Annotated in this window: 49 protein-coding genes (1 of these 49 running past the window's edge); 17 read left to right on the forward strand and 32 right to left on the reverse strand. The window is 65.3% G+C overall.

Going from position 1 to position 57671, the window contains the following annotated elements; genetic code table 11:
- The first annotated feature begins 127 nt into the window (after positions 1-127).
- The 3 genes from AC13HB_RS02220 (at position 128) to AC13HB_RS02230 (ending at position 2342) form a co-directional block, all read left to right on the forward strand.
- Positions 128-847: a tetratricopeptide repeat protein gene (locus tag AC13HB_RS02220; RefSeq protein ID WP_482948087.1), complete on the forward strand. Its 720-nt coding sequence runs from the start codon at positions 128-130 to the stop codon at positions 845-847.
- A complete protein-coding gene (locus tag AC13HB_RS02225; RefSeq protein ID WP_482948088.1) occupies positions 844-1365 on the forward strand; it encodes an A24 family peptidase in 522 nt (173 codons plus the stop codon). Before AC13HB_RS02220 ends, AC13HB_RS02225 begins: the two co-directional genes overlap by 4 nt.
- An 89-nt stretch (positions 1366-1454) precedes the next feature.
- The gene (locus AC13HB_RS02230; RefSeq protein ID WP_482948089.1) at positions 1455-2342 is read left to right on the forward strand and encodes an alpha/beta fold hydrolase; all 888 of its coding nucleotides are present in this window, start codon (positions 1455-1457) and stop codon (positions 2340-2342) included.
- Positions 2343-2389: 47 nt separating this feature from the next.
- Here AC13HB_RS02230 and AC13HB_RS02235 read toward each other — a convergent pair whose 3' ends face one another.
- The 7 genes from AC13HB_RS02235 to AC13HB_RS02265 form a co-directional block, all read right to left on the reverse strand.
- Complete coding sequence (locus tag AC13HB_RS02235; RefSeq protein ID WP_482948090.1) at positions 2390-3196, reverse strand: hypothetical protein; 807 nt, start codon at positions 3194-3196, stop codon at positions 2390-2392.
- Positions 3197-3263: 67 nt separating this feature from the next.
- Positions 3264-4175, reverse strand: coding sequence for an RDD family protein (locus AC13HB_RS02240; protein ID WP_482948091.1), 912 nt, complete (start codon positions 4173-4175; stop codon positions 3264-3266).
- The gene (locus tag AC13HB_RS02245) at positions 4172-5176 is read right to left on the reverse strand and encodes a stage II sporulation protein M (protein ID WP_482948092.1); all 1005 of its coding nucleotides are present in this window, start codon (positions 5174-5176) and stop codon (positions 4172-4174) included. The genes AC13HB_RS02240 and AC13HB_RS02245 overlap by 4 nt, the downstream gene beginning before the upstream one ends.
- On the reverse strand, positions 5173-6465 hold the full coding sequence (locus AC13HB_RS02250; RefSeq protein WP_482948093.1) for a DUF58 domain-containing protein: 1293 nt from the start codon (positions 6463-6465) through the stop codon (positions 5173-5175). The genes AC13HB_RS02245 and AC13HB_RS02250 overlap by 4 nt, the downstream gene beginning before the upstream one ends.
- Positions 6465-7421 (reverse strand): AAA family ATPase, encoded by a 957-nt coding sequence (locus AC13HB_RS02255; RefSeq protein WP_482948176.1) that lies wholly within the window; start codon positions 7419-7421, stop codon positions 6465-6467. The genes AC13HB_RS02250 and AC13HB_RS02255 overlap by 1 nt, the downstream gene beginning before the upstream one ends.
- A 2-nt stretch (positions 7422-7423) precedes the next feature.
- Positions 7424-8818: a hypothetical protein gene (locus AC13HB_RS02260; protein WP_482948094.1), complete on the reverse strand. Its 1395-nt coding sequence runs from the start codon at positions 8816-8818 to the stop codon at positions 7424-7426.
- Complete coding sequence (locus tag AC13HB_RS02265) at positions 8815-9576, reverse strand: DUF4129 domain-containing protein (RefSeq protein ID WP_482948095.1); 762 nt, start codon at positions 9574-9576, stop codon at positions 8815-8817. Before AC13HB_RS02265 ends, AC13HB_RS02260 begins: the two co-directional genes overlap by 4 nt.
- A 226-nt stretch (positions 9577-9802) precedes the next feature.
- Here AC13HB_RS02265 and AC13HB_RS02270 point away from each other — a divergent pair, with 226 nt between their 5' ends.
- Complete coding sequence (locus tag AC13HB_RS02270) at positions 9803-11062, forward strand: NAD(P)/FAD-dependent oxidoreductase (RefSeq protein ID WP_482948096.1); 1260 nt, start codon at positions 9803-9805, stop codon at positions 11060-11062.
- A gap of 4 nt (positions 11063-11066) precedes the next feature.
- On the opposite strand, the gene fdhD is transcribed toward AC13HB_RS02270, so the two are convergent.
- The 6 genes from fdhD to moaC form a co-directional block, all read right to left on the reverse strand.
- Positions 11067-11852, reverse strand: a complete 786-nt coding sequence (fdhD, locus tag AC13HB_RS02275; RefSeq protein WP_482948097.1) for a formate dehydrogenase accessory sulfurtransferase FdhD — start codon at positions 11850-11852, stop codon at positions 11067-11069.
- Entirely contained in the window at positions 11849-12082 is a 234-nt protein-coding gene (locus AC13HB_RS02280; RefSeq protein WP_482948098.1) for a formate dehydrogenase subunit delta, read from the reverse strand. Before AC13HB_RS02280 ends, fdhD begins: the two co-directional genes overlap by 4 nt.
- Complete coding sequence (gene fdhF / locus AC13HB_RS02285; protein ID WP_482948099.1) at positions 12079-14925, reverse strand: formate dehydrogenase subunit alpha; 2847 nt, start codon at positions 14923-14925, stop codon at positions 12079-12081. Before fdhF ends, AC13HB_RS02280 begins: the two co-directional genes overlap by 4 nt.
- 31 nt (positions 14926-14956) lie before the next feature.
- Positions 14957-16432, reverse strand: a complete 1476-nt coding sequence (locus AC13HB_RS02290) for an NADH-ubiquinone oxidoreductase-F iron-sulfur binding region domain-containing protein (RefSeq protein ID WP_482948100.1) — start codon at positions 16430-16432, stop codon at positions 14957-14959.
- Positions 16429-16848, reverse strand: coding sequence for an NAD(P)H-dependent oxidoreductase subunit E (locus tag AC13HB_RS02295; RefSeq protein WP_482948101.1), 420 nt, complete (start codon positions 16846-16848; stop codon positions 16429-16431). Before AC13HB_RS02295 ends, AC13HB_RS02290 begins: the two co-directional genes overlap by 4 nt.
- Positions 16849-16909: 61 nt before the next feature.
- The gene (moaC, locus tag AC13HB_RS02300) at positions 16910-17407 is read right to left on the reverse strand and encodes a cyclic pyranopterin monophosphate synthase MoaC (protein WP_482948102.1); all 498 of its coding nucleotides are present in this window, start codon (positions 17405-17407) and stop codon (positions 16910-16912) included.
- 272 nt (positions 17408-17679) lie between these two features.
- Between moaC and AC13HB_RS02305 the strand changes: the two genes are divergently transcribed.
- Positions 17680-19218, forward strand: coding sequence for an MFS transporter (locus AC13HB_RS02305; RefSeq protein WP_482948103.1), 1539 nt, complete (start codon positions 17680-17682; stop codon positions 19216-19218).
- Between the two features lie 7 nt (positions 19219-19225).
- On the opposite strand, the gene modC is transcribed toward AC13HB_RS02305, so the two are convergent.
- The 7 genes from modC to AC13HB_RS02340 form a co-directional block, all read right to left on the reverse strand.
- Complete coding sequence (modC, locus tag AC13HB_RS02310) at positions 19226-20323, reverse strand: molybdenum ABC transporter ATP-binding protein (RefSeq protein WP_482948104.1); 1098 nt, start codon at positions 20321-20323, stop codon at positions 19226-19228.
- A complete protein-coding gene (modB, locus tag AC13HB_RS02315; RefSeq protein WP_482948105.1) occupies positions 20313-20987 on the reverse strand; it encodes a molybdate ABC transporter permease subunit in 675 nt (224 codons plus the stop codon). Before modB ends, modC begins: the two co-directional genes overlap by 11 nt.
- Complete coding sequence (gene modA / locus AC13HB_RS02320; RefSeq protein ID WP_482948106.1) at positions 20984-21787, reverse strand: molybdate ABC transporter substrate-binding protein; 804 nt, start codon at positions 21785-21787, stop codon at positions 20984-20986. Before modA ends, modB begins: the two co-directional genes overlap by 4 nt.
- A gap of 86 nt (positions 21788-21873) precedes the next feature.
- Entirely contained in the window at positions 21874-24030 is a 2157-nt protein-coding gene (locus tag AC13HB_RS02325) for a bifunctional diguanylate cyclase/phosphodiesterase (protein WP_482948107.1), read from the reverse strand.
- Positions 24031-24160: 130 nt separating this feature from the next.
- Entirely contained in the window at positions 24161-25396 is a 1236-nt protein-coding gene (locus AC13HB_RS02330; RefSeq protein ID WP_482948108.1) for a class I SAM-dependent methyltransferase, read from the reverse strand.
- Positions 25396-26163: a DUF1365 domain-containing protein gene (locus tag AC13HB_RS02335; protein WP_482948109.1), complete on the reverse strand. Its 768-nt coding sequence runs from the start codon at positions 26161-26163 to the stop codon at positions 25396-25398. The genes AC13HB_RS02330 and AC13HB_RS02335 overlap by 1 nt, the downstream gene beginning before the upstream one ends.
- Complete coding sequence (locus tag AC13HB_RS02340; protein WP_482948110.1) at positions 26160-27527, reverse strand: NAD(P)/FAD-dependent oxidoreductase; 1368 nt, start codon at positions 27525-27527, stop codon at positions 26160-26162. Before AC13HB_RS02340 ends, AC13HB_RS02335 begins: the two co-directional genes overlap by 4 nt.
- 197 nt (positions 27528-27724) lie before the next feature.
- Here AC13HB_RS02340 and AC13HB_RS02345 point away from each other — a divergent pair, with 197 nt between their 5' ends.
- The 8 genes from AC13HB_RS02345 to AC13HB_RS02380 all read left to right on the forward strand — a co-directional run bounded on the left by AC13HB_RS02345 (position 27725) and on the right by AC13HB_RS02380 (position 34192).
- Positions 27725-28309 carry a sigma-70 family RNA polymerase sigma factor gene (locus AC13HB_RS02345; protein WP_482948111.1) on the forward strand — a complete coding sequence of 195 codons (585 nt, stop codon included), beginning with the start codon at positions 27725-27727 and terminating at the stop codon, positions 28307-28309.
- Positions 28306-28974, forward strand: coding sequence for a ChrR family anti-sigma-E factor (locus AC13HB_RS02350; RefSeq protein ID WP_482948112.1), 669 nt, complete (start codon positions 28306-28308; stop codon positions 28972-28974). Before AC13HB_RS02345 ends, AC13HB_RS02350 begins: the two co-directional genes overlap by 4 nt.
- A 118-nt stretch (positions 28975-29092) precedes the next feature.
- The gene (locus AC13HB_RS02355) at positions 29093-29422 is read left to right on the forward strand and encodes an Hpt domain-containing protein (RefSeq protein ID WP_482948113.1); all 330 of its coding nucleotides are present in this window, start codon (positions 29093-29095) and stop codon (positions 29420-29422) included.
- 120 nt (positions 29423-29542) lie between these two features.
- Positions 29543-29845 (forward strand): STAS domain-containing protein, encoded by a 303-nt coding sequence (locus tag AC13HB_RS02360; protein ID WP_482948114.1) that lies wholly within the window; start codon positions 29543-29545, stop codon positions 29843-29845.
- A 5-nt stretch (positions 29846-29850) separates the two neighbouring features.
- Positions 29851-31038, forward strand: coding sequence for a PP2C family protein-serine/threonine phosphatase (locus AC13HB_RS02365; RefSeq protein ID WP_482948115.1), 1188 nt, complete (start codon positions 29851-29853; stop codon positions 31036-31038).
- A complete protein-coding gene (locus AC13HB_RS02370) occupies positions 31035-31886 on the forward strand; it encodes an ATP-binding protein (RefSeq protein WP_482948116.1) in 852 nt (283 codons plus the stop codon). The genes AC13HB_RS02365 and AC13HB_RS02370 overlap by 4 nt, the downstream gene beginning before the upstream one ends.
- A 141-nt stretch (positions 31887-32027) precedes the next feature.
- The gene (locus AC13HB_RS02375; protein WP_482948117.1) at positions 32028-32921 is read left to right on the forward strand and encodes a hypothetical protein; all 894 of its coding nucleotides are present in this window, start codon (positions 32028-32030) and stop codon (positions 32919-32921) included.
- Positions 32922-33028: 107 nt separating this feature from the next.
- A complete protein-coding gene (locus AC13HB_RS02380) occupies positions 33029-34192 on the forward strand; it encodes a dipeptidase (RefSeq protein ID WP_482948118.1) in 1164 nt (387 codons plus the stop codon).
- A 12-nt stretch (positions 34193-34204) separates the two neighbouring features.
- Here the strand turns inward: AC13HB_RS02380 and leuB are convergent, their stop codons facing one another.
- The 10 genes from leuB to AC13HB_RS02430 form a co-directional block, all read right to left on the reverse strand.
- Positions 34205-35269 carry a 3-isopropylmalate dehydrogenase gene (gene leuB, locus AC13HB_RS02385; protein ID WP_482948119.1) on the reverse strand — a complete coding sequence of 355 codons (1065 nt, stop codon included), beginning with the start codon at positions 35267-35269 and terminating at the stop codon, positions 34205-34207.
- On the reverse strand, positions 35266-35853 hold the full coding sequence (leuD, locus tag AC13HB_RS02390; protein ID WP_482948120.1) for a 3-isopropylmalate dehydratase small subunit: 588 nt from the start codon (positions 35851-35853) through the stop codon (positions 35266-35268). The genes leuB and leuD overlap by 4 nt, the downstream gene beginning before the upstream one ends.
- The gene (gene leuC / locus AC13HB_RS02395; protein ID WP_482948121.1) at positions 35846-37300 is read right to left on the reverse strand and encodes a 3-isopropylmalate dehydratase large subunit; all 1455 of its coding nucleotides are present in this window, start codon (positions 37298-37300) and stop codon (positions 35846-35848) included. The genes leuD and leuC overlap by 8 nt, the downstream gene beginning before the upstream one ends.
- The gene (locus tag AC13HB_RS02400) at positions 37290-38246 is read right to left on the reverse strand and encodes a branched-chain amino acid transaminase (RefSeq protein WP_482948122.1); all 957 of its coding nucleotides are present in this window, start codon (positions 38244-38246) and stop codon (positions 37290-37292) included. The genes leuC and AC13HB_RS02400 overlap by 11 nt, the downstream gene beginning before the upstream one ends.
- A 15-nt stretch (positions 38247-38261) precedes the next feature.
- Positions 38262-39851 (reverse strand): 2-isopropylmalate synthase, encoded by a 1590-nt coding sequence (locus AC13HB_RS02405; RefSeq protein ID WP_482948123.1) that lies wholly within the window; start codon positions 39849-39851, stop codon positions 38262-38264.
- A complete protein-coding gene (locus AC13HB_RS02410; RefSeq protein WP_482948124.1) occupies positions 39833-40129 on the reverse strand; it encodes an ACT domain-containing protein in 297 nt (98 codons plus the stop codon). The genes AC13HB_RS02405 and AC13HB_RS02410 overlap by 19 nt, the downstream gene beginning before the upstream one ends.
- Before the next feature lie 2 nt (positions 40130-40131).
- Positions 40132-41856 carry an acetolactate synthase 2 catalytic subunit gene (gene ilvG / locus AC13HB_RS02415; RefSeq protein WP_482948125.1) on the reverse strand — a complete coding sequence of 575 codons (1725 nt, stop codon included), beginning with the start codon at positions 41854-41856 and terminating at the stop codon, positions 40132-40134.
- A 27-nt stretch (positions 41857-41883) separates the two neighbouring features.
- Entirely contained in the window at positions 41884-42876 is a 993-nt protein-coding gene (gene ilvC, locus AC13HB_RS02420; protein ID WP_482948177.1) for a ketol-acid reductoisomerase, read from the reverse strand.
- A gap of 35 nt (positions 42877-42911) precedes the next feature.
- The gene (locus tag AC13HB_RS02425) at positions 42912-44642 is read right to left on the reverse strand and encodes a dihydroxy-acid dehydratase (RefSeq protein WP_482948126.1); all 1731 of its coding nucleotides are present in this window, start codon (positions 44640-44642) and stop codon (positions 42912-42914) included.
- Positions 44643-44723: 81 nt separating this feature from the next.
- Complete coding sequence (locus AC13HB_RS02430; RefSeq protein ID WP_482948127.1) at positions 44724-44879, reverse strand: hypothetical protein; 156 nt, start codon at positions 44877-44879, stop codon at positions 44724-44726.
- A gap of 934 nt (positions 44880-45813) precedes the next feature.
- On the opposite strand from AC13HB_RS02430, the gene AC13HB_RS02435 reads away from it, so the two are divergent.
- Positions 45814-47178 (forward strand): ammonium transporter family protein, encoded by a 1365-nt coding sequence (locus tag AC13HB_RS02435; protein WP_482948128.1) that lies wholly within the window; start codon positions 45814-45816, stop codon positions 47176-47178.
- A gap of 236 nt (positions 47179-47414) precedes the next feature.
- Complete coding sequence (locus tag AC13HB_RS02440; protein ID WP_482948129.1) at positions 47415-48086, forward strand: TorF family putative porin; 672 nt, start codon at positions 47415-47417, stop codon at positions 48084-48086.
- A 99-nt stretch (positions 48087-48185) separates the two neighbouring features.
- On the opposite strand, the gene AC13HB_RS02445 is transcribed toward AC13HB_RS02440, so the two are convergent.
- Both AC13HB_RS02445 and AC13HB_RS02450 read right to left on the reverse strand, forming a co-directional pair.
- Positions 48186-49259, reverse strand: coding sequence for a WD40/YVTN/BNR-like repeat-containing protein (locus AC13HB_RS02445; protein WP_482948130.1), 1074 nt, complete (start codon positions 49257-49259; stop codon positions 48186-48188).
- On the reverse strand, positions 49259-51763 hold the full coding sequence (locus tag AC13HB_RS02450; protein ID WP_482948131.1) for a zinc-dependent metalloprotease: 2505 nt from the start codon (positions 51761-51763) through the stop codon (positions 49259-49261). Before AC13HB_RS02450 ends, AC13HB_RS02445 begins: the two co-directional genes overlap by 1 nt.
- A 416-nt stretch (positions 51764-52179) precedes the next feature.
- On the opposite strand from AC13HB_RS02450, the gene AC13HB_RS02455 reads away from it, so the two are divergent.
- Together AC13HB_RS02455 and gltB are read left to right on the forward strand one after the other, a co-directional pair.
- Positions 52180-53613 (forward strand): NAD(P)-dependent oxidoreductase, encoded by a 1434-nt coding sequence (locus AC13HB_RS02455; RefSeq protein ID WP_482948178.1) that lies wholly within the window; start codon positions 52180-52182, stop codon positions 53611-53613.
- Positions 53610-57671, forward strand: partial view of a glutamate synthase large subunit gene (gene gltB, locus AC13HB_RS02460; RefSeq protein ID WP_482948132.1) — the 5' portion only. It continues 468 nt past the right edge of the window; only the first 4062 of its 4530 coding nucleotides appear in the window; the start codon lies at positions 53610-53612; its stop codon lies off the right edge, out of view. The genes AC13HB_RS02455 and gltB overlap by 4 nt, the downstream gene beginning before the upstream one ends.

Genomic DNA, 57671 nt, shown 5'->3' on the forward strand with positions numbered 1-57671 from the left:
GGCTACAGACCACCAGCTCCTGAAGCGCTCTTGCCAGCGACTTGTCTGCCGCCCTACGTTGAGGGCGTGCCGGCATGACCGCCGCACATAACCCGCCGGGCCCTAACTTTAAAACTGGGCCACTTGGGTGGGGCAGGCCAATTGCGAAACTGCGACCGCCATCGCAGCACTGCGGATTCACGAGGCGGAGACAGCTCGGGAAGCGCAGCTGATCATGGCCGCCTGCGAATTCGCCGGCGGCGATGTGGCCAGCGCGCGGTCGCGATACGAATTCCTTCTGGCCGACGGCAATGACGCCCGGGCGCTGCGCGGTATGGGGACCGTGCTGCTGGCCGGTGGCGATGCCGAGACCGCCATGCCCTATCTCGAACGTGCCGTCGTGGCCGCTCCCGCTGACTGGCGCGCCTGGAATGCGCTCGGTATCAGCTGGATGGAGCTGGACCAGCGGACCGAGGCGATCAATGCCTTCCGGCGGGCAACCGAGATCGCACCGACCAGTGCGACGCCCTGGAACAATCTCGGCCTCGCCTATCTGCAGGACGGACAGTCGGACGCAGCGGTCAGCGCCTTTACCCAGGCCTTGCGGCGCGAGCCCGGACTGCCTGCCGCGGAGGCCAATCTCCGCCTGGCCTTCCTGGTGCGCGGCGAGACCAGCCGGGCCTTGCGCGATGTCAGCGAGGACGAGCGGCCCATTCTGCTCAACAATGCCGGCGTGATCGCTCGCAGCCAGGGCGATCTGCGCCGCGCCGAGAGTTTGTTCCAGCGAGCACTGGAAGCCAGCCCGGTCTTCTACGAGCAGGCCTACAGCAATTGGCAGGAAGTCCGGGCGGCGAACAATCAGCCGTGACCGCATTACCCCTGTCCCCGGGCGAGGCGCTGATGCTCGTCCTGGTCGCCATCGCGGCAGCCTGGGACGTGCGCAGCCTGACCATTCCCAACGCCTTGCCGATCGCGATCGCGGCTCTGGTCGTGCCCGCCGGTCTGCTCTCCGGCTGGCCGGTTGAGACCTGGCTGATGCACCTGGCGGCGGGCGTGCTGGCGCTTGCAGTGGGGCTGGGGCTCTGGGTCACGCGCCTCATGGGCGGCGGGGATATCAAGCTCTATGCCGCCGTTTCCCTCTGGTTCACCCCCGGCCTGCTGCTCTGGCTGACTGCCTGGATCATGATCGCGGGCGGGCTTCTGGGCGGCGCCGTGATCCTCTGGGGGCTGGTCTCAACCCGTCTCCCGAATACCGGCGCGGCGCCGGACTCTGACCCCGGAGTCGATGATCCGGCCGAGGATGCCGCGAACCGCCTCAAGACGCCCGTTCCCTATGGCGTCGCCATCCTGGCCGGCACGCTTTTCACCTTGTTTGCATACGGGTGATACCTGCGCGTATGGCATTGCCGGATGTTCAGTCCCGTCCCGCGCGCTAGTCTCCCGTCCTCGATCACACCAAGACGGGTATTCGTTGCATGACCGACGTGGGCAGCGCCGCGCAAAGGCACACGATTGCTTTGCCGGACGGCGAGATGGCGATGTGGCTCTGGCCGAAACCGGATGCGCCGCAACTCCTTTTCGTTCATGCGAACGGTTTCTGCGCGAGTGCCTACAGGCAGATGCTCGAGGCGCTTTCGACCCGGTTCGAGGTCGTGGCGCCTGATCTTCGGGGGCATGGTCGCACCTCTCTTCCTGCCGACCCGGCGACCCATCGCAACTGGTGGAGTTACGCCCGTGATCTCAACGCCTTCATCGACCGAATGCCACGCCGGCCCGACTTGCTCGCCGGTCATTCCATGGGCGCGGCGACCTGCTTGCTCGCATCCTCGCGGATGGAGACACCGCCGCCACTGGCACTGGTCGAACCGGTGGTCATGCCGGACACGCTGTATCTGATGGCGCGCAGCCCGCTGCACTTCATGCTGAAAGGCCGGATCGCCATTGCCAACGGGGCGCGGCGTCGGACCAATGGCTGGCCCGACCGGGCGGCGGCCAGGGCCCGCTATGCGCGTCACCCGGTCTTCTCCGGCTGGGCCGCGGGCGTACTCGACGATTATCTTATCGACGGACTCACGGAGACAGGCGAGGGAGAGATGAAACTCTCCTGCGACCCGCTGTGGGAAGCCGCCAATTACGAGGCGCAGGGCCATAATCTGCCCGCCATTCTGAGGCGTGCCGGCATGCCTGTTCGCGTGCTGAAGGCGGAGCGCGGCTCGACCGTGATCAATACGCGCCTGCTCGGGCGTTGCGGCATCGTACCCGACAAGATGCCGGGCACTGGGCATCTCATTCCGATGGAGGCGCCCGGGACCGTCGCGGACTGGATCGCCGGCGCCTTTGGCGACGCGACCCGCACCGCATAAAAAAGGCGGGCTCGGGGCCCGCCTTTTCCGGTCCGGCGATGTCCGGCCTATTCGAAGACCTTCAGCAGATCCTGCGTCGAGCCGCCTTCCTTGATCTCGCGGAGGCGCGCATAGGCGAGGCCGGTGGCGATCATCGAGAAGGGATAGATCGCCGCTTCGACTGCGGAGCCTGCCACTGTCGCCCACAGAGGCATGTTGAGCGCATAAGCCGGGTCGGTGAAGGCCCGGCCTGCGCCACCGAGGCCGCCGGCCCAGAGCAGGGTGATAATGCCGCCGAGAATGGCCTGCGCGATCCAGCCGACGATCACGACCAGGATCAGCATGAAGACGATGGCCCAGCGATAATCCTTGGTCAGTTCGGTCGATCGTCCGAGCGCATTGAAACCGGCGCGCTCGAAGACGATCGCCGGGACGTAGACCGACAGCATGGCCATCACATACAGGCCAGGCACGAAGAACAGAAGGAAGCCGATACCCATCGCGATGGAGGCCACGATCCCCAGAATAAGGATGGGGAAGAAGCCTGACAGGGCGGCCGAAAGCGCGGCATTCAGCTGAATCCCGCCGCCTGTCTTCAGGCTGATGACAATGCGGATGATGATCGCCTGCAGGACAATGAACATCAGGCCGGAAATCGCGCTGAGGACGTAAACCGGTACGATGTCCGCGAACGAGGTCGCGTTTACCATGTCCTCGGCGAAGCCGGTGGCGATGAGGTTGTAGATCAGCACCGGCACGAACACGATTCCGAACATGATCGGGAAGTGCTTGAACAGGAGCTGGATGCTCTCGCCGACGATATTGCCGGCGCCGAATTCCGGTTTGATCGCGGGTGCGGTGGGTGTGTCAGTCATGGATATCCCCCTTGGCGTGTGTGATCAGGCATAAGCTGCATCGGCCCGTTCGTCACAGGCGTAGTCGTCAGTCGTCATTTTCGCGGTGATGCTTGTCGTCGCGGACGTCGCCGAAAATCTGTTTCTGCTCAAGATAGGCCCGCTGCGCCTTGTAGAAGGCGTGCAGGAAGGCGAGGGCGCGATCGTCGGGGACAGGGTCCTCATAGCCGATCTTCTTGCGGATCTGAGCTGCCACGCGGATGACGCTCTCGTCGAGGCGCGCCCGGGAATCCGCGCTCAACGGATTGGTCCGGAGCAGGTCTTCCAGCGTTTGCAGCTCGAAGCGGCCGTAATGGTCGAGCTGGGCGGCTGAGAAGACGAATTCGGCGTCCGCAGCCGCCTCCGCCTCGGTCAGATCGGGCATCAGCATGGTGCGCGGCTGTCTGGCCACGACGGTATTGGCGAGAATGTCGCCGAGCCTCTGCTTGCGCTTGTTGAAGAGCGGGATCAGCAGCACGACCAGGATCCAGATTGTCAGCACAGTGCGCCAGAACGCGTCCAGGCCGCCGGCTGCGAGCAGGAGACTGCCCGGCATGAACACCTCGATCTCCTTCATCAGATTACGGGCCACGATGCTGTGCGTGGACAGACCACGCCCGTCGGCAGAGAGGACGCGCAGGCCAGTCATGCGTTTGCCCAGGGTCTGTCCGTTCCAGAACAGTTCCGTCAGGATGTAGTAGGGCGCCCGGATGGCGAGGGCGAGAATGGCTGCGAGCGACGCCACCAGCGGCTCGATGTTGAAGGGCAGGATGGCGAGCACGATGATCAGGGCGATCATGCCGAATACGGTCAGCCCGATATCGACCAGCTGTGCGCCGAGCCGCGCGCCGAGCGTCGCGATCTCGAACCGCACCGGGACGCCTTCCGGCGGTGTCAGCTCGAACCAGCGCCGGGAGGCTTCGGCCTTGCGTGCGATGGCGGCAGGCGTCGAACGGCTCATGAGCGGCTCCCCCGTCCGGCGAGCAGAAACCAGGACAGCCAGAGCGCACCGATCGTCCAGCCGATCGCGATGCGCGTGACCGTGTCCTGCACGAGCTGACGCACGAAGCCTTCCAGCAAGCCCGCCACAACGAGCATCAGAGCGGCGACCAGGGCGAGTTTCACTGCATCGCGCGAGGCGTGCCGCAGGGCATCGCGGCGGGTCATCGTGCCGGGAAAGAGAAAGGCCAGGCCGAGCCGGAAACCGCCGGCCGCGGCGATGACGATGGCGGAGAGCTCGGTCACGCCGTGCACGCTGAGCCAACCGAACAGCTCCCAGGCCAGCTCCCGTTCCGCATAGAGCCCCCAGAAGGCGCCCAGGATCAGCCCGTTATAGACCGTCAGCAGGAAGCTCGGCACGCAGGCGAACACGCCGAGGGCGAAAACGAAGAGGGCGATCCGCGTGTTGTGGGAGAAGAGGAAGGCGGCAAAGGCGCCCAGCTGGCCGGCCATCGAGGCCTCGCCGTCGAAGAGCACGGCACGCAGCGTCTCCGTACTGGCACCCGGTCCGCGTTCGCCAGCGAGATCGGACGGAACGAAGGTGTAGAACCAGGCCGGGTCGGCCGCGAACAGTCCATTGCCCATCAGGAGGCCGAGCACCAGAGCGAGGCCCGCAAGGAAAAGCGATCCGGCCGAACGCCGCATGGCTTGCGGCGCCGAGTTCGTGAAGAAGCGGGCAATGCCGGCGCCCAGTCTTTCCTGCGGCGCATAGACCGCCAGGAAGGCGCGCGAGACCAGCGCTTCCAGATAGGCGAGCAGGCCGCGATCCATGGAGATGTCACGCGCAACCGAGAGGCTGGTGGCGGACTTGCGGTAGAGCTGCGCGAGTTCCTGGGATTCCTCGAAGGTGAGGCGGCCGCCCACACCCTTCTCGGATTTCTCGACGAGGGTTTCCAGCCGGTGCCAGTCGGCCTCGCGCTGGGCGCGGAAGCGGGCGGAACGGATACGCGGTTCCTCGCTCATGCCATCTCCCTGGCTTTCAGATCGAGATAGGTCGAGACCAGTTGGGGCGTCAGCTTGCCCGGTTCGGTGTCGAGGACGAGCACGCCGAGCTGGTTGAGTCGCTCCAGCACGATTTTCCGGTCACGCAGCATGTCCGAAGCGGAGACTGCTTTCGCGGCATCGTCGAGCGAGCTGACGGTATCACCGGCGCGCGCCTGGGTGTCCGGATCGCGCAGGGCGATGAAGATGACCAGATGCTGGCGCGACATCAGGGCCAGCTGCTCGACCATGAGCTCCGACGTCGTCGTGTCGACGAAGTCGGAGAAGACGATGACCAGGCTGCGGCGGCGCAGGCGCTGTTGCAGGGTGGCGAGCGCCAGCGTGTGATTGCTCTCCCGGCTCTCATAGGCGAGCGCCGCGAGCTTGCGCCGCAGTTTCGGGAAGGCTTGGCGGCCCGGTTCCGGCGGCATCCACAGGCCGGGACGGGCGTCGTAGGAGAACAGGCCGACGCGATCCCCGCCCACCGAGGCGGCCCAGGCCGTTGCGAGGGCGGCATTGATGGCGTGGTCGATCTTGGGCAGGCCGGCGATGGCTTCGCGCATGAGATAGCCGTTGTCGAGCGCGATGATGACGTTGTGGTTGCGCTCGGCGCGGGTCTCCTTGGCCAGCATGCGGCGCAGGCGGGCGGAGCGCTTCCAGTCGATATTGCGCAGGCTCTCGCCCGGCACGTATTCGCGCAGCTGGTGGAATTCCGAGCCCTCGCCCTGGGCATAGCTCTCCTTCTGCCCGTGCAGGCTGGTCTGGACGGCGATATCGATCTGGCCGCGCGTGACCGGGCGGATGTCGGGCACGACGGCGATGACGCGATCGGTTCGGGTGCGCGGAATGAATTCGATGAGACCGAAGCGGGACGTCCAGTTCAGCCAGACCTGGCCGAAGGGCCACTCCCCCCGCGCGCGCGCCGTAACCGGCAACTCGACCGTACGGGCGCGCCCGGCGTCCGCTTCCAGGCTTTCGGGTCCGGTCAGCCCTTGCGGCCAGTCGAAGCGCAGCGTCAATCCGTGCGGCGGAGGGGTCTGGAAATGCAGGTGGAAGGTTTCGGTTTCGCCGGCAAAAAGCGCGTCCGGCCCGTCCAGGTCCAGCTGGATCGAGGCGCGCAGGCTGGTGGCCAGATCGATCGCGAGCAGGGCGGCGAGGGCGAGGCTGGGCAACAGGAGCGGCGCAGCCTCCCTCACGCCGAGCGGCAAGAGCAGACCGGTCAGGACGAGGGTCGCGATGGCGAGAATTATGAGGCGCCGCGTGGGGCGCATCAGCGGGGCGCCTCGATCCGGCTCAGCAGGGCGGTGAGTACGTCGTCGGCAGTGCGGCCCTCGATCTCGGCGGCCGGTCCGAGCTGGATGCGGTGCCGCAGGGCCGGCAGGAGCAGGGACTGGACATCGTCCGGGATCGCATAATCGCGCCCGGCAAGGGCCGCCGCAGCGCGGACCGCACCGGCGAGGGCATCGGCGGCGCGGGTGGATGCGCCCTCGCGAATCTCCGGATCGGTCCGGGTGCCGCGAACGAGGTCGAGGATGTAGGTGAGGATTTTCTCGTCCAGCCTGATGCTGTCGATCAGCCCGTGGGCCGCGTCGAGATCGGCGGCGCCCAGTACGGGCTCGATGGCCTCGGTGCGGGCGTCGAAGGCGAGGGGCTGGAGTGCATGACGCTTCAGGATTTCCAGCTCCGCATCGCGCTCGGGGAAGTCGAGCACGATCTTGAACATGAAGCGGTCGTTCTGCGCTTCGGGCAGGGGATAAGTGCCTTGCTGTTCGATCGGGTTCTGTGTCGCGATGACATGGAAATGGTCTCCGAGTCGATAATCCTTGCCGTCGATGGTCACGACCCGCTCATTCATCGCCTGAAGCAGCGCGGCCTGCGTCTTCGGCGGAGCCCGGTTGATCTCGTCTGCCAACAGGATGTCGGTGAAGACCGGGCCTTTGACGAGGCGGAAGCTGTTGGCACCGAAATCGAAAAGATTGGCCCCCAGCACATCGCCGGGCATCAGGTCCGGCGTGAACTGGATACGCCCGAAATCCAGCGAGAGCGCGGCGGCGAAGCTGCGGGCGAGCAGGGTCTTGGCCGTACCGGGCGGGCCTTCGAGCAGGCAGTGGCCGCGCGAGAAGACAGAAACCAGGAGGTGATCGATGGCCAGATCCTGCCCATGGACGGCCTTGCGGATTTCCGAGCGCAGCGCATCGGCGCGTTCGGCGAACTGATCGAGCGTCAAAGTCATGCGAGCTTTCGAGCCTTTTCGTAAGCGGTTTCCAACTGGTCGAGCACCGAGACGGCCTCGTCGAGCCCGATCGCATCGGGCAGGGATTGCGCGCGGGCGAGCGCCGATTTCAGCGCCTCCGCAGTCTTGGGGTTCTTCTGGCGCAGGGCGCGCAGCATGCGATCGCTGCGATCCGCCTGCTGGCGATCATGGCCGAGCAGCAGATCGCACAGTGCGACCGCGCGGCTTCGGGCCAGTGTCCTGAGCAAGGCGCCGTCGGCCCGCGCACTGCGCATCAGGCGGGCCTGGGCTGCGAGTGCGGCCTCGCGAGTCCCGTCATGACCGTCACGGAAGGGTGAGCGAAGCGGCACGCCGCGCAGTCCGCCGCGCCAGAGCACGGTGGCCAAGAGGATAAAGGCCGCCAGCCAGATCCAGGCGAAGGGCGGCTCCGCAAAGCGCAGCAAATCGCGCCAGGTGCGCTCATGCTCGTCCGGATCCATGCTCAGCGCCGCGATATTGGAATAGTCGAACAGGATATCCTCGCCGGCTGCGATGTCGGTCAGGAAGGCGAGCGCGAAGGCGGCATTGTCGCCATTGGCGAGGCCGTGATTGTTCAGCAGGTCCGGATCGGTCAGTACCCAGTATCGACCGTCCGGATGCGGGCATTCGACCAGCAGAACGCGGGTCTCATCGCCGATCAGCGTATCGCAGCTCGCCAGCGGTTCGCCCCACTGTACGTGGCGGAGCTCGGCGGTGCCTGCCCAGTGCGAGGGCAGGTCGATCCGCGTCGGGCCGGGGGCCTCCGGTGCGACGGGATCGGGTTCCCGGAACACGAAACGCGGCTTCTGGTCAGCGGCTTCGTCCGCCTCGTCCGTTCCGGCCGGTTCGTCCGGCACCGGGGTGTCGGTGGCGTCCACGATCTCTACGGGGCTTCCCTCGATTTGGTCCTCTGTGCGGGCCGGTTCCTGGTCCGGCCGGTGGATGAGGAAGTCCGGGTGCGTCAGTCCCGTGAGGCGGACGCCGTCCCGCCATTTCGGCAGGATGACGAGGGTCGGGAGCGTGCGGACCTTCTCCGTCACCGTATCGCGCGGCATGAAGGCCAGGTCCGTCGCCAGATAGCGGTCGGTCTCGAACAGTTGCGGAATATTGTAGGCATCCAGATCGGAGTCGTAGAGCGGCAGGATACGCAGGCCGATCCCGTCGGGCGCTAGCGGGCCACCGCCCATGAAGTTGCGTGTCTGCACCTCGTTCGAGCGCAGCCAGCCTTCCAGTCCGCGAAATCCCAGGGCGCTGTCAGGCAGGCTGGGCGGGCGATTGAACCCTAAAGTCAGAAAAACCAGCAGGGCGAGCGCCGCCGCCAGCGTGCCGACCGCAAAGACAGGAAAGCGCCGGGCAGGCGCGGAGGCCGTCATCCTCCGGCCTCCCGCGCCGTAAGGATGGGCCGCGCTGCGTCGGCGAATTCGACTAGTCCCTCACGGTCGATGGGATCACCGGCAAAGCGCACGCGCTCGGCGGCCTGAACCAGGCTCGCCACGATCTCGATATGATCCCAGTCACGCGGCAGGCGGCGCAGGGCCTCGCGGGCCGTGTCGCTGCGCTTTAGGATGGCGCCGGTGGCGGTGGCTGCCGCGAGCAGGACTTTTTTCTGGAGGAGACCGATCGCCGCGACGAGATCGTCCATGGCGAGAATCTGGTCGAGCGGAAGGTCGGACTCGCCTGCCAGTACCCCCTTGCCTCCGGCCTGCGCGGTACTGCGTGCGCCCGGCATATCCGGCGCCGCGCCGCCCAGCCGGATGGCCCGGCCATGCCGGATCAGCAGGTAGAGGATGAATAACAGGATGGCGATCGCGCAGCCGATGATGCTCCACACGATGATCCGGCCCAGGGTGATGGCCGGGAGCCAGTCCAGCCATTGGGCCGCATCGCCGGGTTCGCTCGGCTCGGGAATGCCGGCATGCGCGCGCCAGGAGGTGTCCGCGTCGAGATGTTCGAGGTCGATCTGGAGGCGCCGTGTCGAGGGCAAGTCTTCATAGCGTGCCGTTTCCGGCTCCGTCGGCTGGGAAGCCGCGCCGGCAGTGGCCGGTAGCGCCAGGAGCATGCCGAGAAGTGCAACAGGCGCCAGCACACGCCGGATGGCACGCACCGATCCGGATCGGAACATGATCGACATGTAGCGGAACTCCGGTCGGTTACTCGGGCAGCAGACGGCGCAGGTATTACCCTAGATAGCTTGTCGGGCTGGAACAAGTGAGCGTGAGGGCTCCCTGTCAAAACAGTGTGCGAACCGCCCATAGCCATCTGCGAGGCTTGCAAGGCGCGCATGAAGGAGTAACCCTCGGGGATAATGAGATTTGAGCGAAGGCCGCAGGCCTGACCGCCGACCGGGAGAGAGCATTTTGAAACATTATGACGTCTTGATCGTCGGCGCCGGCCATGCCGGCGCGCAGCTCGCCGCGACGCTGGTCCAGCTCAAGTTCGACGGCTCCATCGCCGTACTCGGTGAGGAACCCGAATGCCCCTATGAACGGCCGCCCCTGTCCAAGGACTATCTGTCCGGAGAGCTGGAGTTCGACCGCATGCTTATCCGCCCGGAAGGCTTCTGGGCGGAATACGGCATCGACATGCTGACCGGGCTGAAAGTGGTCGGTGTTGCGCCGGGCGACCGGCAGGTCCGTTGCGAGGGCGGCGAGATCTTCTCCTACGGCAAACTTGTCTGGGCGGCTGGAGGGCACCCGCGGCGTCTTGATTGCGAAGGCGCCGACCTGGAAGGTATCCAGACGGTCCGCACGAAAGCCGATGCCGATGCGATGAAAGCGCAACTCGACAACATCCAGAATGTCGTGGTCGTGGGCGGCGGCTATATCGGGCTCGAGGCGGCTGCCGTTCTGCGCAAGCTGGGCAAGTCCGTCTGTTTGGTCGAGGCGCTCGATCGCGTGCTGGCACGTGTGGCGGGTGAGGAGCTCTCGCGCTTTTTCGAGGGGTATCATCGCAAGAAAGGCGTCGATATCCGCCTCAATACCGGTGTCAGCCGCTTTGCCGGCAAGAAGGGCGGGCTGTCCGGCCTCTTCAGCAAGAAGGCGGGGCGCGTATCCGGCGTGGTTTTGTCCGGCGGTGAGACCATTCCGGCCGATATGGTGATTGTGGGCATCGGTATTGCGCCAGCGGTCGAACCCCTGCTCGCCGCAGGTCTCGAGGGCGGCAATGGCGTGAAGGTCGATGCGCACTGCCGGACCAGCGATCCGAATATCTACGCCATCGGCGATTGTGCCCTGCACGCGAACGGCTACGCGCACGACGAGGAGATCCGTCTGGAATCTGTCCAGAATGCGAATGATCAGGCGCGGGCCGTGGCACGCACCCTGACCGGGACGGAGACCGGTTATGATGCGGTGCCCTGGTTCTGGTCCAACCAGTACGAGCTGCACCTGCAGACGGTTGGTCTCTCGCTGGGACACGACAAGACGGTAATGCGCGGCGATCCGTCGAGCGGGAGTTTCTCGCTGGTCTATCTGCGTGAGGGCGTGGTCATTGCGCTGGACTGCGTGAATGCGACGCCGGATTACGCCGCAGGCCGCAAGCTCGTCATGAAGCGCGTGAAGCCCGATCTCGACCAGCTGGCCGATCCGGCCGTGCCGATCAAGGCCTTGCTGGCCTGACGCGTCAGCCTTCCGGCGCCAATTCCAGCATGGCATCGCCTCGTGCGAGCGCGATAAGGCGCAGGCCTGCCGCCTGCGCCCGCTCGACGGCGAAGGACGTTGCAGTCGAGACCGTGACCAGTAGCGGGATGCCGGCGATCGCGGTCTTCTCGACCAGTTCGTAGCTGCAGCGCGAGGAGAGGAGGGCGAAACCGCTTGCAGGGTCGATCTTCGCGGCAGCCATGGCGCCGATCAGCTTGTCCAGCGCATTGTGCCGCCCGACATCCTCCCGGGCGAGGCGGATCGCGCCGTCCGGCATGCAAAACGCAGCGGCATGAACACCGCCGGTGGCAGCATTGAGCGGTTGATGACCGCTCAGGCTTGCGAGTGCGTCGAAGATGGCGTCGGTCGGGACGTCCAGCGTGTCCCCGATCCGGGGCAGGCGGACATGGACCTGTTCGAGATTTTCCAGTCCGCACAGTCCGCAACTGCTCTCCGAGACTCGCGTGCGTACCCGTTCGAACAGGCGGTCGGCGCGCGCTGTAGTTATGCGGATTTTCAGGAGCCAGCCGTCCGGCGTTTCCCGGGCTTCGATTTCCTCTATTTCGCCCGGAGCGTCGACAATCCGCTCGGACAGGGCGAAACCGGTTCCGAAATCGGCCAGGTCGCGCGGCGTGGCCATCATCACGGCATAGCCTACCCCGTTGAACTCGATGGCGATTGGCGCTTCGACGGGGAGCGTTCGAACGAGCGCTGTTTCGGTACCGTCCGGCGTCAGACAATTGGCAGGGACGTCGACACGCTCGCTCACTCGCTGTGGGCTCCGTGGATGGGGCCGAGCATCTTGACCGCGTCGAGCGCGATATCGGTGAGACCTTCCCCGCCGGCTTCGACATGGGCCTGGATCTGGTCTCGCATGCGCGGGTCCCAGAATTTGCGAATATGCTCTGCCGTTTCCCCGACGGCCTCGGCCTCGCCGTGGATTTCGAAATTGCGGGCGATCTGGTTCGCCATGCGGACGAGTTTGGCAGTCATGCTCATTCGGCAGCCTCCGATGACCCGATACGGCGCGCGCGTTCGCTCAGGCGTTCATAATCTTCCTGCCAGTCCGACGGGCCGTTGGACGCGCTCACCTGCACGGCCGTGACCTTGTATTCGGGGCAATTGGTGGCCCAGTCCGAGAAATCGGTCGTGACCACATTCGCCTGGGTTTCGGGGTGGTGGAAGGTGGTGTAGACGACGCCGGGCGCGACACGGTCGGTGATCTTGAGTCGCAGCGTGGTTTCTCCGGACCGGCTGACCAGCTTGACCCAGTCGCAATCCTTCAGGCCCCGGTTTTCCGCGTCGTGGGGGTGCATTTCCAGCACGTCTTCCTCATGCCAGATTTCGTTGGCGGTCCGTCGCGTCTGGGCACCGACATTGTACTGGCTGAGAATGCGCCCGGTCGTGAGAAGCAGCGGAAAGCGCGGCCCGGTCTTCTCGTCGGTGGGGACGTAATCCGTGACCATGAAGCGGCCCTTGCCGCGCACGAAGCCGTCGACATGCATGACCGGGGAGCCGTCCGGAGCAGCATCATTGACCGGCCACTGCAGCGAGCCCTCCCGCTCGAGGCGGTCGAAGGTCACGCCCGCAAAGGTCGGCGTCAGGCGGGCGATCTCGTCCATGACTTCCGAGGCGGAGATATAGGACCAGTCCAGCCCCATCGCCCTTGCAAGTTCCTGGGTTACTTCCCAGTCCTCGTAGCCGTTGAGCGGCGTCATCACACGGCGCACGAGCTGGATGCGGCGTTCCGCATTGGTGAAGGTCCCGGTCTTCTCCAGAAAGGTCGAGCCCGGCAGGAAAACGTGGGCGTAATTGGCCGTCTCGTTGAGGAAAAGGTCGTGCACGACGACGCAGTCCATGGCCGCCAGGCCCGCTGCGACATGACGGGTATCCGGGTCCGACTGGAGAATATCCTCGCCCTGGATGTAGATGCCCTTGAAGCTGCCGTCGACGGCAGCGTCGAGCATGTTGGGGATGCGCAGGCCCGGTTCCGGGTCGAGCGTGACGCCCCAGTCTTCCTCGAACAGGTCGCGGACCTCCTCGCGCGCGATATGGCGGTAGCCGGACAGCTCGTGCGGGAAGGAGCCCATATCGCAGGCGCCCTGGACATTGTTCTGTCCGCGCAGCGGATTCACGCCGACGCCCGGGCGTCCGATATTGCCAGTGACCATAGCCAGATTGGCGATCGCCATGACGGTGGAAGAGCCCTGGGAATGCTCGGTCACGCCGAGGCCGTAATAGATCGAGCCATTGCCGCCCTTGGCGAAGAGGCGGGCTGCTGCGCGCAGGGTCTCTGCCGGTACGCCGGTAAGGGGCTCCACGGCTTCCGGCGACCGTTTCGATTCCGAAACGAAGTCCGTCCACTCGCGATATTCGTCCCAGTCGCAACGTTCCTTGATGAAGTCCTCGTCGGCGAGGCCCTCGGTCACGATGACATGGGCGAGGGCGGTCAGCACAGCGACATTCGTGCCCGGCCGCAAGGCCAGATGATGGGCGGCCTCGACATGGGGCGAACGGACGAGGTCGATGCGCCGCGGATCGATCACGATGAGTTCGGCACCCTCGCGGAGCCGTTTCTTCATCCGGCTGGCGAAAACGGGATGGGCATCGGTGGGGTTGGCGCCAATGACAAGGATGACGTCGCTCTCGGCGACGCTGTCGAAGTCCTGAGTGCCGGCCGAGGTTCCGAAAGTCGTCGAGAGGCCGTAGCCGGTCGGCGAGTGGCAGACGCGGGCGCAGGTGTCGACATTATTATTGCCGAACCCCGCGCGCACGAGCTTCTGGACGAGGAAGGTCTCTTCGTTCGTGCAGCGGCTGGACGTGATGCCGCCCAGCGCGCCGCGACCGAATGTCTCCTGGATGCTGGCAAATTTTTTGGCCGTGAAGGCCAGCGCCTCTTCCCAGGAGACCTCGCGCCAGGGCTCCTCGATCGTGTCGCGGATCATCGGCTTGGTGATGCGGTCGGTGTGATTGGCATAGCCCCACGCAAACCGGCCTTTCACACAGGAATGGCCGCGATTGGCCTTGCCGTCCTTCCAGGGAACCATGCGGACGACCTGCTCGCCACGAAGCTCGGCGCGGAAGGTGCAGCCCACGCCGCAATAGGCGCAGGTCGTGATCACAGAGCGTTCCGGAGTGCCCAGCTCGACGACGGACTTCTCGGTCAGGGTGGCCGTCGGGCAGGCCTGCACGCAGGCGCCGCAGGAGACGCATTCGGAACTCAGGAAGTCGTCGCTGGACAGCCCGGCCGAGACCTTGGAGGCAAAACCGCGCCCGTCGATCGTCAGGGCGAGCGTGCCCTGGACCTCGTCGCAGGCTCTCACGCAGCGCGAACAGACGATGCATTTGGACGGGTCGAACTCGAAATAGGGGTTGGAGCTGTCCTTGTCCTCTTCGAGATGATTGGCGCCCTCATAACCGTAGCGCACATCGCGAAGACCCACTGCGCCCGCCTGGTCCTGCAGCTCGCAATCGCCGTTTGCAGCGCAGGTGAGGCAGTCGAGCGGGTGATCGGAGATATAGAGTTCCATCACGCCCTTGCGGATGCGCTGGAGCCGGTCGGTCTGGGTGTGCACAACCATGCCGGCCTCGACCGGCGTGGTGCAGGAGGCGGGCGTGCCGCGGCGACCCTCGATCTCGACGAGGCAAAGCCGGCAGGAGCCCCAGCTTTCCATCATGTCCGATGCGCAAAGCTTCGGTATGTCCCCGCCATTCTCCGCGGCGGCGCGCATGATCGAGGTGCCGGCCGGGACACGGACCGGCCGGCCGTCGATCGTCAGCTCGACCGTCTCGTCCGAGCGCGAGGCCGGCGTTCCATAGTCGGTCTGGCGTTCATAGCTCATCGGGCGCACTCCCGGCTTGCCGTCCAGTCTATCATGCTTCGGCCGCCTCCGCCGGGACCCGGAAATCCTCCGGGAAGTATTTGATCGCCGAGCGGACCGGATAGGGCGCGAACCCGCCGAGCGCGCAGAGCGATCCGAACTGCATGGTCTCGCAGAGGTCTTCGGTGAGGGCGAGATTGGCTGTGGCGGCCTCGCCGGCGGCGATCTTGTCGATGGTTTCCCTGCCGCGCGTCGCGCCGATCCGGCAGGGCGTGCACTTGCCGCAGCTCTCGATCTCGCAGAATTCGAAGGCAAAGCGGGCTTGGGCGGCCATGTCGACCGTGTCGTCGAAGACGACGATCCCGCCATGCCCGATCAGCCCGTCCTTCTCCGCGAAGGCTTCGTAGTCGAAGGGCGTATCGAAGAGTTCGCGCGGGAAATAGGCGCCCAGGGGCCCGCCGACCTGGACCGCACGCACGGGCCGGCCCGAGGCCGTGCCGCCGCCGATCGCGTCGACCAGCTCTCCCAGCGTGATGCCGAAGCCGGTCTCGAACAGCCCGCCATGCTTGATGTTTCCGGCCAGCTGGACCGGCATCGTCCCGCGCGATTTGCCCATGCCGAAATCGGCATAGGCCTTGGCGCCATTGGCGAGGATGAAAGGAATGGCGGCAAGGGTGAGGACATTGTTGACCGCCGTCGGGCAGCCGAACAGGCCGTGATGAGCCGGCAGGGGCGGCTTGGCCCGGACCGTGCCGCGCTTGCCCTCCAGCGAGTTGAGCAGCGCCGTCTCCTCGCCGCAGACATAGGAGCCCGCCCCGACCCTGACTTCCAGTTCGAACGGCGCGATGCGGTCGGCGCAGGCGATGATGGCCGCTTCCATCTTGGCGATCGCGTGCGGGTATTCCGAGCGGATATAAACGAAACCCTTGCGGGCGCCCGTCGCCAGACCGGCGATGGCCATGCCCTCGATCAGCTGGAAGGGGTCGCCCTCCATTGCCATCCGGTCGGCGAAGGTTCCACTATCGCCCTCATCGGCATTGCAGACGATGTATTTCGTATCGCCAGGAGCTTCGGCGACCGTCTTCCATTTTATGCCGCAGGGAAAACCGGCACCGCCCCTGCCGCGCAAACCGGACTCGGTGACAGTGGACAGGATCGCTTCCGGCGACATGGACCGCGCCGCGTTGAAACCTTTCCACCCGCCGGTCGCGGCATAGTCGTCGAGCGAGAGCGGGCGGGTATAGCCGGCGCGCGAAAAGGTCAGCCGCGTCTGTGCCGCGATGAAGGGATGGTCCTCGATCTTGCCGATAGCGAGATCGTTGGCCTTGCCACCGAGAATGCGGGCGGCATCCTCCGGCGCGGCGGGGCCCCAGCCTTTGCCGTCGATCTCGACCAGCGGTTCCAGCCAGTGCATACCCCAGCTCGAGACCCGCTCGACCTCGGCACCGGCAGCTTCGAAGGCGGCGGCGACCGCATCGGCGCCGCAGGCGACGGCGAGGGCGTCGTCGGAGATACGGACCCGGTTCACCTCAGCGCTCCGATCAGTGTGCGCAGACGATCCGCATCGAGCCGGGCGTGCACATCCGAGCCGGTCATGGCGGCGGGGCCGGACGAGCACAGGCCGAGGCAATAGACCGCCTCGATCCGGACCCGGTCGCCCGCCATGTCTTTCGCGGCTTCCGCCAGGGGCTCGGATCCGCGGGCCTGGCAGGCCTCGGCGCGACAGAGTTTGAGGCAGGGGCGGTCGTCCGGCGCGGTGGAGAAATCATGATAGAAGCTGACCACGCCATGGACTTCTGCGCGGGTCAGGTTGAGCGCGGCGGCAATGGTGCGAATTGCCGCCTCGCTGATATGACCGTCGGTGGCCTGTACGTCGTGCAGGATCGGCAGCAGCGGGCCGTCCCGGTGCCGATGCGCGTCGATGATGGTCTCGATCGAAGTCACCCGTTTCAGTCTCCCAGCGTCTCCGCCGTCCTGTGCGGCAGTCTACACCCGACCGGCGCGTTCAGCCGCCCGTCTTTTCGCGCTTGTAATCGCCCGACCGGCCCCCGCTCTTCTCCGCCACGACGATGTCGGAAATCCGCATCGTCCGGTCGAGCGCCTTGGTCATGTCGTAGAGCGTAAGCGCGGCGACCGAGGCCGCCGTGAGCGCTTCCATCTCGACGCCTGTCTTCCCGTCGGTTCGTACTTCGGCCGTGATTGCGAAAGCGGTTTCGCCCGGAACCGGCTCGATGGCCAGCTTCGCCTTGGTGAGCGGAAGGGGGTGGCAGAGCGGGATCAGGTCAGCAGTCCGCTTCGCGGCCATGATCCCGGCCAGCTCTGCCGTCTGGATGGCATCGCCCTTGGGGCCCTGGCCGTCGCGAACCGCGTTGAATGCCTCTTCCGACATTTCGATCCGTGCCGTGGCGACCGCGCGTCTCGAGGCGACGGGCTTGTCGCCCACATCGACCATCCGGATGCGGCCCTCGGCGTCCTGGTGGGTCAGTCCGGATTGTTCGGTCATGGACGGGCTCCGTCGGCGAAGAGGTCAAGGCGCCAGACTACAGCGCTTCTCCTTCTGGTCGAACCCGTCTCGCAGACTGGCGCTGCGGCGCCCTGTCTGATGGCGTACTATCACTACGAATTGCGGAGAGAGTCGACCGCATCACGGGGCGCACACCGCTCGCAGGGTGGCGGGAAAATACTTGTGCCGGATTAATTTGACAGCTTGCCTGTGCCGTACTCAAACTTGGAAAAGCGCAAAAACAAGCGCATCCATCGTTCGGGAGGAATTGATTGGCCAGCATCGAACAGCCGGATGGCGGCAATACCGCGACGGCTCGACCTTCGTCGGACACAACGGATGTTCCGCTCAAGCGATCGACGATTTTCCTGCACGGCTCGCTTGCCTTGCCGCTGGCCGTCTACGGCTATCCGCTGGCGATCTGGCTGCCGGCACACTATGCGGGCCATCTCGGCATTTCCCTGTCGGTCATCGGCATCATCATCATGGTGGCCCGTTTCACCGATGTGATCACCGACCCGCTGATGGGCGAGATCTCGGATCGCGGCCGGACCCGTTTCGGGCGGCGCAAGCCCTACATCCTGATCGGCGCGCCGCTTCTCATGCTGTCGACCTGGTTTCTCTTCGTACCGCCGGACGGCGCGGGACTGATCTATTTCCTGTTCTGGCTGACCTTCTTCTTCGCCAGCGCGACCATGATCCAGATCCCCTTCAGGGCCTGGGGCGCGGAACTCTCGTCGAACTATCACACGCGCAGCCAGGTCACGGCGGCGCGTGAATTCTACTATCTGTTCGGCCTGCTTCTCGCGGCGGCCGTGCCGATGATCGTCGAGATCTCCATGACCGGCGGCGCGGTGTCCGAGATGTTCGCCTCGATGTGGCGGGACATTACCGGTGCCTTCACAGGCTCGATCATGGACCGCATGCCGTCCGATCGCAGGGCCCTGACGGGACCCGTCATGATGGGGCTGGCGCTCACCATCGTCGTTATGGTGCCGCTCCTCTCGGCGCTCATCGTGACCACCGTGAAAGAACCGCCGCCCGCGGTGCGCGAGCGCGTCCCGATGATCGAGGGCTTCCGGCATCTCTGGCGCAACGGGCCGATGCGGCGCGTGCTGATCATCGCCTTCCTGGTGATCGCGGGAGAAAGCCTGCGCAATGCGGTCTCGCTCTTTTTCATCCGCGACATCATCGGCATTCCGACCATCGGCGCGGCCTATTTCCTCTATTTCATCTCCGGTATTGCCGCGATTCCCTTCTGGCTCTGGCTGGGCCGCAAGCTGGGCAAGCACAAGGCCTTCCTCGTCACGCTCGGCTTTGTGAGCGTGGTCAGTGCCGCGAATCTGCTGCTCGGCCATGGCGACTATCTGCCCTTCTTCTGCCTTTTCCTGCTCAAGGGCTTCGCCTATGGGGGTCTCCAATTCCTGCCGCTTGCCATGCTGGCGGACGTCGTCGATATCGACAGCGCCCGGTCCGGCGGACGGCGGGCCGGGACCTATTTCGCCGTGCTCGGTCTCGCCGAGAAGCTGGCGCTCGCCATCTTTACCGGGATCGCTTTGAACATCGTCGGCCTGCTCGGCTATCAGGCGACGGGCGGCGTGGAAGGTTCGACCGAGCTCGGCGTGCTCGCGCTGCGCCTGGTCTACTGCCTCGGTCCGATTGCGCTCTACAGTCTCGCCGTACCGCTGATCTGGTCCTATCCGCTGACCCCGGAACGCCATGCCCGTCTGCATGACAGCCTGGCCCGGCGCAATCGCCGGATTGCCATGGCCGAACGCGATCAGGCCGGAATTCCGGTAACCGGCGCCTGATTTCGGGTCAGAGGATCCGGCGGTCGAGGCTGGCGCTCTTCACGAGCGCCAGGACGTCCATGCCGGGCGCCAGACCAAGCTCGTCGGCGGCGGCGCGCGTGATGCGGGACTTCAGCGGCGTGCGGCCGCAGAGGAGTCCGATATCCGCATAGGCACTGTCCGGAGGCGCGTCGATCGAGATGATCTTCGCCGGCAGGCAGTTACGGATGCTCGACCCGGACGGGGCGTGCAGGGCGATGGAGACGTCGCGCGCGCGGATGCGCAGCTGGATATCGTTGCCGGCCTCCACATCCTCGAAACCGGGCAGGGCGAGCGTGATATCGCCCGCTTCGAGCCGGGCCAGCCGGTAGGTTTCATCATGCGATGCGAGCCGTGCCCGGAGGACCGCGCCGGGCCCGAACCGCGTGCCGGAGACGGCTTCCATCGCATCCATGCTTGCTTCGACCGAACGGCACGGAGCCGTGTGGCCCTCGGTCATGATGATGACTTCGTCGGCCATGCGCACGATCTCCTCGACCGAGTGGCTGACGAAAATCGCGGTCATCCCCATACGCCCGACCAGCGAGCGCAGAGCATCCAGCGTCGCGGCCTTCCGGCGGCCGTCCAATGCCCGCACCGGTTCGTCGAGAAGCAGCAAGCCGGGCCGGCAGGCGAGCGCCCGGGCAATCGCCACGCGCTGCCGTTCGCCGCCGGACAGGCTGTCGGTCCGGCGCGAAAGAAGTGCGCCGAGGTCGAGGGCATCAATCAGCGCCTGCAGGTCGGACGCGTCCGGCGTCCGGCTGGCGCGCTGGTGGGCGAAGTCGAGATTTCCCGCGACGTCGAGATGGGGGAAAAGGCGGCTTTCCTGGAAGACGAAGCCGGCCGGTCGCTTGTGAGGCGGCAGCCAGACACGCGCTGATGTGTCGACCCAGGCCTGTCCGGCAAAGCGCACATGCCCGCTGTCGGGCCGGTCGAAGCCGGCCATCAGTCGCAACAGGCTGGTCTTGCCTGTGCCGGACGGACCGAAAAGGCCCGTTACGCGCCCGCGAGGGGCGCCGCCATGGGCATCGAGTGCCAGGTCGCCGCGGCGGGCGCGAAGCGAGAAGGTGAGGCTGTTATCCGGCATGAACAGGGAACCGCCGGTTCAGCAGGAAGACGAGGGCGAGCACGAGGAAGGAAAACACGACCAGCCCGGCGGCGAGTATATGAGCGCTTGCATAGTCGAGCGTCTCGACATGATCGTAGAGGGCGATCGAGACCACGCGGGTGCGCCCGGGGATATTACCGCCGACCATGAGGACGACGCCGAATTCGCCGATCGTGTGGGCGAAAGTCAGGACGCCGGCGGCGATGAAACCGCGCGAGGAAAGCGGCAGGACGATATGCCGGAACCGGTCCCAGGGCCCGGCGCGCAGGCTGGCGCCCGCTTCGAGCAGCGGCGTGCCGACCCGTTCGAAAGCGGCCTGCAGGGGCTGAACCATGAAGGGCAGGGAATAGATCACCGAGGCCACGACCAGCCCGCTGAAGGAAAAGGTGAGGGCTTCGCCGGTCAATGTGACCCAGAACTGCCCGACAGGAGTGCCGGGATTCATCAGGATCAGCAGGTAAAAACCGATCACCGTGGGCGGAAGGACGAGCGGTAGGGCGGTGACGGCCTCGATTGCCGGCTTGATCGGGGAGCGCGTATTGGCGAGCCACCAGGCCAGCGGCAGACCGAGGACAAACAGGATGAAGGTCGTGATCGCAGCCAGTTGCAGGGATATCAGGACGGGTGAACCGATGGACATCATTCGGCGAATTCATATCCCTGTTCGCGAATGATCGCTTGCGCCCGCTCGCTGCGAAGGAAATCCATCCAGGCGATGGCCACGGGATTGTCGCGCCCATTGTCGAGCAGGACAGCATCCTGACGGATCGGACGATGCCAGTCGAGTGGAACGGCTTCCGTGAAGAAGCCGTCCCCCGGCGGTTGCTGTACGGTCAGGCTGAGGGCGACCAGTCCGAGTCCGGCATTACCGGTAAGCAGGTGGGTATAGGTCTGGCTGATGGTTTCGCCGTAGACCAGCCGTCCGTTCGCGGATGCGCCGATTTCCAGATAGGCAATCACGTCCGTGGCCGCTGCGCCATAGGGCGCCAGCTGCGGATTGGCGATGGCAATCCGGTCGTAGTCACCGGTCTGCAAGGTCTCGACCGGCGACAGGCCGTTCTCCACACTGGAGACGACCATGAGGCGTCCGATGGCATAGGTGAAGCGCGATCCGGCGACGGCCTCTCCATCGCGCTCCAGACGGGCCGGGCGATCATCGTCGGCGGCCAGAAATGCGTCAAAGGGCGCGCCGTGCAGTATCTGCGTGTAAAGGCGGCCGGTCGCACCGGTAACGATCCTGACGCGCATGCCCGTATCCTGCTCGAAAACCTCGGCCAGCGTATCGGCCGAAGCTTCGAAATTGGAGGCGACCGCGATCATCGCGGCGGCATCGTCCGAGCCATTCCGCGGGCCACCGGAAACGAAGTAGGTTGCGACGAGAATCGCTGCCGCGAGTGCGGCAAGCGCGAGACTGTATCGAAGTGTGTTCGAAAGGCCGGTCATGCCCGCTTATGGTTCAACGTGTGGGCGGGCGGATCAAGGGAAAAGGCCTTCGCTCGCGCGGAGTTGAGCTGTCAGGATTGCGGGTGTCAGGCGGCGCTGCTCTTGCGGTTCGCAAGGTCTTCGGCGCCCATCGGGTGGCCGTGATGCCAGCCTTGCTGGTATTCGAAACCGAGCAGGGCAAGCATCCGCGCCTGGGTTTCGGTCTCCACGCCTTCCGCCACGATATCGACGTCGAGCGCATCGCCCAGCAGCGCCAGGGCCTGCAGCATCTTGTTGGGGCCGTCACCTTTGCCGAGCATGGCGACATAGCTCTTGTCGATCTTGATCTTGGAGAAGGGCAGCATGTGCAGATAGCCCATGCTCGCGAAACCGGTTCCGAAATCGTCGAGATTGACGCGATAGCCCGCGTCGTGAAGCTCCAGCAGACGCGAACGGGCGCGCTCGAAATCGTCGACGAGAACGGCCTCGGTAAGCTCGAACTCGATCTGGGCCGGTGTCATGCCGTGACGATGCAGCGCCTCGGTGTAGCGACGGCAGAGATCGGGGTCGCTGAGCTGGGTCGGCGACAGATTGATCGAGACGCCATGGCCGGCACTCGCACCGATATCCTCACAGACCCGGGACAGCACGAAATCCCCGAGCTGGTGTATGAGCTTGGACTGTTCGGCGACTGGGATGAAGACATCCGGCGGGACGGCGCCGCGATCCGGATGGTTCCAGCGCAGCAGCGCCTCGACGGAAACGAGCTTGCCGTCGGCCGAGCGCACGATGGGCTGGTAGACGACGTGGAACTGGCCGTTATCCAGGCCCGCCTGGATATCCTGTTCGATCTCGAGACGCTCGGACTGTTCGAGACCCAGGCTGGTATCGTAGCAAAGCGGCTGGTCGAGCTGGTCAGCCTTGGCCCGGTACATGGCGAGGTCGGCGTCATGCACCAGCTGACTGAATGTCTTCTTCGCTTCCGGGCGCGACCAGGCGACGCCGATCGCTGCGCCGATCTCGAATGTCTTGTCGTCGATTTCGACCGGGGCCTTCAGCGCAGCGGACAGGCCGCGTGCAATGTCGAGAGCCCGCCCGGCATCAGACGCTCCGACGAGCGCGCAGGCGAACTCGTCGCCGCCGACGCGAGCGATGTGGATATGACCGGGTACGGCGGCTCTGAACCGGTTCGCCACCTCGCGAATGACCGCATCGCCGGACCGGTGGCCGGACTTGTCGTTCACCGCCTTGAAGCCGTTGAGGTCGATATAGATGACCGCAGCGCGGCCCCGGTCGGCTTCGTGCGTGGCCGTCTCGCTTTCGATGAAACGCGTGAAACCGAGGCGGTTCGGAAGGTCGCTGAGCGTGTCGGTCCCGGCGGCTTCCATCGCGCGCTTCTCATTGCTTTCCGCACGACGGGCGAGGGCACGCGCCTTCAGGACCATGGCCTGCGCCACGAGGAAGAAGGCGATGATGTAGAGGACGAGCGGAATCAGGGCGAGCCGCAGGGTTGCGATTCCCGGCTGGGAGGGCGTCCAGCTGAGATGGCCGACCACATGGCCGCTATCGTCAGCCAGGGGCAGGGTGTCGGCGGCGTTGGAAGTCTCGCTCGAGAAGTCGATCTCGTCGACGCGGAAACGGTCCTCCAGTGCGGTGAAGAAGGGTTTGTCGATCTCGGAGCCGATGATCAGCACCGGATCGGTCGCCGGATCGGTCTCGGTCGCGCGGTCGTCATAGCTGCCTGGAACGGTGATGGACGCGATATACGGAATGCCGTTCAGCGACATGAAATGCGAGGCGATGAACTTTCCGTCTGCATAGGCGTCGGCGAGATCGCCCCGGGCCGCCTCGATATCCGCAGGCAGGATCAGCCCGGACCGCGATTTCAGTCCGGTATCGCGGTGCCAGCCGTAGACATCTTCATCATTGCTGCTGGCTAGGGCCACGAAGTCGAAGCCGGAATGGCTTTCGAAGGAGGAGGCCATGGTCTCCCCGAGAATACCGGCATTTCCGAGCTCAACGAGCGCCCGCGCCTCGTCCCACCAGCCATAGTCGGCAGCCCAGGTCTCGTTGTGATAGGCAGCGCTTTCCAGACCGGCATTAAGCAATTGCCGGTCAGTCATCTCCGCATTGCGGTTCAGGGCTCCAACGAAGAAATAGATCGTCAGAACCGATGCGATCAGGCTCACCAGCACCGCGACGTTGATATAGCGTCCCAGTTTCTGGTCGAGGGGCCCCTGTTCCTGTGTGCCGTCGTCAAACATGCTTCGGACAGTAGCCCGAAGAAATGAACGGACTGTCATCAAGTGGGCGGGATTTCCGCCTCTTTTACAGCTGATTATCTACCTTGGGTGACGGTTGGGGGTCTTGGCGCGCCTCAGGGTTGCCGGCAGGTCAGGCCGGTTTCGAATAGACGAATTGTCCCACATCGATCCGGCCGGCTTCGAATCCGGCCTCGCAATAGGCGAGATAGAAACGCCAGATCCGGTCGAAGCGGTCGTCGAATCCGTGATCGCGAATTTCCGGCCACGCCTTGCGGTAGGCTTCGTGCCAGGCCGACAGGGTTCGGGCATAGCTGTGGCCGAACATTTTCGACCCGGCCCGCTTCAGTCCGACCCGGTCCGCCTCGGCGTCCAGACGGGAGGCGGGCGGGAGAATACCACCAGGGAAGACGTATTTCTGGATGAAGTCCGTGGTCGAGCGATAGACCGGAAAATCCTCTTCGCGGATCGTGATGATCTGCAGGGCGGCGCGTCCGCCGGGCTTAAGACAGCGGGCGAGCTGGTCGTAATAGGTCGGCCAGTGCTCCTCCCCTACTGCCTCGAACATTTCGATGGATGCGATCGCGTCGAAGGTCTCGGTGACGTCGCGATAGTCCTGCATGCGCAGATCCGCTTTCTCTGCGAGACCGGCCTTGGCGAGCCGGGCCTGGGCGAAGTCGAATTGCTCTCGAGACAGGGTCAGACCCGTGACGCGGCAACCATACTCGCGGATGGCGATCTCGGCGAAAGCGCCCCAGCCGCAGCCGATCTCCAGGACATGGTCGCCCGGCTTGAGCTGCAGGGAGTCGCAGATCGACCGGTATTTGCGGGTCTGTGCCGCTTCCAGCGTGTCGGTGTCGTCCTCGAAGATAGCCGAGGAATAGGTCATGCTCGGATCAAGCCATTGCTCGTAGAAACTGTTTCCGAGATCATAGTGGAAGGCGATGTTGCGCCGGCTTCCACGTTTCGTGTTCGCGTTCATCCAGTGCTGGATACGCGCCAGGATGCGGCTGGGTCCGCGGCGGCGCCGGGCGGCGGCAATGCCGTCCATTTCGCCGGCGAGCGCCCGTAGCAGGGCCTGCAGGTCGGTCGTTTCCCATTCGCCGTTGATATAGCCCTCGGAAAAGCCGAGGGCGCCGCTATTGGCGATGCGCCATAGTGCATTCCAGCGCCGGATTTGCCAGTCAGCGTGGAAGTCGGCCGATTTCGGTCCGCACTGGAAGCGGAAGCCGGATGGCAGCTCGATCTGCAGCCGGCACTTGGTCAAACCGGACAATGCGCCCTGCAGACGACGCGTGACGAAACCCTGAAAACCACTCGGTACACGTATCTTGGATCCGGAACCCGGATCGGTGGAAGAGTAGACCATCAAGTTCTCCTCGGCAGCGTATCCACGGTGCCGCGACGCGGTGAAAACGTCGTCAGCCCCTTGAGTCGAAGTCGAAGCGCTTCAAACAGGATACCACCTAAAATCGTCACTGTATTGAAAGGCTGGCGAAATTGCGCCCGCAGCAGGGCGCTATGGGTCAACGTGTCGCGTTTGGCCGTATGAACGGCGCCCATCACGCATTGCCCGTCGCGGAAGAGCTGGATGCCGAGGCGATAGCGGTCCGCGTCACGCTCGAGACGGAATCGGTATTCGCCCTCGACCGGGTTGAAAGGCGAGACGAAAAATCGTTTCGGGCAGGAAAAGCGCAATGGCAGATCGGCGCCGGGCTCGACGGGGAAGGCATAGGCGCAGCGTCCGCCGTGAAAATTGCTCACCTCGAAAATCATCCCCGCGAGCCGGTCTTCGCTGTCATGGCAGAAAAAGACGGAGACCGGGTTGAACACGATGCCGAGAATACGCGGCGCGGCGAGCAGCTGGATGCGGCCCAGCGGAGTATCCTGTCCGGCTTCGCGGAGGCGTTCGGAGCACCAGGCGCGTAAATCCCGCCCGTCGCCGTGATCGCGGGCGTGAACGCTGACGAGGTTGAAACGGTCGAAGGAAAAGAGCGGCGAAGCGCTGTCGTCGCGGGCAGGCCCGTCGATATCGGCGAGCACGCAGACCATGCCGTAGCGCAGGCGGTGGCGCTTCGGGCCATGCCGCATATGCCCGACATCGCCGGGATAGAGGGAGGCGGGCAGCGGTCTCATTCGGCGGCCACGGCGATGGTCGGCACAAGGTCGTCCGCGAGCGTGCGGTGCGAGAGGTGGTCCGGCCAGATGATGCGGTCGGTCGCCCCGTCTAGAGACCAGGGCCGGACCGGCGCGCCGAGCGCCTCGGCGACGGCGAGACCGGATTGCAGACCGTCCTCGTGGAAGCCGGAGCCCAGCCAGGCGCCGCAATACCAGGTCCGGTTCCGGCCTTGCAGCCGGTGGAAGCGCGCCTGCGCCGCGACCGCGGCACTGTCGAAGACCGGATGCGAATAGGTGTCGGTATGCAGCACTTTCGCCGAATCCGGCTCGATCTCCGGATTGAGCGTTACCATGACCGGAGTCTCCGTCGGCAGCGGCTGCAGGCTGTTCATCCAGTAGGTCAAACTGATCCGGCTCTGCCCGCCGCGGTCCCGGGTTTCCAGATAGTTCCAGCTGGCCCAGGCACGGCGGCGACGGGGGAGAAGGCGCGTATCGGTATGCAGTACGGCCGTGTTGGGCTGATATCTGATCGCACCGAGCAGGGCGGTTTCTTCAGTGTCACGGTCCGACAAAAGAGCCAGGGCCTGGTCGCTGTGGCAGGCGAGCACGACTTCGTCGAACATTTCCTGGCCCTGCTCCGTCTGGATGCGGACCCGGTCCGGCGAACGCTCGATCTTCCGGACGGGGGTCGCCAGGCGCACTTCGCCGCGAAACGCCTCTGCCAGCCGCTCGACATACTGCCGGCTCCCGCCGCGAACGGTCCGCCATTCCGGTCGGTCCTTGAGCTGGAGCAGACCGTGATTGCGGAAGAAATCGAAGAAGGAACGCGCCGGATAGGCCCGCATCTGGTCGACCGGTGAAGACCAGATCGCCGCGCACATCGGCAGGATGTGATCGTCCCGGAAGGCAGCGGAATAGCCGTGCTGCCGGAGAAATTCGTCGAGCGTCAGCTCCTCGGCAAGCGGCTCGGCACCGCGTGCGTGGTCGTAGAGACGCAGGATGTCGCGGATCATCCGCCACATGCGCGGACGCAGCCAGTTGCGCTTCTGCGCGAACAGGCCCGAGGGGTTCGAGGAGTACTCGAACCGGCCGTCATTGATGGACGCGGCGAAGGACATGTCGCTTTCCGCCGTCTCCACGCCGAGCCGGTCCAGCATGGCCGTGAAATTGGGATAATTTTTTGGATTATAGACGATGAAGCCGGTGTCGACATCGACCCGCTGCGCGCCCAGCTCGATGGTGACCGTATTGGCGTGTCCGCCGAGGCAGCTTCCAGCTTCGAAAAGCGTCACATCATACTGCTCAGACAACCGCCAGGCGGCGGAAAGGCCGGCAATTCCGGATCCGACGACGGCGATCCGTTTGTTGGGCGGCTGAAACATGGAGGGCTCGCATTCAACGCCGGCTGGCGGCAGGACAGGGGGTTGCTCTGCCTACGCTCCTGTTCTGCGCGCGGATCACCGGGACAGCGCGAGTGATCCGAAAACGAGGTGTTATCGTAAGTGGAACCATGTACGCTGCGACCGAACTTCGATGGCACCGCGAGTCCTCTCGCGCAGGCGACCCGGGAAAGGGCCGAATGACGCAGAATTCCGACCGCGACGGCAGCTTGTCCGACGCGGCAGTTCACGCCGGCTTGCTGCGCCGGGTGGGCCGCCAACGGGATCGTGAAGCCTTTCGAAGTCTGTTCGACCATTTCGCGCCCAGGATCAGGGCGTTCCTGCTGCGCCGGCGCGTCCCGCCTGCGCTTGCGGACGACCTGACCCAGGAAGCATTGCTGACGGTTTGGCGGCGTGCCGAGAGCTATGATGTGAAAAAGGCGGCGGCATCGACCTGGATTTATACGATCGCCCGCAATCTCCACATCGACCACTACCGGAAGGATGCCCGGGCGAAGAAACTGGATGAGCACGATCCGCAATTCCAGCCGCCCGAGGCACCGACACCGGACGAGTTGTGCGCCCGGGCCGAGGATGTCGATATCGTCTCCGAAGCGCTCGGGGCCCTGCCGCAGGACCAGCGCGCCGTACTGGAGCTGGCCTTCGTCGAGGGTCTGTCGCACCGCGAAGTCGCCGACCGGCTGGACCTGCCGCTCGGCACAGTGAAGTCACGAATACGGCTTGCAATGGACAAGCTGAGAACGAGTCTTGGAGACGTGGAATGACCGAGCGCGGCCATGTGCTGGACGATGCCTGGTATCTCGATTACGCCGCTGGCGCCCTGGCGACGGAGGCGCACGGCGTGCTGATGGCCTCCCATCTTGAATTGTCGGAAGATGCGCGGACCCGTGTGGGGCTTCTCGACCGGGTCGGCGGCGCCATGCTGTCCGATGGTGGCGTCCGTCCGCCCACCTTCAGCGCCGACGATATTTTCGCTCTCGACGAGTCGCGTCGGGGTGATGAAGCCGGGACTCCCGATCCGGGCAGCCGGACCATGAGTTGCGATTTCCCGATGCCGTCCGCTCTTGACGCGTATCTGACCCGAAAGGGTCGCAGCATACGCTGGGAGTTTCTCGGTCCCGGTCTGTCCAAGGCGATGCTCTGGAACGGCGAGGACGGGACCAAGCTCTGGCTTCTGCGGGCTCAACCGGGCGTTTCCATTCCCCAGCACGGCCATAACGGGTCGGAGCTGACCCTCGTGCTGAAGGGCAGTTTCTGGGATGGCAACCAGCAATATTGCCCGGGCGATGTAGAGGAAGCGCATGAAAGCATCGAGCACGATATCCGGATCGACGACTCCGGAGAGTGCGTCTGCCTGGCCCTGACTGAGGGCAAGCTTCGTTTCGACAACCCCCTCCTGCGCCTGATGCAGGTTTTCACCGGACTCTGACCCGCGCGTCTGCCCGGCCGCGATCACACCGACTGCTTGTGAGCGCGGGCGGTGTGTGCAAAAGGTTGTTGCGTGAAAGCATGCTGTAAGAGCAAGGCAGTGAGACGGGAGTGTGTCGATGAGCGAGGCTCAGGAATTGCCGGATATCGACGAGGCGATCATCAGCGCGCTCGTCAATGCGGTCGGTGCGACGGCCTTTGCCGAGATGCGCAGCCGTTTCGTCGACGACCTTTGCCAGCAGGCAAGTCTGCTGAAGGCGGCCTGTTCGACCGGCGACCAGGATGCGGTCCGTGAGGCTGCACACGCCTTGCGAGGCGCCGCGCTCAATATCGGCCTGGCGCGCCTGGCGGATATTGCGGGACGTTTCGAGCAGGGCGAACCGGTGAATATCGCACACCTCGACGCCGTTCTGGAGACCGGTATAGACCGTCTCGGCGCCGTCGCCTGATCCCGGCGGTCTGGTCCGGCTTGCCGGATTTCGCCGGGTCGGGCATTGAAAAATCGCATCCATCGGGTTTGCAAGCGTAGCGGGTCACGCAAGAATGCTTGCGGGTTACGGGAGGCACGCATGGAAGTGAACGCGCAATCGTCCGGCGACGCGCTCGTGTTCGAATTGTCCGGCGTTCTGACGTTCGACGATCACGAGAAATTCCGCGAAGTCACGAATTCGATCGTGAACGCGCGGGCCAATTCGGTCGAGCTGTCCCTGTCGCAATTGTCGATGATCGATTCTGCCGGTATCGGCATGCTGTTGCTTGCTAACGACAAGGCCAAGAAGAGCGGCATTCCGCTCAGCATCACGGGCGTGAAGGGTCATGTGGCGAAAGTTGTCGAGCTGTCGAAAATCGGCCAGCTGATACCGATCCGATAGGGCGCATGACGGAGCCTCACGAGGATATTGCGGTCGAAGCCCCGGTGCGGGCACCGCGCATTCTGATCGTCGACGACCAGAACTCCTCGCGGGTCATGATCGGCTCCATTCTCGAGGCGGCCGGATACGGCGATCTGCACTATGCAGCCGACGGCGTAGAAGCGATGGCCGCGATCGCCGCGCTGGACCCGGACATGGTCATCCTCGACGTCATGATGCCCCGCAAGGACGGGTTCGATGTCTGCCGGGAGGTGCGCCAGGAACTTCGCCACGACCTTCCGATCCTGATCCAGACCGGGCTTCGGGACCCGCAGCAGAGGGTCAAGGCGTTCGAGGTCGGGGCTTCGGACATTCTGCTCAAACCGATCGATGCCGGCGAGCTGGTGTCGCGGGTTGCCCTGCATCTCGAACGGCGGCGCATGGTGGATAGCCTGCAGCGCTATCGACGCCGCATGCAGGAAGAGCTGAAGGCTGCGGCCGCCATGCAGCGTTCGCTGCTGACGCCGCCGCACGCCGTCGACGCTATCGCGGTGCCGCGAGGGGCCGCGATCTCGAGCATGTACCGGGCGTCCAACCAGCTCGGCGGTGATCTCTGGCAGGTTTTCGAGGTGGACGAGGCTAGGCTCGGCATTTTCATGATCGATCTGTCCGGCCATGGCGTGGCGTCGGCGATCAATGCGTTTCGCGTCAACATGATCGTCCCCACCCTGGAGGCGCATAGGGCCGATCCCGCGCTCTGGCTGGAAACATTGAATCGAGAACTTCACGACATGCTTCCCGTCGAGCATTTCGCCACGGCATTCTACGGCGTGCTCGACGGCGGGTCGGGTCGGCTCGACTACGCCGCGGCGGCGTCGCCGGCGCCGATCCTGCTACGCTCCGGCGGCGAGTGGAATGCGCTGGAGGGCGACGGCATCATTCTCGGCTGCCTCGAAGACGCCGCATATGAAACACGGACCGTGAGTCTCGCCCCCGGTGACCGTGTCCTGCTCTACAGTGACGCTCTCACTGAAAATTTCCGGGACCCGTCCGCCTCGCTCTCGACCGGGGATGTCGCGGAATGCTTCGCGCAGGTCGGTGACGAGACCGATGGCGCCACCCTCCTGCAAAGCGTGCTCCAGCGCGCGAGGCCGGACGCGGCATGCGGGCTGAGCGATGATCTCACCCTGTTGCTCGTCGAGGTTTTGCCATGAACGGTCCCGGCCTGCATCGGGACGAGGGCGTCTGGCTGGCCATGGAGGCGTCCGCGCGGGTCCGCACTTTCGCGGCTCACCTGGCCGAGAAGGTCAAGACCCGCCTCCACATCGGTCCCGATTGTCCGGCCGGTTTCCGCGTCGGCATCGCGATCGTGGACGACAAGAACAGACCGTGTCTCGAGCGGGCCCGATCCGCCGGCGGGTTTGCCGTGCAGACAATCCTGGTGACCGGGGATGCCCATGCCCGGGACAGTGCGGATTTCGTGCTGTCCGAGGATGCGGACACTGCGACCCTGCTTTCCATGGTGGAGGCCGCCGATGCGATCCGCCGGGAAGCGATCGATCTGAGCGAGGATGTGCGGCGGCGTGCCTCCGCCGTGGGCACGATCCGGGCCGGTTTCTTCACGTTGCGAACCCTCACGGAGGCGCGCAATCTCGCGACCATGCTCGCTCTGGCCTGTCCGAATTCGGACATCGTCGCAGTCGGGCTCCAGGAATTGCTGGTCAATGCCGTCGAGCACGGCAATCTGGAGATCGGTGCGGCGCTGAAACAGGCGCTCCTGGTCTCCGGCGGCTGGCGAGAGGAGATCGAGCGACGTCAGCATCACCCCGATTATCGTGCTCGCAAGGTCGCCGTCGATTTCCGGCGGGGCGACCGGATGATCACGATCCGCATCGAGGACGAGGGTAGCGGGTTCGACTTCGGCAAGTATATCGCCGGTCCAGGACAGAGCGGGGCCTATCGCGGGCGAGGGATCGCGATAGCACGGGAATTGTCCTTCTCCTCGATCGCCTATACCGGCCGCGGCAATATTGTAGAGGCGGTCATCATCCCGGACCGCTAAGTCGAGTGTGGTCGCGTTTTTTGCCCCAGAGGCGCCATGTTCAGCTAGGGTTCAGGGAGATTTCTGCCCTATATTGCAAGAATGAGCGAAGAGCAGCGTAGAGTTGCGCGTTCGTTTCGCGAACTGGAGAGGGGAGAAGTCATGAAGACATTCATCATCGCGACGGCGGCGGCCGTGGCTATCGGCGCCGCTACGAGCGCGCAGGATTATTCCGCCACACCGACTTATGGCAGCACGAGTCTCAGTTCGGGCTTCACGCCCGATCCCTATACGGTTTCGCTGACATCCGGCGGTAGTCAGTCTGCCGCAAACATCTCCAGCTCCTGTCGCGGCTGGATTGCCAATGCGCCGGACTATTCGGTTTCATACCAGGCGGGCAGCACGTTCGACCTGTCGATTTACGCGATGTCGGATTCGGATACGACGCTGGTCGTGAACGACCCGTTGGGCAATTGGTATTGCGATGATGACGGCGGGCCGGGCGTGAACCCGGCGCTGACGTTCAGCAATCCGCGATCCGGTCGCTATGACATCTGGGTCGGTTCCTACAGCCAGGGCAATTATGCCGATGCGACATTGTCGATTTCCGAGCTGGGGGTCGGCGGCAGTTCCGGCGGCAGCAGCTCGCGGATCGACTATTCTCTCCCGGCAGCCTTCGGCAGTGTGCACCTCAGTGGCGGTTTCACGCCTGACCCATACCGGGTCGACATCATTTCCGGCGGTTTGCACCGTGCCAGCGAGGCTCGCAGTGGCTGCGCCGGCTGGGTCGCGGCAGCACCGGACTTCGAGTTGAGCTTCACGGCGGGCAGCCTGCCGCTGATCATCTCCGCCGCATCGGATTCCGACACGACGCTGCTGATCAATGATCCGAACGGCAACTGGCACTGCAATGACGATGGCGGCAATGCGGGCCTGAACCCGGCGCTGACCTTCAACAATCCGCAGTCGGGCACCTATGATATCTGGATCGGATCCTATCGGGAGGGTGACAATGCCAGCGCCACCCTGTCGATTTCCGAGCTCTACAGCGAGTAGGATGCAGCAACCGTAATGGAAGGGGCCGTCCGGCAGTGCGCCAGGCGGCCCTTTTTCATGGCTCCGATACAGGCTATGGGCAGTCAGGTGTGTTCGGGGAGGACATCATGCGCATCTTCATCGGTATCCTGGCAGGGCTGGTCGCACTGGCCGCGATCGCCTTCTTCTACGTCATCCCGGTTCGGGTCGATGCCGGCCGCAATCTCGTGCGCGATCATACCCCCTACGAGATTTCCGGGGCCGCCCGGACGCTGCATGCCGATCTGCGCGTTGCCGACCTTCATTCCGACATGCTGCTCTGGATGCGCGACCCTGCGCAGCGCCATGATCGCGGCCACACCGACCTGCCGCGCCTGCGCGAAGGCGGGGTGGCGCTGCAGGTCTTCTCGGCGGTGACCAAAACGCCCTCGGGCCAGAATTACGACAGCAATACCGCTGACAGCGACAACATCACGCCGCTCGCCATCGCCCAGCGCTGGCCGGCGCGGACATGGGGTTCGATCCGCGAGCGTGCCGTCTACCAGGCCGAACGTCTTAACCGGCTGGATGCAGAGGACGAGCGCTTCAGCGTCCTACGTACGCGGGGCGATCTCGCCGAGGTTCTGGCGGCCCGGGAACGCGATCCGGCGGTCATGGCGGGTATCCTGGCGACAGAGGGCGCGCATCCGCTCGAAGGCGATCTGGCCAATCTCGATCCGCTTGGAGATGCGGGCTATCGCGTGATCGGCCTGCAGCATTTCTTCGACAATGCGCTGGGGGGCTCCCTGCACGGCGTCACCAATGCCGGACTGACGGACTTCGGACGGGAGGCCGTCGCGGAAATCGTCGCGCGCGGTCTGATCATCGATGTCGCCCATTCATCGCCGCAGACTGTCCGCGACGTGCTCGACATGACGGACGTCCCGCTCATCGTCTCCCATACGGGCGTGCATGGCCATTGCGCGGTGAAGCGCAATATCGATGACGCGCTGATGGGCGAGATCGCCGCGCGTGGCGGGCTCATCGGCATCGGCTTCTGGGAGGATGTGACGTGCGACGACACACCGGAAGGCGTGGCCGCGACCATTCTTGCCGCCATCGAACGCTTCGGCGTCGACCATGTCGCACTGGGCTCGGACTATGACGGCACCATCACCACGACGTTCGACGCTTCGGAATACGCCGTGCTGACCGACCGCCTGCTCGATGCCGGTCTCGGCGAAGACGAGGTGCGTCAGGTGATGGGCGAGAACACCATCCGCTTCTTCCTGGAAAACCTGCCGGAGGAGTAGGGGCGGGCGGTGCTATTCCGCCGCCACCGCCTTTCTTTCCAGGTGTTCGACGAGTTTCACGCCGGCGCCGGAGCAGGTGAGCGAGCCGCCGAGATCGCCGGTCCATTCGCCGGCGCGGTGCATGGCGTCGACCGCGGCGCGTATCCGGTCGGCGGCCCCGATCTCGTCGAGGCTTTCCAGCAATTGGGCGGCCGCCTCTATCGCGCCGAAGGGATTGGCCTTGTCCTGCCCGGCGATATCCGGCGCCGAGCCGTGAATCGGCTCGAACAGGCCGGGGCGCTGATCGCCGAGCGAGGCCGACCCCAGAAGTCCGATCGATCCGGGCAGCATGGAGGCTTCGTCCGAGAGAATGTCGCCGAACATGTTCTCCGTGACCACCACGTCGAAATCGCCCGGCGCTCGCAGCATGTGCATGGCGGCCGCGTCGACATACATGTGCTCGAGCGCGATATCGGGAAAGTCCCGTTCGCCCAGCTCGGTGACGGTTTCGCGCCAGAGCCGGCTGGTTTCCAGCACATTCGCCTTGTCGACCGAGGTCAGCTTGCCCCGGCGCATCCGCGCCTGGTCGAAAGCGATGCGGGCCACGCGCTCTATCTCGGCGCGGCTGTAGGTGCAGCTGTCGCTGGCGATGTCGGTGGTGCGCCGGCGTTCGCCGAAATAGATGCCGCCCGTGAGTTCCCGCACGATCATCATGTCGGCGCCCGCGACGAGGTCCGCGCGGAGCGGCGATTTGTCTGCCAGCGCCGGATGCACGGCAGCCGGGCGGAGATTGGCATAGACGCCCAGCGCCTTGCGGAGGGCGAGAAGTCCCGCCTCCGGACGCGACGGCGCGTTATCCCATTTGGGTCCGCCGACCGCGCCGAGGAAAACGGCGTCGGCCGCCCGGCAAGCGGCGAGCGTATCGTCGCTCAGCGGCTCGCCGCAGCAGTCGATGGAGGCGCCACCAAAATCATGCTCGGTGAAGCGTACGGCAAAGCCTTCCAGCGCCGCGACATGGTCGATGACGGCGCGGGCGACGCGGGTGATTTCCGGGCCGATCCCGTCGCCGGGCAGGAGGGCGATCGTATAGGCGGTCATGCGTGGTCTTTCTCGTAAGCGTCGATGGCGTCGCTCTGGCCCATCAAAAAGCCGAGCGGATCCGTGCCCTCCAGCAGGCAGTGCCGCGCGAAGGGCTCGATGTCGAAGTCGAAGGACGGGCCATTGCCCAGATCGACATGCTGGCGGTCGAGGTCGATTTTCACCTCCACCCCGGGGTGTTCCAGCAACCAGCGATGGCTTTCTTCCGGGGCGACGATGGGGAGCAGTCCGTTCTTGGCTGCGTTCGAGCGGAAGATGTCGGCGATCTCGGAGGAGATGACGGCGCGGAAACCGAAATCGTGAAGCGCCCAGGGCGCATGTTCGCGCGAGGATCCGCAGCCGAAATTGCGTCCGGCGACGAGAACCCGGTTCTGCGTCGTATCGACCGAATTGAGCGAGATGTCGGGCAAAGGATTGCCTTCGCTATCGTGACGCCAGTCATGGAAAGCGTGCTTGCCCAGCCCCTGGCGCGTGGTCGTGGTCAGGAAACGCGCCGGGATGATCTGGTCGGTATCGATGTCTTCCTGGTCGAGCACGAAGGTGCGGCTCGTGAACCGGCGAAAATCGTCATGAGCCTCAGGCATGGGCGGGCTCCATCAGGCTTGCGGGGTCGATGACGTGACCGGCGATCGCTGCGGCGGCTGCGGTCGCCGGGCTGGCCAGCACGGTGCGGGCACCGGGGCCCTGCCGGCCCTCGAAATTGCGGTTGGACGTGGAGACGATCAGCTCGCCCGGCGCGCCCTTGTCGCCATTCATGGCGATGCACATGGAACAGCCCGGCTGGCGCCACTCCGCGCCGGCCGCCTTGAAGATCGTGTCGAGCCCTTCCGCTTCGGCTTGGTCGCGCACGGCGATGGAGCCGGGCACGATGAGGGCACGAACGCCGGGCGCCACGCGGCGTCCGCTCATGAGGGCGGCCGCCTCGCGCAGATCGGTTATGCGCGAATTGGTGCAGGAGCCGATGAAAACCTGATCGACCTTTTCACCCGCCACCGGCTTGCCGGCGGTGAAATGCATATAGTCGAGCGCCTTCCGGTGAGACGCCGAGCGGGCCTCGGGAATGGGCTGGTTGATGGCGATGCCGGTATCGGGCGCCGTACCCCAGGTCACCATGGGACGGATGGTCTCCGCATCGATGAAGACCTCGGTGTCGAAATTCGCGCCGGGATCGCTCTTCAGCTGCGACCAGGCTTTGACGGCCGCGTCCCAGTCGGCGCCTTGAGGTGCGCGTTCGCGGCCCTTCAACCAGGCGAAGGTCGTTTCGTCCGGTGCGATCATGCCGGCTCGGGCCCCGGCCTCGATCGACATGTTGCAGACCGTCATGCGGCCTTCCATGTCGAGCGCCTCGATTGCGCTGCCGGCGTATTCGATGATGCAGCCCGTGCCGCCGTCCACACCGATCTCGGCGATGATGGCGAGGATGATGTCCTTGGCCGAGACGCCCGGGCGAATATCGCCGTCGACCGTGATGCGCATGGATCTGGGCTTGCGCTGGAGCAGACATTGCGTGGCCAGGACATGGCCGACCTCGGTGGTGCCGATGCCGAAGGCCAGAGCCCCGAATGCGCCATGCGTGGCGGTGTGACTGTCGCCGCAGACGATCGTCATGCCGGGCTGGGTCGCGCCCAGTTCCGGCCCGATCACATGCACGACGCCGCGATGGGCGCTCGACCAGTCGTGCAAGGTGATGCCGTGGGCTTTCGCATTGGATTGCAGGGTCTCGACCTGGTCGCGCGCCGCGGGCGTTGCATAGGGTGGCACCTCGCCCGGCTTGAAGGGGAGCGTCGGCGTGGAATGGTCGATCGTCGCCAGCGTCCGGTCCGGGCGTCGGACCGGCAGGCCACGCTCGGCGAGCACCGAGAAGGCCTGGGGCGAGGTGACTTCGTGCACCAGGTGCAGGTCGACATAGAGCACGGCGGGAGTCTCCGCCGTCTCCGGACTGACCTGATGCGCGTCCCAGACCTTCTCGAACAGGGATCGGGGCCCAGAATGCGTGCGGGGAATAGCGGGGCGATCCGCGTCAGGCGACATGCTGGACCTCCGTATGTGTGCAGGTCGCCGGGGTCAGCCAGCCGTGACGATCCGGCGTCTCGCCGGAGAACAGGCCGAAGAAGCGCTCCTGCATCTTCTCGGCGACCGGACCGCGTCCGCCGCAGCGCACGACATGTCCGTCGACCGAGCGCACCGGAGTGATCTCGGCGGCTGTGCCGGTGAAGAAGATCTCGTCGGCGATATAGAGGCTCTCGCGTGAAAGGGTCTGCTCGCGCACGTCATAGCCTTCCGCTTCGGCCAGCTTGATCACCGCGTCGCGGGTCAGGCCCGTCAGGATCGAGGCAGAGCTGGGCGGCGTGCGGATGATGCCGTCATGGATGACGAAGATGTTCTCGCCAGCGCCTTCGGACACCATGCCGTTGACGTCCAGGCCGATGCCTTCGTCGAAGCCGCGATCATGCGCCTCCCGGCTGATCAGCATGGAGGACAGGTAATTGCCGCCCGCCTTGGCGCCGGTCGGGATGGTATTGGGCGCCGGCCGGCTCCAGCTGGAGATGCAGCAGTCCACGCCCTTGGCCAGCGCGTCCTCGCCCAGATAGGCGCCCCAGGGGAAGGCGGCGATGGCGATATCGGTGGGCGTGTCCTTGCCCGGCAGGACGCCGATGCCGCCATAGCCGAAGAAGGCGACCGGGCGGATATAGGCGTCCTTGAGCTGGTTGGCCCGGATCACCATGCGGCAGGCATCGGCGATCTCTTCCTCGCTGTGAGGAATGGGCATGTGATAGACGCGCGCGCTGTCGAACAGGCGGCGGACATGCTCCTTCAGCCGGAAAATCTGCGGTCCCGTGGGCGTGTTGTAGCAGCGGATGCCCTCGAAGACGGAGCTGCCATAGTGCAGCGCATGGCTGAGCACGTGCGTCTGGGCCTCGTGCCAGTCGATGAGTTCGCCATTGCGCCAGATGAAGTCGGTTTCCTGGATAGCCATTTTACTTGGTCCTGATCAGACGGCCTGTGCCGATTGCTGGGTGAAATTCCCGGTTCGGCCATAGGCCTCGCCGCGATCGAGGGTGAAGAGGAGGGCGTCGACCGCCGCGGTCACGATATCGGGACCGCGGGCACGCCCGGTGAAGCGCCGGCCTTCGAGATCGATCTCGATATCGGCGACGAATTCGCGTCCGGCCGTATGCGAGCGCAGTCGCGTTTCCAGCGACAGAACGTCGGCATCGGTGCCGGTGATGCGCTGGACCGCCGCGAACGCCGCGGCCATCGGCCCGTCGCCTGACGCGATGTCCGAGACGCGGCCGCGGTCGGGATGTTCCATCTCCACGCGCGCATATTGCTTCGGGACACGGCCGGCTGTGGTGCGCAGCTCGGTGCGCAGCACCGTCCAGCGCGATCCGCTGGGGGAGAACCCTTCCATCAGCGCGACCAGGTCGGCATCATTCACCTCCCCGTGCTGGTCGGCGAGAATCTTGAAGTCGGCGAAGACCTGGCCCAGCTGGTCGGGAGCCGGCTGATAGCCCAGCGCAGCGAGCCGCTGGTTCAGAGCGTGCTTGCCCGAATGCTTGCCCAGGACGAGGGCCGATCCGGGTGCGCCGACGCTTTCCGGCGTCATGATCTCATAGGTGCGCCGGTCGGCGATCATACCGTGCTGGTGAATGCCCGCCTCGTGCGCGAAGGCGTTCTTGCCCACGACTGCCTTGTTCGGCGCTATCGCTGCGCCGGTAATGCGCGAGAGGCGCTGGCTTGCGGGCCAGATCTCGGTGGTTTCGACATGGGAGATGGCCGGGAAGATGTCCGCCCGGACCTGCAGGGCCATGACGACCTCTTCCAGCGAGCAATTGCCTGCGCGCTCGCCGATCCCGTTGATTGCGCACTCGACCTGGCGGGCACCGGCCTTGACTGCCGCGAGGGAGTTGGCGACGGCCAGGCCGAGATCGTTGTGGCAGTGCGCCGAGAAGATGACGTGTTCCGGGCGCTCGACCTTTTCGACCAGATTTTTGAACACGTGATAGATCTCGTCCGGCTCGCTATAGCCGACCGTGTCCGGCACATTCAGCACGTCGGCACCGAAACTGGCCGCACAGCTCATCGCCTCGACCAGGAATTCCGGTTCGGTCCGCAGGGCGTCCTCGGCGGAAAACTCGATCTCGTCGAAATGGCCACGGGCGTGTTCGAGGCATGTCTCGATCTGCGCCAGGACTTCGCGGCGCGACATGCGCAGCTTGGCTTCGCGGTGGATCGGGCTGGTGGCGATGAAGATATGGCAGCGGCTGCGTCGGGCCGGTTCCAGCGCCCGGATCGCGGCGTCGATATCGCCGGGATTGGCGCGGGCCAGCGAGCAGATGGTGGGGCCGCTGATTTCCGAGGCGATCATGCGGACCGCATCGGCATCGCCGGGCGAGGCCGCGGCGAAGCCGGCCTCGATCGTGTCGACCCGCAGCTTTTCGAGCAGGCGCGCCATCTCCATTTTTTCCGCCGGCGACATGGAAAAGCCCGGGGCCTGTTCGCCGTCGCGCAGCGTGGTGTCGAAAATGCGCAGCCGGTCCGGCTGCGGCGTCGGAACGGCGGTCAGTTTGCTTGCGGACATGCCTGTCTCCATCGATGGCCGGCGTGTGCGGTCTGGATTGCGATTTCCGGGGTGAAGACGGCGCGGACGTCGAACAGGCGCGCGATCTGGCGCACCAGAACATCCATGCGGCGGGCGCCGTCGCGGGCGGCCAGCGTCATGGAGATCGAGGACTGACCGTCGCGCGGCTCGGACTTTTCGAGCATGTCGATGGTGAAGCCGCGGCGCTCGACAAGGCCGATTAGCCGCATCAGCGCGCCTTCGCGCTCGTCGAGTTCGATACGGAGCGTGTGGGTCATGATCAGTCCTCCATCATGTCGGCATTGGATGCGCCTGGCGGCACCAGCGGCCAGACGTTTTCGCGGGGGTCGATCAGCACGTGCGCCAGGATCGGGCCGCGCGCCGCCAGCAGGCGGTCGATCGCGGCGGGAACCTCGTCACGGCTGTGAACGGTGAAGGCTTCGATGCCGAAGGCGCGGGCCACCTCGGCAAAGTCCGGATTGTCGTAGAGATCGATCTCGGAGAAATTCTGGTCGAAGAAATATTCCTGCCACTGCCGGACCAGACCCAGGGAGCCGTTGTCCAGCAGCAGGATCCGGATCGGAACGCAATAGCGACGCGCGGTCGCCAATTCCTGGATATTCATCATGATCGAGCCGTCGCCGGAAATGGTGACGACCTTGCTATCGGGCCGTTCCAGCGCCGCACCGATGCCGGCAGGAAGGCCATAGCCCATGGCGCCCAGACCGGCGGAGGTTAGATGCGCTTCGGGCGATGCGAAGCGGCAATGCTGGGCCACCCACATCTGGTGCTGGCCGACATCGCAGGCGGCGATGAAGTCGTCGCCCGCCGCTTCGGACAGGCCTTTCAGCAGGGCTGGCGCGAACACGCCCGAGCCCGGCGCGTCGTAACGGAAGGCGTGCGTGTCCCTGCGCGCACGGCAGGTCTCGCGCCAGGGGGCGATCGCCAGATAACCGGGGTCCAGACGTGCCAGCGCATTGGCCAGATCGCCGTGCAGACCGACATCGGCGGCGCGCAGCTTGCCGATCTCGGCGCCGTCCGCATCCATGTGGATGATGCGGGCGCCCGAGGCGAAACTGTCCAGCCGGCCTGTGGCGCGATCGTCGAAACGGGCGCCGCAGCAGATCAGCAGGTCGCTGTTCTGGACCGCTTCATTGGCCGCGCGCGTGCCGTGCATGCCCAGCATGCCCAGGAAATTCTGCGCGTCGGGATGGGCGGCGCCCAGCCCTTTCAGCGTCGCCACCGCCGGTATGCCGGTCCGGGCCATGAAGTCGCGGAGGGATCCGACCGCATGGCCCAGGGCGACACCGCCACCGATGTAGAGGACGGGGCGTTCGGATTGGGTCAGCAGGGCCGTCGCGGCGGCGATATCGGCGGCGTCCGCCGGCGACGACCCTGCTGCAGGCCGAGGCTCTGGGGGTAAGGTGGGGTAGACCTCGGCTTGTAGGACATCCTTCGGCAGATCGATCAGGACCGGGCCGGGGCGCCCGCTCTCGGCGATCTCGAAGGCTTCGCAGATCATGTCCGGGATGCGCGTCGCATCGCGGATGATCATGGAGTGTTTGACGACGGGCATGGACATGCCGAACACGTCGACTTCCTGGAAGGCGTCCGTGCCCATCAGACCCGACGGCACCTGGCCGGTCAGGATGATCATGGGGACACTATCCATGAAGGCATTGGCGATGCCGGTCAGCAGATTGGTGGCCCCCGGTCCGGACGTCGCTAGACAGATCCCAGCCCGTCCGGTCAGCCGCGCCTGGGCGTCTGCGGCGAAGGCTGCCGCCTGCTCGTGGCGGACCAGAATGTGCTGCAGGGAGGAATCCGGCAGTGCGTCGTAGACCGGCATGATGGCCCCGCCCGGATAGCCGAAGACCCGCTCGACGCCCAGCGCTTCCAGGGTCCGCACGACCCAGTGCGCGCCGGTATTGCGCGGCTGGGCCTGCGGCGCCGGAGCGGGCGCGGGGGCTTGCGTGTCGGGCTGTGTGGCGGGCAGGGCCGTCATGATCTGTCCTTCTCTCGTCCTGTCCGGTTACTGGGCGTTCGCGCCCGGCTGCAGCCAGGGCATTTCAGAGCGCAGGGCCGCGCCGGTCTTCTCGATCGGGTGGCTCAAATCCTTGCGCAGCAGGGCGTTGTATTGTGGCTTGCCGGCCTGGTTCTCGGTGATCCAGTCGCGCGCGAAAGTGCCGTCCTGGATGTCGGTCAGGACCTCGCGCATGCGCGCCTTGGTCTCGTCATTGATGACGCGCGGTCCGGACCGCAAATCGCCGTAGATCGCGGTCTCGGAGATGAATTCGTGCATCTTCTCGAGCCCGCCCTCATAGAGCAGGTCGACGATCAGCTTGAGCTCGTGCAGGCATTCGAAATAGGCGACTTCGGGCTGGTAGCCGGCCTCGGTCAGCGTCTCGTAGCCGGCCAGGACCAGCTCGGTCGCGCCGCCGCACAGGACCGCCTGCTCGCCGAACAGGTCGGTTTCCGTTTCTTCCGCGAAGGAGGTCTCGATGACGCCGGCCGTGGCGCCGCCGATGCAGGCTGTATAGCCCAGCGCCTGCTCGCGTGCTTTGCCGGTCGCGTCCTGCTGGATGGCGAACAGGCAGGGCACGCCACGGCCGCGGGCATATTCGCGGCGGACGAGATCGCCCGGTCCTTTCGGGGCGACCAGGATGACGTCGATTTCCGCACGCGGGGCGACGCGGCCGAAATGGACCGAAAAGCCGTGCGCGAAGAGGACGGCATCGCCATCGTCCAGATTGGGGGCGACATCCTCGTTGTAGACGGCTTCATGCGTCATGTCCGGGGTCAGGATGGCGACCAGTTTCGCGGCCTTCGCGGCCTCGGCCGGGCTGGCGGTTCTGAAACCGTCGGCCTGGGCCTTCTTGTCGCTGGCCCCGCCGGGGCGGGCGCCGATGATGACGTCGCAACCGGAATCCTTGAGGTTCAGGGCGTGAGCCCGGCCCTGGCTGCCATAGCCGATGATGGCCACGGTCTGTTGCTTGAACTCGGTCGTGTCGACCTCGAACGCCATGCGGCGCGAGGCGGTCGGGTTTGAGGCTGACGCACTCATGCGGAAATCTCCTGCTTGGAAGTCGGGATGGCATGCGGTTGGCGGGACGCAGCCGGGCGGGCCGGCTGCGGAATCGTGGTGGCACCCTGGGAGGCGGACGAGACCAAGGCGGCGTATTTGGCGAAGACGCCGGAGCTCTGACGGGTCAGCGGCATGGCATGACTGCGGCGGGCGTCCAGATCGGCATCGGCGTCGATGCGGCGGCCGGCCACGTCGATCGTGATCATGTCGCCGTCCTCGATCAGTCCGATCGGACCGCCGGCGGCGGCCTCCGGGCTGACATGGCCGATCACGAACCCCTTGGAGGCGCCGGAGAAGCGGCCGTCCGTGATCAGGGCGACGTCCTCGCTCAGGCCCTGGCCGACCAGGGCCGCGGTGACGCCCAGCATTTCGCGCATGCCGGGTCCGCCCCTGGGGCCTTCATTGCGGATGACGACGACATCTCCCGCCTTGATCCGGTTGCGCTCGATGGCCGCGAAGGCCGCTTCCTCGCTCTCGAAGACGCGGGCCGGGCCGGTGAATTCGGTGCGCGAATGGCCGGACAGTTTCAGCACCGAGCCGTCCGGTGCGATATCGCCGTAGAGTATCCGGAAGCCGCCATCCGGCTTGACCGGGTTGGCGACGGAATGGATGACGCGCTGGTTCGGGCTTTCCTCGGCCGAGGCGCATTCCGCATGCAGGCTCTCGCCGGTCACGGTCGGCGTGTCCGCCAGCAGGCCGGCCTCGATCAGGCGCTGACCGAACAGGCGTGTGCCGCCGGCGATGAACATGTGGTGGGCCATGAACCGGCCGCCCGGCTTGATGTCCAGGATGACCGGCGCATCGCCGGACACGGCATCGAAGGTGTCGATCGCAAAGGGCACGCCCGCTTCGGCAGCGATGGCGGCGACATGCAGGATGGCATTGGTCGAGCCGCCCGAGGCCGATGCCGCGATGGCGGCATTGCTCAGGGAGGTCTCGGTAATGAATTGGCGCGGCTTCGTTCCGGCCTTGGCCAGCTCGACCGCCATCCGTCCGCAGCGTGCCGCGGCCGCCGGCTTGTCCGGGTGCGGGGCCGGGATGTCGTTGGCACCCATGGGGGAGAGCCCCATGATGGAGAGGATCATGGCCATCGTATTGGCCGTGAACTGGCCGCCGCAGGCACCGGCGCCGGGGCAGGCCGCCTTTTCGACCGCCTTGAGCCCTTCGTCGTCCAGCGTGCCTGCGGCATGCGCGCCGACAGCCTCGAACACGTCCTGGACGGTCAGATCCTTCTCGCCCAGGCGGCCCGGCATGATGGTGCCGCCATAGAGGATGCAGCCCGGCACATCCATGCGCGCCAGCGCCATGGCGGCGGCCGGGATGGTCTTGTCGCAGCCGACCAGGATGATGACCCCGTCCAGGCTGTGGCCGCGGACGGCCAGTTCGATGGAATCGGCGATCACCTCGCGGCTGATCAGCGAGGCGCGCATACCGTCCGTGCCCATGGAGATGCCGTCGGAGACCACGATCGTGTTGAAGTCGACCGGCACACCGCCGGCATCGCGCACGGCTTCGCGGGCCGGCTCGGCCAGATCGGCCAGGTGCATGTTGCACGGCGTCACCGTCGTCCAGGTGTTGATGACGCCGATCATCGGCTTGTCGAAGTCCGCATCGTCCATTCCCGTCGCGCGCAGCATGGCGCGGGCCGGGGCGCGGGCGGCTCCGAAGGTGATTGCGTCGGAAGATTTGGTCGGTCGGTCGGTCATGTTGGCTTTCCGGTCGGCCAACACGAAAAACCCCGCTCCGGTCGGGAGCGGGGTTTTTCGTGTCTGCCTGGTGTCTAGGTGTCAGGCAGGCGCGGTGGCCGCTCCCGTTATGGGCGAGATAATAAGTACGAGGACGGTAAGGAGGACGAGCGCAGAGACGCGGACGATGTCCGCCACCCGCACATCCTGGAGGATGGCGGCCGGTTGTGCCGGCAAGGTGAGCGCTTTGATCGACATGATTGTCGGTTCCTGAATTCCTATTGCGCTGCAGCGTGACGCCCGCTTTTGCGAATTGCAACCCCGGTAATGCAAAATTTCTGCATGCTGTGGTTCCTTGAGCGTCCGGCGCGCATGTTTTCGCCTTCGGTTAAGTCTGTCTGAGTGGGTAGAAATTCCGAAAATGGAGACGCATTGAGCCTTGAAGGCAAGAATGTTGCGTGCGCTATAAGTGTTGGAAAGTCGCGGTAAAAACTAATCGGTGAGCGCGTACGATTCCTGGGTTGGGTCGTTTGCCGGTCGGGCTTGTGTGTTCTCCCGGACACAGGGCGTAAATACATATGTGTGTATTGTACTTGCGGGCTGAGCTCGGCGTGAACGGTTTGCATCGGCTTCTTCGATTTTCTGCACGGCTGGATGTGCGCGACCCTGAGGCAGAGCTGCCCGGATTCGGGCAATCGCTGAATTGGCGCAAGAAAATTCGATTTCAGTGTTGACCCAAAAATGTGCTGTTGCAGCAAAATACACGTGCGGCATCCGATCATGTCGCGACTCTGTGGATTGAACTGCTGGCGGCGCAAGCCGCCAGCTCTTTTCCATGATTCGCAATAAAATTGTGATTGAGCGACGTTACTAAGATTTTCGCCGCAAAAAATCCTGAATAATCCCCATAGAAAGAAAAATGTTGCGTCGCAGCAAAGTCGTGCCTAGGCTCACCGACAGTTAAGAGCCGCGAACAGGCGGCCGGCTGCAGAGCGCGTCAGCAAGGATCCGCCACGAGCCATATGGCCGTGCGGACAGGCAATGACAGACAACGGAACCGGTTCATCGGAAATCCGTGCGCTCGCGACAGATCATTCCTTCCGACCAGAAATCAGGCCGCCGCAAGGGCGGTCACGGCTTCGGCGCGAACGGCCGGAGCAAGGTGTTGGTTGCCGGAAACGGGGGGACCCCAATGATTGGCAAAAAAATTCTAACCGACGCGCCCATGGTGCGACGCTGGGCAGGCGGGGCGGCGGTCGCCGTCATGGCTTCCGTCCTTCTCTCTGGGCCGGCTGCGGCGGAGGTGAGCGAAGAGACCGCCTTCATCCTCAATACGCTGCTCTTCCTGATTGGCGGCTTTCTCGTGATGCTGATGGCGGCCGGCTTCGCCATGCTGGAGGTCGGCTTCGTGCGGACCAAGCATGCGGCGGCGATCTGCCTGAAGAATATCGCCCTCTACTCCCTCGCCGGACTGATGTTCTATTTCGTCGGCTATCAGGTGATGTATGGCGGCCAAACTCCGTGGTTCGGCATTCCGGAAATCTGGGCCCCGTCCGAAGTCGCAAGCGACGAGACGATCGACCTCGGCACCGGCTATGCGGCGGCCTCTGACTGGTTCTTCCAGATGGTCTTCGTCGCGACGGCAGCTTCGATCGTGTCCGGAACAGTCGCCGAGCGCGTCAAGCTCGGGTCATTTTTCCTCTTCGTGGTGGTTCTGACGGCGGTGATCTATCCGGTCCAGGGCTCCTGGGAATGGGGCGGGGGCTGGCTCGACAGCCAGTTCGGCTTCTCGGATTTCGCCGGCTCCACGCTCGTGCATTCCACGGGCGGCTGGGCGGCACTCGCCGGCGCAATTCTGATCGGTGCGCGGACCGGGCGTTTCGGCAAGAACGCAACCCCGATGCAGCCGTCTTCCTTGCCGCTGGCAACGCTCGGCACCTTCATTCTCTGGTTCGGATGGTTCGGTTTCAACGGCGCCTCCCAGCTGGCCATGGGCTCTGCCCCGGACGCGGTCGCGATCTCGCAGATCTTCGCGAACACCAATATGGCTGCGGCTGCCGGCGTTGTGACCGCCTATGTGCTCTCCCTGATCCTGGGTGGCGGCAAGGCCAATCTCGCCTATTGCCTCAACGGCGCGCTCGCCGGTCTCGTTTCCATCACCGCGGAACCCCTGACGCCGACCATTACAGAAGCGATCCTGATCGGATCGGTCGGGGCGGTCATCGCGACCTTCGGGGCCAAATTCCTCGAAGCGGTGCGTATCGATGACGTGGTGGGCGCGATCCCGGTCCACCTCTTTGCGGGCATCTGGGGCACCATGGCCGTGCCGCTCACCAATGCGGATGCCAGCGTCTTCGGCCAGGCGGTCGGAGTCGGCGCGATCGGGGCCTTCGTCTTCGGAACCAGCTTCGCGGTCTGGCTGATCCTTAAAATCACCCTGGGGATACGCCTTTCGCCGGACGCCGAGAATGTCGGCGGCGACTTGTCCGAACTCGGACACGCGGCCGGATCCATCTTCGCGTCCCACCCGGGAAAGGCCCCGGCCCCGGCCGAGTAGCGGGCATGACGGTCTCGCCCGGCCTGCCTCCCGGCAGGTCCGGCGGGACCGGAGCGCCCGGGGCCGACACAGACACATCCCGGACTTCGTCTTCCGTCCGGTGCCACCGATCGAGGCCGGCGCCCCGGGCGTCCCTGCGACCAGAACCGGTAATCCGACGCGAGCGAGGGGGACTCAAATCGCGCCGGACTGGACGCCGGCTGGTCAAGCCAGCCCCGAACACAAAGGAGTAAGTCATGAAGTTGAAACTAGCGGCGCTTGCGCTTGCCTTCGCCGGGGTGAGTGCCCCGGTGGCGGCCCAGGTTGAGGGAAATGTCACGCTCTCCACCAATTACGTCTTCCGCGGGATCACCCAGACCGATGACGGTCCGGCGATTTCCGGCGGGTTCGACGTCGCCACCGAGGACGGCTTCTATGCCGGCGTCTGGGGGTCGAGTGTCGATTTCAGCGACGGCACCACGATGGAGCTCGACCTCTACGGCGGCTACGCCTTCGCGGCAGGAGGCTTCGACTGGGATGTCGGCCTGATCTATTACGCCTATCCCGACAGCCCGGAATATTTCGGCGAAAGCCAGGACTTCCTGGAAATCTATGGCGGCGTGGGCCGCAGCTTCGAGGCCGTCAGCTGGGACGCGAAACTGTCCTATTCGGACGATTTCTATCTCGGCACGGGTCCGGCCTGGTATCTGGAAACCGGTCTCGGCATCGAACTCGTCGAGGGGATCACAGCCGATGCCCGCATCGGCGCGAGTGTGTTCGACGATCTGCCCGGTGCCGATTACGAGGATTGGCAACTGGGCCTCTCCGGCGAATTTGTCGGGGTGGGGTGGGATCTTCGCTATCACGACACGTCCGACTTCTTCGGAGACGCGTTCGTGTTCTCCATCTCCCAGTCTTTCGGCGGCTAGCCTTCCCTCCGGGAAGCAGCGTGAGTTGTGCGCATGTGCAACGGGCCCGGCCAAGAGCCGGGCCCGTCTGTGTCAGGGCAACCGTCTGGACCGGGCGTCCTAGTCCCGGTGCGGCGCGTCCGGGTCGATGGTGAATCGCGTGATCCGGCCCTCCGAACCGATCGCCCAGCCTGCCGAGCCGTCGGGCGCAAAACCGATCGCGTGATGTCCTGGCAAGGATGGCATCACGCCCCAGCTTTCCCCATTGCTGCGCGAATTGTCCGATCCAGTAGGGCCGGTCGCGACCAGGGTCGCCGCGTCGATCGGGAAACCCGTGATGGCAGACCGATAGCCGCCCAGCCCCCTCTCCGGTACGTGCCAGGTCTCGCCCCGATCGTCCGACCAGGCGAACGTGCCCAACGCGGTTTCCGGTTCCTGGTAATTGCCGCCTGCGGCGAAGAGCCGGTCTCCATCCCAGTAAAGCGAGAAGATGCCGGCTCCGGCCGAGCCTGCTGCCAGCGGTGTCGCGTGTGCGGACCAGCTACTGCCCCAGTCGCAACTGCGCAGAACGCGCGCCGTCTCGCCGCCCCCGGTTCCGATCCAGGCGCAGCCGTCTGTGGAGACGGCTATACTTGTATTCGACGCGGCAAAGCCCGCCTCGCCCTCGAGCGGGTCGGGCAGACCGTCGGCGCGCTGCCAGGTCTCGCCGCCATCATCCGTCAGCAGGACGAGGAAGTCGCCGGCGACCGGATCGGAGAAGACCAGTCCGCGGCGATCGTTCCAGAATGCCATGCTGTCGAAAAAGGCCTCACCGGTGGCATCGTCCCAGACCGTGCGGAAGCTCGTTCCGCCATCGTCCGTCCGGTAGATTCGAGCCGGTTGCCCGGCCGTGGCGAACAGGGCCGTCTGCGCATCGAAGCCGTGTGCGGAGCGCAGGTCGAGACCGGCGGCATCCGCTATCCGGCTGACCGCCCAGGTTTCACCGCCATCGGTCGTGCTCAGGACCTGACCGTCCGGGGCGCCGATCCAGGCGGTGTCCGCGTCCACGACGGCGAGCCCGCGCAGACTGTCGGTCACCCCGCTGTCCTGGCCGTATTGTTCGACCACCCCTTGATGTCCGTCTCCGGACTGGCTGCAGGCGGACAGGGATGCCGTCACAATCGCGGCCGTCAGCCCGCCGCGAATGGCGGCCATTATTCGCCCAGTCCCATCAGATAGGCGCTGTCGCAATGCCAGCATGTATCGGCGCCGATCGGGCTGCCGGGCGGGATATCGGTTTCCACCAGCTCGACGCTTTCGCCGCGATCGTGACGCTCGAGTCCCGCTTCGATCGTGCGGGCGAGCCAGAGCCGGTGGTCTGCGCCCTCGCTGCGATCGCGCCGCGACGGCGCGTCGGCGGCCAGGGCCTCCAGTCGCTGGCGTGCCAGGGACGCAGCTTGCGGAGATCCGCTCGCGAGAATGTCCATCAGCTGGCTGGCATATTCGGTCTGCAGGGTTTCCCGAATGGGTCGCAGCCGTGCGGCCTCGTCGCGCGGTGCGTCGAAGAGCAGCGTCTCGACGCTGTCGAATAGTTCGGCAGGCGTGAGTTGGGCCCCGTCGCGTGCATGTTGATCGGCCAGCCGGTCGATGCGGGCCGGCGAGAGCATGGCGGCCAGCGTGATGCGCGCGGCCGCAGCCGCGGCAGATGTCCGGCTGAAAGCCGGGTAGGCCGGGCTCTCGAACAGCTCGCGCGTGGCAGCTGCGTCGTAGTCGGAATAGGGCGAGGGCGCCATCAGCGACACGATCCGGTCGTCCAGATCCAGCGTGGCCGGCTCGAGCGCGCGCAGGAGTACGTCCAGCGCACGGCGCTGTTCCGCAGGTGCGACCGGGCGCAGGCCCGACTGGTCGCCGGAATTGATCTCGTAGTCGAAAACCACGCCCCCGATCGTCTTCGCGGCGGCCTCCACCTGGTAGCGGTGGAAGAGATAGATCGGCGGCAGGACGTCGCGCAGGCTGCTGGCCGGCTGGCCGCTCGCGAGAACGTCGGGGCTGAAGCTGTCGAGCGCGATCCGCCGGACGTCCAGCGTCTCGGCGAGGGCATCGACGGCATTGGCGCCGTTGTCCCAGAGATTGGCTTGCGGGTGGGCGCTGGCATTTCCGCGGGCATGCCGGTCGGTGATGAAGAGGAGACCCTCGGCGCGTGCCTGCTCGAGCAGGGCCTCGCGGCGGGCCGCGTCGCTCTCGCCGAATTCGCCGTAGAGCCAGCTCACCGAGACCCGGTCCCAGGCGCCGATGCCGGTGTCATAGGCCTGCGAGGTGTCGATCTCCCCGCCGGCGGTCGCGGTCACCAGCGGCGCCGGATAGTCCATGACGGATGCACGATCGGACACGCTGGCGGCGAAATTGTGGGCGAGGCCGATCGTATGACCGATCTCGTGCGCGGAGAGCTGGCGAATGCGGGCCAGGGCGAGTTCGAGGGGATCGTCCGCCGCGCCCGAGCCTGTGCCTTCGGCGCCCAGAAGTCCTTCGAAAATCATGCGGTCCTGGCGGACGCGCTGACTGCCGAGAATGACATGGCCCTTCATGATCTCGCCCGTTCTCGGATCGACCACGGAGGCGCCGTAGGACCAACCGCGTGTCTGGCGGTGGACCCACTGGATGACATTATAGCGGACGTCGAGCGGGTGTGCGTCTTCGGGCAGGAGTTCGACCCGGAAGGCGTCCTCGTATCCGGCAGCTTCGAAGGCTTCCGCCCACCAGTTTCCGCCCTCGATGAGCGCGTCGCGGATGAGGTCCGGTGCGCCGCGGTCGAGATAATAAACGATGGGCTCGACCGCGGGGCCGGACTCCGCATCCGGATCGACACGTTCGAGCCGGTGACGGATGGCGTAGGAGCGCCGGACCGGCTCGTCGAGCGGGGTCGCCATGTCGTAGAAGTCGAGCGTGATGGCACCGGAGCGGTCGTCAGCAATGCGCGGTTCGAAGCCCGGTTCGGGCAGGGCCACGAAGGAGTGGTGCACGGTCAGGGTTACCGAGTCGGGGGCCGGCGTGACGGCGCGGACTTCCGAGCCGGGGTCCGATCCGTTCAGCGTCAGCAGCGCATCGATCTCGACATTCTGCGGGAAGACGAGCGCGCTGTCGGTCAGGGCGGCGCTGCGATCACTGGCGATGGAGAAGCCGCCCTGACCGGTCCGGTCGAGCTGGTCGACCACGCCGATCGGATCGCGGAGCAGGAAATCGGAGAGATCGATAAGGACCCGCCCGTCGGTCTCGGCGACGATGTCCGTGCTCCAGACGACGGAGCGGGCGAAGGATTGCCGGGTCGCGCGGGCCTCGTCGGCTTCAGCCCCGAGGGCGCGGTAGCGGGTATTCTCGAATTCGGCGAAGACGCGGTCATTGACGCGGAAGAAGCGCAGGATCTCGGTACCGGTTCCCAGGCCGCGATCGATGCCGACGGGATTGGAGCCCATGCCGGATGTCAGGCGAGCCGTGTAGATCACGCGTCCCAGCGAGCCGTCGGCCTGCGGCGCCAGCTCTGCGAGGATGCGTCCGTCGGCAGCGTCCACATGCAGCGGGATGAGGCCGTCGCGATGCTCGAGCCCGTCCACGGTTTCGGCAAAGCTCGCCGGAGCGTCCGACTGGGCCAGCCCCGCGGTTCCGCTCGCGGCCATCAGTGCGGCGGCGATCGCGGTCGTCTTCAGAAACAAGCCGGTTTTCATGTGGTTGATCTCCTCTCCCGTGCGAACCGGACGCTAGCTTTTGCCGCGCGGCCTGTCACGCGCCGACGCGACCGGCGCCAGCCTGCCGGGCGGCCTGAATGGGTCCGATGCGGCGCTGTAGAGGCAGGAAATGATTGCGGTGGACGCTTGCTGCACCGGACCCTGTCCGCCGATTGCCATCAGAAGCGGCAAGAAATTCAGAGCACATCGCACTTGCAGCAAAAAGGTCCCTAACCGGCTCATTTGACATAATCCGTTTGCGGACCATAGTTTGCTTCTCGCGAGCCCAGTCTCGCCATGAGAGAAACAAGAATTCAAATAACTGCCGCCGGACAGAATAAATTGCCAAACCGGCGGCGGGCCGCCTTGTTGTGCGCTTGCGAGATGTGTGCTGCAGTGGCGAAGTCCAATCCCGACTGGAGGCGCGTTTGCTCAGATTTGTCGACATCGATCAGGCCTACCCGGAAAAGCGTCCCGAAAGCGAGCGCAGCCATGATTTCCATGAAATCTACCGGCCATTCGATACGGCAAAGGCAGCCGAGCAGGCCTCGCGCTGTTCCCAGTGCGGCATTCCTTTCTGCCAGTCGGGCTGTCCCCTCCAGAACAATATCCCCGACTGGTTGATGCTGGCCGGAGAGGGACGGCTTCGCGAAGCCTTCGAGGTTTCCGCCGCGACTTCGACCATGCCGGAAATCTGCGGCCGGATCTGTCCCCAGGACCGGCTCTGCGAAGGCAGCTGCGTGATCGAGAAGTCCGAACACGGCGCGGTGACGATCGGCTCGGTCGAGCAATACATCACCGATACGGCCTGGTCGGAAGGGTGGGTGGAACCACTGCGGCCGGGCGTGCCACGCGGCCAGAGCGTAGGCATTGTCGGCTCCGGCCCGGCCGGACTGGCGGCGGCGGAACGGCTTCGCGAGGCGGGCTTCGACGTAACGGTATATGAGCGCTCGGATCGCGCCGGCGGCCTCCTGATGTACGGCATCCCAGCCTTCAAGCTCGAAAAAGACGTGGTCCAACGCCGGCTCGACCGTCTGGAAGAGGGCGGCGTGGAATTCAAGCTGGGCTTCGAGGTTGGCCGGGACGCCACGCTTCCGGAATTGCGCACGCGGCATCATGCCGTTCTGCTGGCAACCGGGGTCTACAAGGCGCGCCAGCTCACCTGTCCGGGGGCGGGCGAGGGCATCGTCGCCGCGCTCGACTATCTTACCCGCGCCAATCGCGACGATCTGGGCGATCCCACGGCGCCTGAGGAAGGTCTCTCTGCCAGCGGCAAGCGCGTGGTGGTGATCGGCGGCGGGGATACGGCGATGGATTGCGTCCGCACCGCCATTCGCCAGGGCGCAAAAAGCGTCACCTGCCTCTATCGCCGCGACCGGGTGAACATGCCGGGGTCCGCGCGCGAAGTGAAACATGCCGAAGAAGAAGGCGTCGTCTTCGAATGGCTGAGTGCGCCGCTGGCAGTACTCACCCAGGGTGACGCTATCTCCGCAGTTCGGGTCCAGGGCATGCGCCTCGGCGCTCCAGACGCCAGCGGCCGGCGTGCGCCCGAACCCGATCCCGGCCGGACCTTCGATCTCGAAGCGGATATGGTCATCTCCGCTTTGGGCTTCACGCCGGAAGACCTTCCCAAGACCCTTGGTGCCAGCGCCCTGTCCGTGCACGAGGACGGTCGCGTTGAGGCCGATACGGCAACCCGCATGACCAGCCTGGATGGCGTCTTCGTCGCGGGAGATCTCCACCGCGGTGCGTCGCTCGTTGTCTGGGCGATCAAGGACGGGCTCGATGCCGCGCGCTCGATCGAGTGCTATCTGGACAATCGTCTCAGTGTACTGGGAGCTGCCGAATGACACAGGATCGCTGGACGGAGGCGCGTCACCGCGCCGGCCTGGATGTGCTTGAAAAGGCCGGTCTGCACCGGCCGGAATTCGAACGTGACGCCTGCGGTGTCGGCTTGATCGCCGACATGAAGGGGCGGGCGCGGCGCGAGATCGTTGAGCTCGCCATAGAGGCGCTCAAATCGGTCTGGCACCGCGGAGCCGTCGATGCGGACGGCCGCACCGGCGACGGTGCCGGGCTTCGCGTAGGCGTGCCGCAGGATTTCTTCAAGGCCGCCGTCGCGCGCACCGGCCACGAGCCCGAACGCGGCGATGTCATTGTCGGGATGGTCTTTCTGCCGCGCACGGACTTTGCCGCCCGCGAGCGCGCACGCGCCATCGTCGAGGCGGAAATCCTGCGCGAGGGCTTCTCCTTTTATGGCTGGCGCCAGCCGCCGGTCGATACGGCCGTGCTTGGCGAGAAAGCTCGCGCCACCCTGCCGGAGATCGAGCAGGTCCTGTTTCGCGATCCGCGCGGCCGCCACGCCGCGGATGTGGAGCGTGTGCTCTACCTGGTTCGCCGCCGGATCGAACGTCGGGCCCGCGAGGAAAATCTGCGCGAGCTCTATATCTGCTCGCTGTCCTCCCGCGACATCATCTACAAGGGCCTGTTCCGGGCGCAGGATATCGACGCCTTCTACCGCGATCTGCAGAGCCCGGATTTCATCTCGCCCTTCGCGATTTTCCACCAGCGCTATTCCACCAACACCTTTCCGGAATGGCGGCTGGCCCAGCCTTTCCGCATGCTGGCGCACAATGGCGAGATCAATACGATCCGCGGCAATGCCAACTGGATGAAAAGCCATGAGATCCACATCGCCGAAACCGCATTTCCCGGTTCCGAACGCGATGTGAAACCCGTCATTCAGCCCGGCGCGTCCGACAGTGCCGCGCTCGACCAGACTTTCGAGATACTGGTGCGCGGCGGACGCTCGGCGCCGATGACCAAGACGCTTCTCATTCCCGAAGCCTGGTCCAAGCGCACGGATGTCATGCCGGAAGCCTGGCGGGACATGTACGAGTACTGCAATGCGGTCATGGAACCCTGGGACGGTCCGGCTGCGATCGCAGCCTTCGACGGCCGCTGGGCGATCGCGGGCCTCGATCGCAATGGCCTGCGTCCGATGCGCTATGCCGTGACGCGTGACGGGACGCTGGTCACCGGCTCGGAGACGGGCATGGCGACGGTCGCGCAGGACGCTGTCGTGGAACGCGGGAGCATCACGCCGGGCCGTCTGATCGCGCTCGATCTGGACGAAGGCCGCTTTTACCGGGAAAACGAAATTCTCGACGAGCTGAGCGAGAAACATCCCTATCGCCACTGGCTGGGCGAGATGGAGGATATCGAGCCGGTCGTTGGTCCTGGCGATGAGGGCATGCTGTTCGAGCCTGACGACAGGACGCGTCGCCAGGCGGCGGCCGGTTTCAGTTTCGAGGGTATCGAGCTGGTGCTCGAAGCGATGGCCGAGGACGGCAAGGAAGCGGTCGGCTCGATGGGAGACGACGCGCCGCTCGCCGTGCTGTCGGAAACCTATCGCCCGCTTTCGCACTTCTTCCGCCAGAATTTCTCGCAGGTCACCAACCCGCCGATCGATCCGCTCCGAGAGGGGCGCGTGATGGGGCTCAAGACCCGGTTCCGGAATCTGGGCAATATCCTCGGCCGGGGGCAGGAACGCAGCAGCGTACTCGTGCTCGACAGTCCGATCCTGACCAATGGCGGTTACGATAGATGGCGCGCGCACATGGGCGGGGCGGTCAAGGAGATCGATTGCCTGCTTCCTCTCGAAGGTGCCAGTGGCGACGGGCAGGCGCTCAGCCAGGCGCTCGATGCGGTCATTGCCGAGGCGGTGGCGGCAATCAGCGATGGAGCTGCCCACCTCGTGCTGACGGATCACCGGCAGGACCGGGCCCGGGCTGCGCTTCCCATGATCCTCGTCGCCGGGGCCGTGCATTCGACGCTGACCCGCGAAGGTCTGCGCAACCGGTGTTCGATCAATGTCCGCTCAGCGGAATGTTTCGACGCGCACTATGCGGCCGTTCTGATCGGACTCGGAGCGACGACGGTGAACCCTTATCTCGCCTTCGACACCGTAACTTCCGACCGCGGCGAGCGTGGCGGCGAAGCATGGGCGCGCGAGCGCGCCCTGCGGCTCAAGACCGCGCTCGATGGGGGGCTTCTGAAAATCCTGTCCAAGATGGGCATCTCGATCATTTCCTCCTACCGGGGCGGCTGCAATTTCGAGGTGCTCGGTCTCTCCCGTGCCTTGGTGGAAGCCTATCTGCCGGGTGTTGTCAGCCGGATTTCCGGGATCGGCCTGCCGGGGCTGGAAGTCCGCACCGTGGACCTCCACCGCAAGGCCTGGCGCGGTGAAGCGCGCCTGCCCATCGGCGGCTTCTACCGTCAGCGCTCTACCGGCGACCGGCACGCGGTGTCTGCTGCCTCGATCACCGAGCTGCAGGCGGCCGTGCGCAACAACGATGCGGAAGCCTGGAGCCGGTATCGCGCGGCGATCGCCGGCCAGGGGCCGATCCATTTGCGCGATCTGCTCGACATGCGCCCGGTCGGCGAAGCGATCAGTCTGGACCGGGTGGAATCGATCAATGGCATTCGCCGCCGCTTCGTAACGCCGGGCATGTCCCTCGGTGCTCTCTCGCCGGAGGCGCACGGCGCCTTGAACGTGGCGATGAACCGGATCGGCGCGAAATCCGTGTCCGGAGAGGGCGGCGAGGACCCGGTCCGCTACCGGCCGCTGCCCAATGGCGACAATATGAATTCCGCGGTCAAGCAGATCGCCTCCGGCCGGTTCGGCGTGACGGCCGAATATCTCAATCAGTGCCGCGAGATCGAGATCAAGGTGGCCCAGGGCGCCAAGCCGGGCGAAGGCGGCCAGCTTCCCGGCTTCAAGGTGACCGACTTCATCGCACGCATGCGCCTGGCGACCCCCGGCGTGAGCCTGATCTCGCCGCCGCCGCACCATGACATCTATTCCATCGAAGACCTCGCCCAGCTGATCTACGACCTCAAGCAGATCAGCCCGAAGGCCCGCGTCTGCGTGAAACTGGTCGCGGCTGCCGGCGTCGGTGCCGTTGCGGCCGGCGTGGCCAAGGCGAATGCCGACATCATCAATATCTCCGGCTCGGTCGGCGGCACGGGTGCTGCAGCGCTCAGCTCGATCAAATTCGCCGGCGGACCGCTCGAGCTGGGTCTGGCGGAAGCGCACCAGATGCTCTCGCTGAACGGGTTGCGCGAGCGCGTGACCCTGCGTGCCGACGGTGGCATCCGCACGGGCCGCGACATCGTCATGGCCGCCATGCTCGGCGCCGAGGAATTCGGCATCGGTACCGCTTCCCTGCTGGCCCTGGGCTGTCTCATGGTCCGGCAATGTCATTCCAATACCTGTCCGGTCGGTGTGTGTACGCAGGACGACGATCTGCGCGCCCGCTTCGGCGGCATCCCGGACCATGTCGTCAACCTGATGACTTTCATGGCGCAGGACGTCCGCGAGATTCTCGCCAGTCTCGGTGCGGCATCGCTGGAGGATGTGATCGGCCGGTCGGACCTGCTCGATCAGGTCAGCCGCGGCTCGGACTCCCTCGACGATCTCGATCTGTCCGCGATCATGGCGCGGGCCGATGCGGTGGAGCGCCCGGCCCGGTCGACGCGCGACCAGCGCAATGATGTGGCACCCAGCCTGGACGAGCAGATACTCCAGGACGCAGCGCCGGCCTTCGATCGCGGCGAGAAGATGCAGCTCGATTACGGGGTGAAGAATACCGATCGGGCCGTGGGTACGCGGACCTCGTCGGAAATCGTCACGCGCTTCGGCGCGGACGGACTCGGCGAGGGCCACCTTACCCTTCGCCTGCGTGGCTCGGCCGGGCAGTCACTGGGCGCCTTTGCCGCGAAAGGCCTGCGGATCGAGCTCGATGGTGACGCCAACGACTATGTCGGCAAGGGTTTGTCCGGAGCGACTATCGTCGTGCGTCCGCATGGCGGTGCCGGCGAAACCAATCTCGATCATGCGATCATC

Source organism: Maricaulis sp. B-26 (assembly GCF_056857855.1).

Coding starts and splice junctions, on each gene's coding strand:
- AC13HB_RS02230 (WP_482948089.1), top strand. CDS start 1,455: ATGACCGACGTGGGCAGCGCCGCGCAAAGGCACACGATTGCTTTGCCG.
- AC13HB_RS02235 (WP_482948090.1), bottom strand. CDS start 3,196: ATGACTGACACACCCACCGCACCCGCGATCAAACCGGAATTCGGCGCC.
- AC13HB_RS02240 (WP_482948091.1), bottom strand. CDS start 4,175: ATGAGCCGTTCGACGCCTGCCGCCATCGCACGCAAGGCCGAAGCCTCC.
- AC13HB_RS02245 (WP_482948092.1), bottom strand. CDS start 5,176: ATGAGCGAGGAACCGCGTATCCGTTCCGCCCGCTTCCGCGCCCAGCGC.
- AC13HB_RS02250 (WP_482948093.1), bottom strand. CDS start 6,465: ATGCGCCCCACGCGGCGCCTCATAATTCTCGCCATCGCGACCCTCGTC.
- AC13HB_RS02260 (WP_482948094.1), bottom strand. CDS start 8,818: ATGACGGCCTCCGCGCCTGCCCGGCGCTTTCCTGTCTTTGCGGTCGGC.
- AC13HB_RS02265 (WP_482948095.1), bottom strand. CDS start 9,576: ATGTCGATCATGTTCCGATCCGGATCGGTGCGTGCCATCCGGCGTGTG.
- AC13HB_RS02280 (WP_482948098.1), bottom strand. CDS start 12,082: ATGAGCATGACTGCCAAACTCGTCCGCATGGCGAACCAGATCGCCCGC.
- fdhF (WP_482948099.1), bottom strand. CDS start 14,925: ATGAGCTATGAACGCCAGACCGACTATGGAACGCCGGCCTCGCGCTCG.
- moaC (WP_482948102.1), bottom strand. CDS start 17,407: ATGACCGAACAATCCGGACTGACCCACCAGGACGCCGAGGGCCGCATC.
- modC (WP_482948104.1), bottom strand. CDS start 20,323: ATGCCGGATAACAGCCTCACCTTCTCGCTTCGCGCCCGCCGCGGCGAC.
- modB (WP_482948105.1), bottom strand. CDS start 20,987: ATGATGTCCATCGGTTCACCCGTCCTGATATCCCTGCAACTGGCTGCG.
- modA (WP_482948106.1), bottom strand. CDS start 21,787: ATGACCGGCCTTTCGAACACACTTCGATACAGTCTCGCGCTTGCCGCA.
- AC13HB_RS02325 (WP_482948107.1), bottom strand. CDS start 24,030: ATGTTTGACGACGGCACACAGGAACAGGGGCCCCTCGACCAGAAACTG.
- AC13HB_RS02330 (WP_482948108.1), bottom strand. CDS start 25,396: ATGGTCTACTCTTCCACCGATCCGGGTTCCGGATCCAAGATACGTGTA.
- AC13HB_RS02335 (WP_482948109.1), bottom strand. CDS start 26,163: ATGAGACCGCTGCCCGCCTCCCTCTATCCCGGCGATGTCGGGCATATG.
- AC13HB_RS02340 (WP_482948110.1), bottom strand. CDS start 27,527: ATGTTTCAGCCGCCCAACAAACGGATCGCCGTCGTCGGATCCGGAATT.
- AC13HB_RS02345 (WP_482948111.1), top strand. CDS start 27,725: ATGACGCAGAATTCCGACCGCGACGGCAGCTTGTCCGACGCGGCAGTT.
- AC13HB_RS02350 (WP_482948112.1), top strand. CDS start 28,306: ATGACCGAGCGCGGCCATGTGCTGGACGATGCCTGGTATCTCGATTAC.
- AC13HB_RS02355 (WP_482948113.1), top strand. CDS start 29,093: ATGAGCGAGGCTCAGGAATTGCCGGATATCGACGAGGCGATCATCAGC.
- AC13HB_RS02360 (WP_482948114.1), top strand. CDS start 29,543: ATGGAAGTGAACGCGCAATCGTCCGGCGACGCGCTCGTGTTCGAATTG.
- AC13HB_RS02365 (WP_482948115.1), top strand. CDS start 29,851: ATGACGGAGCCTCACGAGGATATTGCGGTCGAAGCCCCGGTGCGGGCA.
- AC13HB_RS02370 (WP_482948116.1), top strand. CDS start 31,035: ATGAACGGTCCCGGCCTGCATCGGGACGAGGGCGTCTGGCTGGCCATG.
- AC13HB_RS02375 (WP_482948117.1), top strand. CDS start 32,028: ATGAAGACATTCATCATCGCGACGGCGGCGGCCGTGGCTATCGGCGCC.
- AC13HB_RS02380 (WP_482948118.1), top strand. CDS start 33,029: ATGCGCATCTTCATCGGTATCCTGGCAGGGCTGGTCGCACTGGCCGCG.
- leuB (WP_482948119.1), bottom strand. CDS start 35,269: ATGACCGCCTATACGATCGCCCTCCTGCCCGGCGACGGGATCGGCCCG.
- leuD (WP_482948120.1), bottom strand. CDS start 35,853: ATGCCTGAGGCTCATGACGATTTTCGCCGGTTCACGAGCCGCACCTTC.
- leuC (WP_482948121.1), bottom strand. CDS start 37,300: ATGTCGCCTGACGCGGATCGCCCCGCTATTCCCCGCACGCATTCTGGG.
- AC13HB_RS02400 (WP_482948122.1), bottom strand. CDS start 38,246: ATGGCTATCCAGGAAACCGACTTCATCTGGCGCAATGGCGAACTCATC.
- AC13HB_RS02405 (WP_482948123.1), bottom strand. CDS start 39,851: ATGTCCGCAAGCAAACTGACCGCCGTTCCGACGCCGCAGCCGGACCGG.
- AC13HB_RS02410 (WP_482948124.1), bottom strand. CDS start 40,129: ATGACCCACACGCTCCGTATCGAACTCGACGAGCGCGAAGGCGCGCTG.
- ilvG (WP_482948125.1), bottom strand. CDS start 41,856: ATGACGGCCCTGCCCGCCACACAGCCCGACACGCAAGCCCCCGCGCCC.
- ilvC (WP_482948177.1), bottom strand. CDS start 42,876: ATGGCGTTCGAGGTCGACACGACCGAGTTCAAGCAACAGACCGTGGCC.
- AC13HB_RS02425 (WP_482948126.1), bottom strand. CDS start 44,642: ATGACCGACCGACCGACCAAATCTTCCGACGCAATCACCTTCGGAGCC.
- AC13HB_RS02430 (WP_482948127.1), bottom strand. CDS start 44,879: ATGTCGATCAAAGCGCTCACCTTGCCGGCACAACCGGCCGCCATCCTC.
- AC13HB_RS02435 (WP_482948128.1), top strand. CDS start 45,814: ATGATTGGCAAAAAAATTCTAACCGACGCGCCCATGGTGCGACGCTGG.
- AC13HB_RS02440 (WP_482948129.1), top strand. CDS start 47,415: ATGAAGTTGAAACTAGCGGCGCTTGCGCTTGCCTTCGCCGGGGTGAGT.
- AC13HB_RS02445 (WP_482948130.1), bottom strand. CDS start 49,259: ATGGCCGCCATTCGCGGCGGGCTGACGGCCGCGATTGTGACGGCATCC.
- AC13HB_RS02450 (WP_482948131.1), bottom strand. CDS start 51,763: ATGAAAACCGGCTTGTTTCTGAAGACGACCGCGATCGCCGCCGCACTG.